We start from the raw sequence: 56025 nt of genomic DNA on the forward strand, positions 1-56025 counted from the left end.
ATTTAACGTCTCTCGCGAGACAAACTCATAAAAACGGAATTGAAGTGAACTTCACTTCTATTCTCATGAGCATTTAAAGCCTAAAAGGCTTCGTTCCGAAGAACTTGGCCATTCGCCTCAAACGCCCACGCTTATCGGCTGTATATTTTTAACGATCCCACAAGACAGGCAACACGCTGCGCCTTTCTTGCCAACCCCGCTGCGATCAGCGAAGCCTTCGATTATTACACGGTTTTTGAAGAACCACCAAACTTTTTTGAAGCCCCAGAACCCGCCAACCTCTCGATCAACACAGCCCCAGACCCTCCTCCGCATCCAACCCAGCCACCAAAGCCCCTCAGAACTTCAGCCGCTACGCATTCAGCCGAGCCTTCGATTATGACACGGTTTTGACAATCCGCAAGCGGCTCGACTTGTTCGCGCTAGCCGCAGCTTAGGCTTCAACACAGTTCTACTGGCGCGCCATCCGGATATTTGGTGGCAAGGCCTGGGGCCAGCTGGTACGGAACGGGTTAATGTCCAGGCCGCCGCGGCGGGTATAGCGCGCATAGACGGCAAGCTTCGTGGGTTGGCAACGGCGCCAGATGTCCAAGAACATGCGCTCGGCGCAAGGCTCATGAAATTCGTTGTGATTGCGAAAGCTCACGATGTAGGCCAACAGGCCAGCTTGGTCGATGGGCGGGCCGCTGTATCGGATTTGGACGCTACCCCAATCGGGCTGCCCGGTCACCAGACAGTTGCTCTTGAGCAGACGACTGCAGAGGGTTTCCGTAACCGGGCTCTGCGTCGCATCACTCGAAAGCAACTCCGGAGCCGGCTGGTAATGCGTGCATTCGATGTCAAGACGATCTAGATCGAGACCATCAAGCTCGTCTACCTTTTCGAGACCGAACACATCCTGGCCCAACAGCCTCACTCCAATGCCACTCGCCTGGCCGCTGCCTCTCCACAAAGCTTCTCCCAGATCGGCGCGCAGTCGCTCGCGCACTGCCTCGGAATCCGCAAGTACAGTGCTGTTAAAGCTGTTGAGATAGAGCTTGAAGGACTTGCTCTCGATGATGTTGGGCGTCTCGCAAGGCACTATGAAATGTGCGATCGCCAGTTGCGGTTTGCCGCGCGGGTTGAGCCAGCTGAGCTCAAAAGCCGTCCAGAGGTCCGCGCCAAAGAAAGGCAGCGGTGCGTTTGCAATGCCCATGGCTTCGCGTTGCGTGGCGCGCGGGATCGGAAACAGAAGGTCGGGATCGTATCGATCGACATAGGCCGAGGTTCGCCCCAACTGTGATTGTTCAGGTGTGTTGTCTAGGCTCATGCACGCTTTCGGCGGTCTGCACAAAGGGAATGATGTGTTGCAACAGGATGTCGCACACCGGTGACGGCAGATCGTGGCCCATGCCGGCCACCGAGACAAAACGCGCACCCGGAATGCGGCGCGCCGTATCCTGCCCGCATGCGAGGGGCACGAGGGGATCGGCGTCGCCATGCAGGACCAGCGTCGGGCTGCAGATCCGCTCCAGCGAGCCATGGCGGCCCCTGTCGGCACCGATCGCCAGCATCTGCCGCACGGTGCCAGCAGGCCTGTAGGCGCGCCGCAGACCACGGGTGATGCGCTCGGTCAAAGTTCGCTCATCCTCAGGAAATGCCGGGCTCGCGATCAGCCGGACAACGCCCAGACTATGCGCGACCAAGGCCGCCTCGGTCCTGCCGGCGGGGCGGCGCATCAGCGCCGCAGCAACGTCGGGCCGCGGCCCCGGCAGGTTGCGCGCTCCGCTCGAGCTCATGATGCTGATCAGGCTTGCGGTGCGCTGCGGCGCGGCGATGGCCACGCGCTGCGCGATCATCCCCCCCATTGAAGCGCCCACCACATGCGCGCGCCGAATGCCTAAGGCATCGAGGACCCCGAGCGCGTCATCGGCCATTTCCTGCAACGAATAGACGGAGCGCACCGGCAGCCCCAAGCGATGCCGGAAGCTCTGCCAGACCAGGTTGCGCGTGCCGGCGTGGTCAAAGCCTTGACTCAGACCAATATCCCTGTTGTCGTGGCGCACAACCCGGAATCCTGCCTTGATCAGAGCCTGCACAAATTCGTCAGGCCAGGCAATGAGTTGCATGCCCAACCCCATGATCAGCAGTACCACAGGACGTCCCTCACCGCCGCTGTCCTCGACCTCGATCTGAATGCCATTGGCTGTGAGTTTCATGACATGGTCAGCCTTTGCAGGCAGTCGCAGTGCCTAGCGGAACTCGCGCTCGCGCAACCACTTGGTCGCCACCCATTTCTCGCCTGCCAGCACCGGGGCACCTCCGTGCAGAGTGTGCGTCGCAGGATCCGGCCGCTCGTAGCTGAAGAAGACGCCGGTGCCACGCTTGGGCGCGACTTCGAGGCCAACGTCCGGGAAAGTCGTGGCACCACCGAGCCCTGGCTCTTGCAGGTACATCACAAGCGTGGCCACGCGCTGGCCGCCACGGCGCAGGATGGTGGGCGTGCCAGGCTCAGCAGGGTCGAAATAGTCGTAATGAGGCCGGTATTGGGCGCCAGGCGAGTAGCGCAGGACCTGCAGCCCCTCGCCGAACTCCAGCGGCCAGCGCAACAGCAACGCGATGCGCTGCTCCAACCGGGCGACGACAGGGTTCTCCCCGCGCTCGAAGAACATGCCGTCACTGGTGCGATCGACATTGAGTGCCTCACCCCCTGTCTGAGTCTCCACGGTGAGGGACCGCGCGAGGCGCTGCCGTGCCGTCTGGATGAGGTCTTCGCATTCGTCGTCCGAGAGCAGGTCGCCGAACACGACAACCCTCGGATGGCGCAGCGTCTGCAGCACCTGCACGCGACGGTCACCTGCGTCGATGTACAGCGGCGAGTTCGACAAATCTGGTCCGGGCATCGAGGTACGCGTAACAGCGACGGTGGCCAGGCCCGCCGCCTGCGCCTCGGACCCAGCGAGCGCCGCATCAACCGCGTCGTCATGCCACCCCGCGTCACGCATCGAAGCGCGCAAGCTGTGGATGGAGTGCCCAGCCGCGAGCTGGGTGACAACCCATTCCCGCAATTCAGAACTGATGGCTTGGCTCGTCACGCCGATCTCCTTCGAAATACGAAACGCTCCGGCGCCGAGGCGTGGGCGTCGAAGACATAGCCTTCGAAATCGAACTTCTCCAGCGCCCTCGGCGTGGAGGCCTTGTGCAGCACGGCCCAGCGTGCCATCAGGCCGCGGGCCCGCTTGGCGAAGAAGCTAATGACCTTGTATTTGCCATTCTTCCATTCCTCGAACACGCACTCCACCACACGCGCTTTCAGTACCTTCAGGTCGACCGACTTGAAGTACTCTTGCGAGGCCAGGTTGATCACCACCGGCGTGCGATCCGCCGCAAGGCGGTCGTTGAGATACTCGGCGATCCGCGCGTTCCAGAAGGCGTAGAGATCCTTGCCATACCTGTTGGCCAGCTGCGTGCCCATTTCCAGCCGATAAGGCTGGAGCCGGTCGAGCGGGCGCAGCACGCCATAAAGCCCGCTCAGGATGCAGACATGCTCCTGGGCCCATCCGAGCTGCGCAGCACTCAGCGTCTTCGCGTCAAGCCCACCGTAGACATCGCCATCGAAGGCCAGTGCTGCTTGCTTCGCGTTGTGGGCCGTGCCCTTGGCAGTCCAGGCGGCATAGCGCGTCACGTTAAGCGCCGCAAGCTTGTCGGACAGGTGCATGAGCTCGGCAACTTGCTGCGGTGACTTCTCACGCAGGATCTTGATGAGCTCTGCAGCGGGCCCTCGGGTGCCCTCGAAGTGCGGCTGGGTGACGGGAAGCGTGCCGGGCGCGGCGGTTTCGTAATCGAGCGACTTGGCCGGGGAGAGCAAAAACAGCATCCGCGAATTATCCCGCGGGCCGAGGCGAGGCGGCGCGAAGGGGGTGTGAGTCAGGCCCGTCCAACAATCCACCCCGAAGAGATCCGTGAAAAGGCTGATTCGCCAACGCAGCGTTCGCCGCCTCTCCTCCGGTCGCGCGAGACATCGTCATCCCCGCGTCGGCGCTCCGCTCAACTGCAGGCGAGCGCGCTGAACCCCGCCGCAGGCGGCGCTCGAATAAAATCCGGGGCTTTCCCCAACCCACCCGAACGGCATCCTGCGGGATGCCGTTTTCGTCTTTGCACCCTATGAGCGACACCTTGTCCCAGCCCGGCCTCGAGAGCCTGTCCAAATCCTTCGAACCCGCTGCCCTCGAGGCGCACTGGGGTCCCGAATGGGAACGGCGCGGCTACGCGAGAGCAGGCGCTCGCGGTACCGGACAGCCCCAAAAAGGCGCGGCGTCCTTCGCGATCCAGCTGCCGCCGCCGAACGTGACCGGCACGCTGCATATGGGACACGCGTTCAACCAGACGATCATGGACAGCCTGGCGCGCTACCACCGCATGAAGGGCGACAACACACTGTGGGTGCCGGGCACCGACCACGCGGGTATCGCGACCCAGATCGTGGTCGAGCGTCAGCTCCAGGAGCAGAAGATCAGCCGCCACGACCTAGGCCGCAAGAACTTCGTGGCACGGGTGTGGGAATGGAAGCAGAAGTCGGGCAACACCATCACCAACCAGATGCGCCGCATGGGCGACACGGTGGACTGGAGCCGCGAGTACTTCACGATGGACGAGAAGCTCTCGAACGTCGTCACGGACACCTTTGTGCGGCTTTACGAGGAAGGCCTGATCTACCGCGGCAAGCGGCTGGTCAACTGGGACCCGGTGCTCAAGACCGCGGTGAGCGATCTCGAGGTCGAGAGCGAGGAGGAGGAAGGCTTCCTCTGGCACATCGCCTATCCGCTCGAGGACGGCTCCGGGTCGCTCACCGTCGCGACCACGCGCCCGGAAACCATGCTGGGCGACGTTGCCGTGATGGTCCACCCGGAAGACGAGCGATACAAGGCGCTGATCGGGCACAAGGTGAAGCTGCCGTTGGTCGACCGCCTGATCCCGGTAATTGCCGACAACTATGTCGACAAGGAATTCGGCACCGGCGTGGTCAAGGTCACGCCCGCACACGACCACAACGACTATGCGGTGGGTCAGCGCCACGGCCTGCCGATCATTGGCGTGCTCACACTGGACGCCACCATCAACGACAACGCGCCCGAAAAATACCGAGGACTCGATCGTTTCGACGCCCGCAAGTCGGTGGTGCTCGATCTGGAGGCCCTGGGCCTGCTCGTCGAGACCAAAAAGCACAAGCTCATGGTGCCGCGCTGCGCGCGCACCGGCGCCGTGGTCGAGCCGATGCTGACCGACCAGTGGTTCGTCGCCATGACGAAGCCCGACGCCAGCGGCCAGTCGATCGCGCAGAAGGCCATCGACGCGGTGCGCTCGGGAGAAGTGAGTTTCGTGCCCGAGAACTGGGTCAACACCTACAACCATTGGATGGCGAACATCCAGGACTGGACCATTTCGCGTCAGCTCTGGTGGGGCCACCAAATCCCGGCCTGGTACGACACCGAAGGCAAGCTGTACGTCGCACGCAGCGAAGCCGAGGCCCAGGCGCAGGCGCCCGGCAAGACGCTGGTGCGCGACGAGGACGTGCTCGACACCTGGTACTCCTCGGCGCTGGTGCCCTTCTCTTCGCTAGGCTGGCCCGAGAAAACACAGGACTACGACCTGTACCTGCCCTCCAGCGTTCTGGTCACGGGCTACGACATCATCTTCTTCTGGGTCGCCCGGATGATCATGATGACGAAGCACTTCACCGGCCGGGTGCCGTTCAGGCATGTTTACATCCACGGGCTGGTGCGCGACTCGCACGGCCACAAGATGAGCAAGTCCGAAGGCAACGTGCTCGACCCGGTCGACCTCATCGACGGCATTGCCCTTCCCGAGTTGCTCGAGAAGCGTACCCAGGGGCTGCGCCGCCCCGAGACCGCGCCCGCCGTGCGCAAGAACACGCAGAAGGAATTCCCCGACGGCATCCCCGCCTTCGGCGCCGACGCGCTGCGCTTCACCTTTGCCTCGCTCGCCTCATTGGGCCGGAACATCAATTTCGATCCCAAGCGCTGCGAGGGTTACCGGAACTTCTGCAACAAGCTTTGGAACGCCACGCGCTTCGTTCTGATGAATTGCGAGGGTCAGGACTGCGGCCTGCGCGAGCACACCAAGGAAGAATGCGCTCCGGGAGGACCGGCCCATGGCTACCTCAAATTCAGCCAGGCCGACCGTTGGATCGCCTCGCAGCTGCAACGCGTCGAGGCTGAGGTCGCGAAAGGCTTCGAGGAATACCGCCTCGACAACGTCGCGAACTCGATCTACCAGTTCGCATGGGACGAGTTCTGCGACTGGTATCTCGAGATCGCCAAGGTCCAGATCCAGCAGGGCGAGCCCGCCCAGCAGCGCGCCACCCGTCGCACACTGATCCGCACGCTCGAGGCACTGCTGCGCCTGGCGCATCCGCTGATCCCCTTCATCACCGAGGAGCTCTGGCAAAAGGTGGCACCGGTGGCCGGCCGCCAAGGGGAGTCGGTGATGGTCGCGCCCTACCCGCAGAGCCAGCCCGAGAAGATCGACGAGGCCGCCGAGGCTCATGTGGCGCGGCTCAAATCGCTGGTTGACGCCTGCCGCACGCTGCGTGGCGAGATGAACGTCTCGCCCGCCATGCGGCTGCCGCTCTATGCCGTGGCCGACACCGCGGATGGCAACGCTTTCGTGCGCCAGGCGGCACCAGTGCTGCAGGCGCTGGCCAAGCTCAAGGAAGTCAAGGTCTTCGACGACGAAGCGAGCTGGGCCGCGGCGGCCGAGGCGGCCCCCGTCGCCGTGGTGGGCGATGTGCGGCTGTGCCTGCACATGGAGATCGACAAAGCAGCGGAAAGATCCCGCATCGGCAAAGAGATCGCACGAATCGAGGGCGAGATCTCCAAGGTCAACGCCAAGCTGGGCAACGAAGCCTTCGTCGCCAAGGCGCCGGCCGCGGTGATAGAGCAGGAGCGGAAACGACTGGCAGACTTCAGCGCTACCCTGGAGCGGCTGCGCGACCAGCTTGTGCGCCTCGGCTGACACATCGAGCACACGGAGAGCTTTAGTATTCGAGGCTGGCGCTCGGCGCCGCCCAAACTTCGATTCACCGACCCAACGCTAAGCCCATGTCCACTCCCACCAAGCGCATTCGCAAGGCCGTGTTCCCAGTCGCCGGCTTCGGCACGCGATTCCTGCCGGCCACCAAGGCACAACCCAAGGAAATGCTGCCGGTGGTGGACAAGCCGCTGATCCAGTATGCCGTCGAGGAGGCCTACGCTGCCGGCATCCGCGACATGATCTTCGTGACCGGCCGCAACAAGCGTGCGATCGAAGACCACTACGACACCGCCTACGAGCTGGAAAGCCAGCTCGAGGCCAGCAACAAGCTGGAGCTCCTCAAGATCGCGCAATCGGTGATGCCGGACGACATGACCTGCTCGTACGTGCGCCAGCCGCGCATGCTGGGCCTGGGCCACGCAGTGCTGTGCGCCGAACACCTGGTCGGAAATGAACCATTCGCTGTGCTGCTGGCGGACGACTTGATGGTCGGTCCCGAGGGAGGCGAACCTGTGCTGGCGCAGATGACGCAGGTCTTTGCCAGGCTCGGCGGCTCGGTGCTGGCAGTGCAGGAGGTGCCCCTGGATCAGGTCAAGCGCTACGGCATTGTGGCCGGCGACACGGTCGAGGAAGGCCTGGTCAAGGTCAATCGCATGGTCGAAAAGCCCAAGCCCGAAGAGGCTCCCTCGCGACTCGGCGTGGCGGGCCGCTATATCCTCACGCCAGGCGTGTTCGACGAAATTCGCAGCCAGCCCAAGGGCGCGGGCGGCGAGATCCAGCTGACAGATGGCATCGCATCGCTGATGAAGAAGGAGGCGGTCTACGCCTATTCATACCAGGGTGTGCGCTACGACTGCGGCAGCAAGGAGGGCTTCCTGCAAGCCAGCGTCGAACTCGCGCTCGCGCATCCGGAGGTCGGGGCCCAGTTCCGCGCCTACCTCAAGACCCTGGAGCTCTAGCGGGCGCTGCCGCGGTCAGGGGCTCGAGGAAGCGGCGCAGTTCCTCGTCCTCGATGGGCGCGATCGGCAGATCGAAGGCGTCACGCAGGCGCTTCACCAGCGCCTGTGCCCACAGCGCGTTCCATACCAGACCCGAATGCAGGTCCGCGAGAACAGAGTTGTGCGGATCATCCCCGACGCTGTTCGTCACACGCAGCGCGGAGCCGATCTGCACTGTCTTGTAAGCCGGCTTGCCCTCGGCATTGCGCGAGCCCCAGTGCGTTTCGAACCAGGCCACGTCATCGAAATACGCCAGACGCTCATCGCCCTGGGCCAGCTGACGGATGGCGGCATTGAAGGCCTCGAGCGCGGACCGGATGTTGCGAGACTCCTTTGCCGATTGCCAGCGATCGGAGTTCGCAGGATCGTCCGCCTCGTTACCGATGCCCACCAGCAGGATGCGGGTGGCAGGGTGTGAAGCTTGGATCCGCCTGACTGCCGCACGGATCTCGCCGGCACAGAAGGCCGTGACCTTGCGCAGCTCCGGCGCATCAGGATCACTGGCCTGGAGGTCCAGCAGGCCCGCCCAGCTGTTGAGGCCAATGCGAATCACCACCACGCCACGCCTCCACCGCTCCGGCTCTTGGTCCATCAGAGCGACCAGGCGCGGCACCTGCCGGAAGCGACCTTGCATCAGATTTTTGCAGGCAGCGCCGGAGTTGGCGAAGTTGTAGAGATAGTCTTCCTTCCGTGGCGCCCGGCCGCCCGGCAGGCCCATCCATTCGCGCGCCAGCGCAACCACGCCCGGTCGGCCCCAACGCATCCAGGGGCCCGGATCGATTTGATGGCCGCGCAGGCGTGCCAGGACTTCGGTCCATTGGAATGTGCGTGCACGGAAGGCGCCGCCACGCTCGGTGCTGTCAGGCGGAAACCAGGCCTTGTCCTGATAGGAATGGCTGTTTGAATCGCCCAGGACGGCGAACGGAATCGCGTCGGACGCCGGGGCGGAACGCACAGGTGTGTCGTGCGGCATGCCATCGCTCCACAAGGCCATCACGAGCGCTCCGGCCGCCATGGCCAGCGCCAAGCCACCGGCGGCGATGCGCGCGCTGCGCTTCACGGCGAAAAGCCCTCAGCGGCGACGCAGGACGTGAATGAAGTCGTCTCCCACCGTCTGCTGGTCGACCAGGTCGTTGCCGGTCTGGCGGGCGAAGGCCTGGAAATCACGCATCGAGCCGGGGTCGGTGGAGATCACCTTGAGCAATTGCCCGCTCAGCATCTCGTTGAGCGATTTCTTCGCCTTCAGGATGGGCAGCGGGCAGTTGAGTCCGCGCGTGTCGATTTCTTTGTGGATGTCCATCGGTATTCCTTCTTCCGGGCCTGCCGGAATTCTAGGAGGCGGCCGTTGCGTCGGGCGCGGGCGTCACGGGTCTTGGCCATTCGATGAACTGCGGCTCGTGCCCGCGTGTGCGGAGCCAATCGGCCAATGCGTAGCCGGTGCCCGCCGGCCAACACCGGAGATCGGCCAGGTCATACAGCCGGTAGTCGACCAGCTCGGGCGAAAGCCGCACCTCGCCGTCGGCCACCGCATGGTAGGCAATGATCACCTGGTTCATGCGCTGGAAGTCGTAGACGCCGACCAGATCGAGGGCGCTGGTGTCGAGGTTGGTCTCTTCCTTGATCTCGCGTGCGATGCCTTCCTGCGGCGTCTCGCCAGCCTCCATGAAGCCGGTGATCAGCGCATACATCTTGTGTGTCCAGGCAGCGTTGCGCGCCAGCAGCACCTGGCCCCGGAATTCAATGATCGCAGCGAGCACCGGCGTCGGATTGTTCCAATGGGTCCACCCGCAGGCGCTGCAGCGCAGGCGCGACTTGGGCCCTCCATCCTCGGCAAGTTCGATGCGCGCGAGGGGGGTGGCGCAAGCCGAGCAGAACTTGGGATCGTTCATGGTGCTCATGGCATCACCTCGGCACTTCGCACTGCGGTATTTACCTCGACAGCGGGCGGACGGCTCATGCCGGGAAAACGCCGGTGGAGAGATAGCGATCGCCGCGGTCGCAGACGACGAAGACGATCGTCGCGTTTTCCAACTTCTTCGCGGTCTCGAGCGCCACCCACAGTGCCCCAGCGGACGAGATGCCCGCAAAGACCCCCTCCTCGCGCGCCAGCCGACGGCACATTTCCTCGGCCTGGTCCTGGCTCACGTGAACCAGTTGATCGACACGGCTGGGCTCGTAGATCTTGGGCAGGTACTCCTCCGGCCACTTGCGGATACCCGGGATGCGCGAACCCTCCTCTGGCTGCGCGCCGATGATCTGCACCGCAGGGTTCTTCTCTTTCAGGAAATGAGAAACGCCTGTGATGGTGCCGGTGGTGCCCATCGCGCTCACGAAGTGCGTGATGCGTCCACCTGTGTCGGCCCAGATCTCGGGTCCGGTGGTCTCATAGTGGATGCGCGGATTGTCCGGATTGGCGAACTGATCCAGCACCCGGCCTTTTCCCTGCGTCACCATTTGCTCGGCGAGGTCGCGGGCGTACTCCATGCCGCCGCTCTTGGGCGTGAGCACCAACTCGGCGCCGAACGCCTTCATGGTCTGGGCCCGCTCGACCGAGAGGTCTTCCGGCATGATCAGCACCATGCGATAGCCCTTGATGGCCGCCGCCATCGCGAGCGCAATCCCGGTGTTGCCAGAAGTGGCCTCGATGAGCGTGTCCCCGGGCTTGATCTCACCGCGCTCCTCGGCGCGCTTGATCATCGAGAGCGCCGGGCGATCCTTCACAGATCCGGCAGGGTTGTTGCCTTCCAGCTTCGCCAGAATCACGTTGCCGCGCTTCGAATTCTCGGCTGCATCGATGCGCTGGAGCGCGACCAGCGGCGTCTTGCCGATCGCGTCCTCAATGGTCGGGTAGTTCACATTTGCCATGCCAGGCACTGTGCCATAATTTTGAGCTCTCTTCCTTCCCTTGCCCGGGTGGTGAAATTGGTAGACGCAGGGGACTCAAAATCCCCCGCCGCAAGGCGTGCCGGTTCGATTCCGGCCCCGGGCACCACGGACCAGGCGGCGCACTCTCGGCGGCTAGCCGGGACGCCGGCAATAAAAAAGGCTCCCAAGGGAGCCTTTTTTGCTGATGCCGACAGGCGCTCAGTAGCCGCCGCGGCCACCGCCGCCGTAGCCACCACCGCCGCTGCGGCCACCGCCGCCACCACCACCACCGTAGCCGCCACCGCCACCGTAGCCACCGCCACCGCTGCGGCCACCGCCGCCGCCGAAGCCGCCGGGCGAACGGGGCTCCATCGGACGGGCCTCGTTGACGGTCAGGGCGCGGCCTTCGAGCGATTGGCCGTTCAGGCCTTCGATGGCTGCGAGCGCTTCCGAATCGCTGCCCATTTCGACAAAGCCGAAGCCCTTGGAGCGACCGCTGTCGCGTTCCATCATGACTTTGGCGCTGGCGACGTTACCGTAGGCGGCAAACGCCTGTTCCAGATGGTTGTCGCGGACGGAATAGGCGAGGTTGCCTACGTAAAGTTTCTTGCCCATGGAGGACTCCTAATCAAACTAAAAAAACAATCGATGGAGTCCCAGAGTCACAACAAGCAAGGATGCGCAGTGGCGCGAAACTGAACCGATTACCCAATACGAAGCCAAAGCGAACCAAAGCGACGCCCCGGCATTGTCGCGCACTTCTTGGGGTCGCGGTCAAGATTCCTATCAAGGGAAACGCTTAGTTCTCCAAAGCGGCCTGATCGGGCGACGTTAGAGTACTTCCAGCGCTGTTGCGGCGCGCGGGCCGGACCCGCACCTTTCTCAGGCCTTTGCCTGCGCCTCCAGCCGGCGGTTGGCGTCGAGCGCGTAAAGCACGGCCTTCTCATCCTGGCCCTTGCCCGACGCATCCCCGATGGGCAGCTGGGCCGAGCCGTAGAGCTCGCGCTCCAGTCGCTTCGCACGCTCGGAATACATGCGGGCCAGCGCACCATGATGCTCTGCGGCCGCCTGGTGCTCGATGCGCGCCAGGTGAGCTTCCTCGAGCAGGGCCATCACCCGCCGCAGATGGCCGTTTCGGTTGGGTTGGAAAAAACTGAACATCAAATCCTCCATCGCAAGCCAGCAGGAACTCTTTGTAGCTGCAGTCGCTCGGCGGGCGCTGTAGGTGCAGCGCTCTTGTGCAGCCGCTGTTATGAATTAGTTCTCAGTTTTAACAAAGATCTGAAGCTTGCCGTCGTTCGAAAGAGTTACTCCGCCTTGATGGCCATGGTTTGGAGGATGGTCTCCAGCTGCGGGCTCATGGGCAGGTCGATGCTGACGCCGCTCAATGGCAGCTTGCGAAGGAACCAGCGCTTGTATTGGCGTTCGATCTCCCCGTCCTGCGCCAGAAACTGAAAGGTCTCGTTGACGACCTTGGCGAGCTGCGGGTCGTTCTTGCGGTACATGATCCCGTACGGGTCATAGGACAGGAAGTCACCTACCACCTGGTACTCGCCCTGCACCTTGCCCTTGTTCTGCGCGATCAGCCCATAGAGCAGCACATCGTCGGTCGCAAAGGCATCGGCGTCGCCATTGACGACCCGCGCGAAAGACTCGGCATGATCGCGCTGCACCAGCAGGTTCATGTTGAGTTTGAACTTCTGCGACAACGCCTGCAGGGTTTGCTCGTTCGTGGTGCCGCGCGTGACTGCCACCTTGCGGCCGCCCAGGTCCTTGAAGTCGCGGATCGGCGCTCCCTTCTTCACCAGCAGCTTGGTGCCAGAGACAAAGATCGTGGGCGAGAAGGACACCCGCTTCTGGCGTTCAAGGTTGCTGGTGGTGGAGCCGCATTCCAGGTCGACCTGGCCTTTTTCCACCGCATCGATGCGGGACTCGGAGGTCACCGGCGCCCACCTGATGTCCAGGCTCTTGTGAACCGCCTCCTCGATGGCGCCCACCAGCAACTTGCACAGCTCGACGGAGTAGCCGATAGGTTCGTTGCGCGGCGAGAGATAAGAGAACGGGATGGAGGACTCCCGGTACCCCAGGGTGATGGCGCCGGCATCGCGAACCTTTGCCAATGTCCCGGTCAACGCGGTCGGCGCGGCGGGCGTAGGCTCCGTCTGAGCGCGGGCGAGCGCCAGCAGCAATCCCAGCGCCACGACAAGCGATGACCTGAACAAGAACTTCATGGCACACACCTTTCAGGCATGCACCGGATGCGCCAGTGTTGCGGCGCTCTCGGCATCGAGGGCCTTCTCGTTCGCCACTGCGTCGCTTTCGGACAGCAGCTCGCCCTCCCACTTGGCTACCACTGCCGTTGCGATCGAGTTGCCCACTGCGTTGGTCGCCGAACGGCCCATGTCCAGGAATGTGTCCACGCCGAGGATCAGCAGCAGGCCTGCCTCGGGAATATTGAATTGATTGAGAGTCGCCGCAATGACCACCAGCGAGGCGCGGGGCACGCCGGCCATGCCTTTCGAGGTCAGCATCAGGATCAGCAGCATGGTGATCTGAGTGCCCAGCGGCAACTGGATGTCATAGGCCTGGGCGATGAAGAGCACCGCGAACGTGCAGTACATCATCGAGCCGTCCAGATTGAAGGAATAGCCCATGGGCATCACAAAGCTGGAGATCTTGCGCTTGACGCCGAAGCGGTCCAGCGCATCGAGGATCTTGGGGTAGGCGGCCTCCGAGCTGGCGGTGGCGAAGGACAGCAGGAACGCCTCCTTGATCAGCACCAGCAGCTTGAGAACGCGCGGTCCCAGGAAGACAAAGCCGGCCAGGATGAGCGCGCCCCATAGCACGAACAGGCCCAGGTAGAAGTCGCCCATGAAGACGGCGAACTTGAGCAAGATCTCGAGCCCATTGACCGCCACCGTGGCTGCCATTGCAGCCATGACGGCCAACGGCGCGAGCTTCATGACGTAGCCGGTGATCTTGAGCATCGCATGCGACAGCTCGTCGATCGCGTGGATCAAGGTCTTCGCCTTGTCGCCCAGCGACGCCAGCGCGACGCCGAAGAACATGGAGAACACGACGATCTGGAGGATCTCGTTGTTGGCCATTGCCTCGGCAAAGCTCTTGGGCACCAGATGGCTGACGAAGTCCTTCAAGGTGAATTTGGAGGTGGCGAGATTGGCCGAGGTGCCGATGTCGGGCAGCGGCAATCCGAGGTTATGGCCGGGTTGCAGCAGGTTGGCCATGATCAAGCCCAGCACCAGGGAAACGAGCGACGCCGTAATGAACCAGCCCAGCGCCTTGCCGAAGACGCGCCCAACGGAGGACGCGTCGCCCATGTGGGCAATACCCACCACCAGTGTGGAAAACACCAGCGGACCGATCAGCATCTTGATCAGGCGCAGGAAGACGTCCGAGAAGATGGAGATATAGCCCGCGATCTGCGTGGCCGTCTTCTTGTCCGGAAAATTGATGAAGACCATGTAGCCGATGAAGATCCCGATCACCATCGCGATCATGATCCATGCCGCAGGGGGCAGGCGCTTCTTCGTGGCAGGGCTGGTCATCGGATGTCCTTTCTGGAGATCAACGAGCTGAACACGATCCGTGCCGCGCAAGATCCATGCGCGTGCACGTCAGCACGCGGATGATTTGCCCGACGGCCCCGTTTGTCCAGTCCCGCCAGACGGACGTCGCCGATCGGGGACTCAAACGAACTGTCAGCCGATGCCGACGTCCATCGGCCGGATGCGGCGGACACGCGCTGCGCCCTCGAACCGACGACGCGCCGCGCTCCCAGCCGCTGGCTTCACGCATCCGTTGCGCATACACCTGCTTCATTGGAGGCACGTCATGGACAAGATCATCCTGGACTCGGCGAGCGACGGCCGCGGCTATGAATGCCTCGGGTTGCGAGGCTCGCGCATTCTGACCCGCAGCCATGCAGAAGCCTGCTTCTGGCATTCGCTCGGCTATGTCGTGCTTCACTATTCGAACTGGACAACGTGAGTCCCGAGTGCGCCCATCGTCTTCAGGGAGAACAACCATGCTGATCGTCATGAGGACCGTCCCGCGGGCGCAGGATGCGCGCCTGGTGATCGCGTGCATACGCGCCTGCATCTGGGCGGCGATCGAGGGACGCCCCTTCTGTCCGCTGCGCCAGGACTAAGGCAGGTGGCAAGCGGCCACGTTGGGCCGGCTTTTACCTAAAGATGAAGCACGCCGAGCCGCGCTGCCTGCGCGACTGCATCAGTCCGGCCGGTGGCGTCGAGCTTGTCGATCAGCGACCCCACGTGGAACTTGGCGGTGTGTACCGAGATGCCGAGACGCCGCGCAATGAGCTTGTTCGATGCGCCTTCGGCCACCAGCGCCAGCACTTCCAACTCGCGCCGAGTCAGGGTCGAGTCCATTGCCTCGCCTCCCTGCGCGGCCTCTGGCAGGACCACGGCTACGTCGGCAGACTCGCCGCGCTCAGCCACACGGAGGTCGGGCGCCGCGGCCAGCGCGGCGGCGAGGCGCTGCGACAAGGCCTCGTCGTCGATCTCGAGGGCCACCACGATCGGCTTCATCGCACCATTGTGGACCGCGCTCAGGCCGCCGGTCTCTCGCCCACCCTAAGCCGCGCCTCCACTGCCTCGCCAGCGCGGCGCAGCGACAGCACGAGCACGGTCCCTACGCTCGCCGGACCCAAGGCGCGCAGCAGCAACGGCACACTGCGAATCGGCTGTCCGTTCATTGCCACGATGACGTCGCCCTGCAGAACCCCGGCGGCTGCACCCGGCCCCTGCTCGGCCACGCTCATCACCATCGCGCCAACACTCCCGGCGTCCACTCGCACCGGCTGCAGGCTCAGGCCAAGGTAGCCGCGCGGCATGTGGCCGTGTGTCATCAGTTGTGCGGCTACGCGCTCGATCGTCGCGGCGGGAATGAGCAGCACGCGCCGTCGAGGGCCGAACACTGCCATGCCCACGGGCTGGCCCTTGGCATTGAGCACGACGCCTCCTTCGGCGCCGAGCCTCAACCGCATGTCGAGCTCGATTCGCGCGTCGATCTCGCCGCCGCGCAGGCTGCGCCACGCTGGCCCGGCCAGCGAGACCAGGCCGCCCGCCACCAGCGGCAGGCCTTCGCGGGCGCCGATCGCCAGGACCATCTCGCCGGCGCGCAGCGGCTCGACATCGAAGACCACCGGCGGCGACGCCACGCCTTCGCAGCGCAGCAGCAGTACATCGGTGGAGGGATCGCGCCCTGCCACCTTGGCCGCCACAGTCGCACCGCCGGGCAGCACGAGTTCGGCCTCTTCGTCCTCCGGCAGTCCTTCTTCGGAGCTCACGACCCATCCGGGCCGCCAAACGAATCCGCTGGCGCGCGCGTGGCGCGTCTGGATGGCGAGCACAGCGGGCGAGACGGCGCTCACCGCGTCAGCCATCGCGGTCGACACCCGATCGAACGGCGACGGGGAAGAAACATTCGACATCGCGACTCCTTGAATGCTCACCATTGTCGAAAGGCCACCGCCGCCTGCCTACTGCCCGGTTGGGCAGGCGGGCGCTGCCACAGAGTTCTCACATGCTGCGAAGACGCCATGGCGCCGCGGGCGTTGCCACCATTGTTTCCAGGCTGCGAACACCGCGGTTCAAAGAGCAGTGATTTTTCGAGGGCCGCTTGTCCCAAACTAATCCCCATCGACAACCATCTGAAGGACCCGAAATGAAAGCCTCGAAACTCATCGCTACTGCCGCTCTCTCGCTCCTGGCCGTCGCCGGGGCGCAGGCGGAAACCTACGAAGGCGTGCACCCGTTGACCTCCTCGGCAACCCGCAGCGAAGTTGCCACGCAAGCGGTCACCGCCGCCCGCACCGGTAACCTCTATGCCGATGGCGCCAGCGCCGGCGTGCAGTCCTTTGCATCCACCGCGGATCGCTCCCAAGTGCGTGCTGAAGCCGTTGCCAAGGCCCACGATCCGTTCGCGAGCCTTGACCGCCGTGCCTTCTACCGCGACGAAGTCCCCGCCGCGTACAAGAAGCCGAAGGTATCGTTCACGCGTCAAGCTGGCCTTTGAGCCCTGGACCCGTAAGCGCGAAGAGAAGAAGACGGGCCTGAGGGCCCGTTTTTTTTTGCCGCGTGCTTGCGCAACGGAGGCTGACCGCGCTTTTTTCAGGCCAGCAGCCCAGTGGCAACGGTCGGATGCCGCAAGCGGACCCGCAGTTCCCGCTTGAGCCGCCGGTTATCCAGCCGGCGCGACTCGCTCATGAAGCTCATTTGCGACAAAGGCAACTGCGCCCGGGCTTCCTCGCGCGAAATGCGTGGAGGGCGCGGCAGGCCGTAGAGATCGGCCGCGAGGTCGATGTAGTCGCCGATCTTGAGCTCACTGTCGTCGCAAACATGAAAGACGCGCTGCGGCCCGCCACGCCACAGCGCCGCTACGCAGGCGCGGGCCAGATCGTCGGCGTGGATGTGATTGGTGTAGACGTCGTCCTCGGTGCGTAGCACCGGCGTGCGCTTGTGCAGCCGCTCGCGCGGGGTACCGCCTTCGCGATTTGCCGCGTAAATGCCGGGAATGCGCAGGATGCGCGTGGCGACCCCGGCGCGACCCAGCCAGCGCACGGCACGTTCCGCATCGACGCGGCGGTGCGCCCGGGCCGTGTCGGGCCGCACGGCGCGCGTCTCGTCGATGCGTTCGCCCCCGCAGTCACCGTAGACGCCGCTGGTCGAACCATAGACGAATGCAGCCGGCTGCGTGCGAAGGCGCAACGCGCGTACCAACGAAGCGGTGCGATCGTCGCGCCACCAGCGCGCGCCTTCGACCCGCGCAGGCGGAGCGAGGTGCAGCACGCGCGTAGCCAGGCCCGAGAGGCGGCGCAGGGTGGCGGGCCGGTCGAGATCGGCCACGATCGGCGTGAGGCCGGCCTCCCGCAGCGCGACCACGCGGTCGGGTGAGGAGGTCAGGGCCATCAGCCGCACGCGGCCGCGCAAGGCGCCTGCCGCCCGCAGGCCGACATCGCCGCAGCCGACCAGGAGCACGCGCTCGCGGCGAAATCGGGTAGGCCTGCTGCCGATCGGGCTGTTGAATGCGGGCAAAATTGCTTTCCCTTTGCTGAACAAGAGTCGAAGAATACCCATGACGAGCGCAGCGCCGGACGAGGCGGGCTTTCACATCACCGTCGAGCCGAGTGGACGGCATTTCACCGCACACGCCGACGAAACCATTCTCGCGGCCGGCATCCGCCAAGGCATTGGCCTGCCGTATGGCTGCAAGGACGGGGCCTGTGGCTCCTGCAAGTGCAAAAAACTTTCGGGCACGATCACGCTGCGCGCGCATCAAAGCAAGGCGCTGAGCGCGGAGGAAGAGGCAGCGGGGTTCGTGCTGACGTGCTGCGCGACGGCACGCAGCGACGTGGTGCTCGAGTCGCGCCAGGTGACCGACGCCAATGCGTTCCCGATCCGCAAGATGCCGGTGCGCGTGCAGTCCATCGTGAAGAAATCGCACGACGTCGTCATGCTGCGCCTGCAGCTGCCAGCGGGAGAGCCGCTGCAGTTCCATGCGGGCCAGTACGTCGAGTTCATCCTGCGCGACGGCACGCGGCGCAGCTATTCGATGGCGAACGCGCCGCACACGCTGGGCGAGCCGGGCACCGGCATCGAGTTGCATATCCGGCATTTGCCGGGCGGCAAGTTCACGGACCATGTGTTCGGCGCCATGAAAGAGAAGGAAATCCTGCGCATCGAGGGACCGTATGGCAGCTTCTTCCTGCGCGAGGACTCCGACAAGCCGATGATCCTGCTGGCCTCGGGCACCGGCTTCGCGCCGATCAAGGCACTGCTGGAGCACATGAAGTTCAAGGCGATCGACCGGCCGGCCGTGCTGTATTGGGGCGGGCGGCGGCCCGAAGACCTGTACATGGACGATTGGGTACGGTCGGCGATGCAGGCCATGCCCAACTTGCGCTACGTGCCTGTGATCTCGAATGCGGTGCCGGATGACGACTGGCGCGGACGAACCGGCTTCGTGCACCTCGCAGTCATGGAGGATTTCGCCGACCTGGCCGCCCATCAGGTGTACGCCTGCGGCGCGCCCATCGTGGTCGAATCCGCGAAGCGGGACTACGTCGAGCAGCGGGGATTGCCGGAAGACGAATTCTTCGCGGATGCGTTCACGACCGAGGCAGACAAGGCGCTGCCTTGAGCAAAGAGAGGGAGTAATACGGAGGCCTCGCCGCTTCGAGTCCACGCACAATCGGGTCCATGAAAACCAGAGACTTCCTCCTCACTCTCCTCGCCTCCACGGCCCTCCTCGCCACCACCCACGCCTCGGCCCAGTCGCCCCAACACCCGATCCGCCTGATCGTTCCCTACGCCGCTGGCGGCCCGATCGACGTCACGGCCCGCGTGCTGGCCGAGCGGGTCAAGGACACACTCGGCCCGGTCATCATCGACAACAAGCCGGGTGCTGGCGGCAACATCGGCGCAGACGCGGTGGCAAAGGCTGCACCTGACGGGCTCACGATCGGCATTGCGGCCACCGCGACCAACGCCGTCAACCCTTGGCTGTACAGCAAGATGCCCTTCGACGCCGCTACCGCCTTTGCGCCCATTACGCAGATGGTGCGAGTGCCCAACGTGCTGGTGATGAACGCGGACACCGCGCAGCGTCTGAAGATCAACAACCTGCGCGACCTGATCGCCTACGCCAAGGCCAACCCCGGCAAGCTCAACTACGGCAGCGGCGGCAACGGCAGCGCCGGCCACCTGGCGGGCGAGATGTTCAAGAAGGAAGCCGGCATCTTCGCCGTGCACATCCCCTACAACGGCGGCAACCCGGCGCAGCTCGCGCTGCTGTCGGGCCAAGTCGACTTCAACTTCGACAACCTCGCGACCGCCGCCCCGAACATCCGCTCGGGCAAGCTGAAGGCGATCGCGGTGACCACCGGCGAGCGCAGCAGCGCACTGCCCGAGGTACCGACCGTCGCCAGCACACTCAAGGGCTTCGCCATCGACACGTGGTGGGGACTGGTGGCGCCTGCCGGCACGCCGACGTCCGTGCTGGACAAGCTCAACCGAGCCTTCGTCGCAGCGCTCAACGCGCCCGAGACCAAGACGCGCTTCGCTTCCCTGATGGCCGAGCCGGTCGCGAACACGCCGGATCAGTTCGGCGCTTTCATGAAAAGCGAACTCGCAAAATACGAGAAGGTGGTCAAGGCCACCGGCGCCAAGGTCGATTGACCGGCCGGGCGAGGCCTTGAGAACGCACTACTCCCCCAGATACGCGGCGCGTACCTTCGGATCGCTCAGCATCACCTTGGCATCCCCGCTCATGGTGATCAGCCCCGACTCCATCACGTAGCCGCGATCGGCCAGCTGCAGCGCGCGGCTGGCGTTCTGCTCCACCAGCAACACGGTGACGCCCTGGTCATAGACCTGCTTCACCACCTCGAAGATCTTGTCGACCATGATCGGCGACAGGCCCATCGAGGGCTCGTCGAGCAACAGAACCTTGGGACGTGCCATCAGCGCGCGGCCCATGGCGAGCATCTGCTGTTCGCCGCCCGACATCGTGCCGGCCAGTTGCGTGGCGCGCTCCTTCAAACGCGGGAAGGTGGCGAACACGCGGTCGATGTCCTTGGCGATCTCGGCCTTGTCCTTGCGAATGTAGGCGCCGATCTGAAGGTTCTCCGTGATGGTCATGCGCGTGAACACGCCGCGCCCCTCGGGCACCATCACCAAGCCTTCGCCCACCAGATCCCAGGCGCCCCGCCCCTTGATGCTCTTGCCGAGGAATTCGATGCTGCCAGCGATAAAGGGCAAGGTTCCGGTGATGGCCTTCATCGTGGTGGTCTTGCCAGCGCCGTTGGAGCCGATCAGCGAGACCAGCTCGCCTTCGCGCACTTCGAAGTCGATGCCCTTCACCGCCTGGATGCCGCCGTAGGCGACCTTCAGGCCGCTCACTTTCAAAAGCGTTTGTGCCATTTCAATGTCCTCCCGTGCCGAGGTAGGCCTCGATCACTTTTTCGTTTCTCTGAACGTCCGCCGGCGTGCCTTCGGCAATCTGCTTGCCATAGTCGAGTACCGTCACACGGTCGCACAGGCCCATGACCAGCTTCACGTCGTGCTCGATCAGCAGGATGGTGCGGTCGTCCTTGCGGATGCGGTCGATCAGTTCGCGCAGCAGCACCTTTTCGGTGGCATTCATGCCAGCTGCAGGCTCATCGAGCGCAATCAGTTGCGGGTCGGTGGCGAGCGCCCGCGCGATTTCAAGCCGCCGCTGGTCGCCGTAGCTCAGCGTTCGCGCCTTGAAGTCGGCGTACTTGGCAATGCCCACGTAGTCGAGCAGCTCGTAGGAGCGCGTGGCGATCGCCTCTTCCTCCGCCTTGAAGCGGCTCGTGCGCAGCATCGCACCCAGCACGCCCGACTGCGTGCGCACATGGCGCCCGACCATCACGTTCTCCAGCGCCGTCATCTCCGAGAACAGGCGAATGTTCTGAAAGGTCCGCGCAATGCCGGCCTTAGCGACCTCGTGCACGGCGGTGGGCTGGTAGGGCTTGCCGCCCAGCTCGAAGCTGCCGCTGTCCGGCGTGTACAGGCCGGTGATGACGTTGAAGAAAGTGGTTTTGCCGGCGCCATTGGGACCGATCAGCCCATAGACCTGCCCGCGGGCGATCTTGATGCCTACGTCGGACAGTGCCTGCAGGCCGCCGAAGCGCTTGGAAATACCGCGGACGTCGAGGATGGTGTCAGTCATGCTGGTGCTCCTCTCGTTCACGGATTAATGGACATGGGGCGCGAGGCAGCACCGGGGAGCTCGTCGGCAGGCGTCTCGATGCCTGGCGCGGCGGCAGGCATGCCGGATGTCGGCGCGGGCGCGGCGCCCCTGCGCTGCAGCGACTTGCCGTGTTCCGGCGAAGGCCAGAGGCCACGCGGACGTACCAGCATGATGACGATCATGGCCAGCGCGATGAAGAGCTGGCGCAGGATGGACGCATCGAGCCGTCCATCGGTCATGGCCTGAAGCGGCGCCGCCACGTAGCGCAGCACCTCGGGCAAGGCAGCCAGCAGCACTGCGCCCAGGATCACGCCGGGCAGGTGGCCGATGCCGCCCAGCACCACCATGGCGACGATCATCACCGACTCCATCAAACTGAAGGACTCGGGCGAGACGAAGCCCTGGAAGGCGGCAAACATGGCGCCCGAGACACCGCCGAAGCTCGCGCCCATGCCGAAGGCCAGCAGCTTCATGTTGCGCGTGTTGATGCCCATCGCCTTCGCGGCGATCTCGTCCTCGCGGATCGCCATCCAGGCGCGGCCGATGCGCGACAGCTGCAGGCGGTGCGAGATCACGATGGTGATGAGAACCAGGGCGAGGAACAGGTAGTAGTACAGCGAGACCGAGGAGATCGAGTAGTCGCCCAGCTTGAGCGCCTTGCCGAGATTGAGGCCCCAGAAATGCACCGGATCGATGGCTGTGATGCCCTTGGGCCCGTTCGTGAGGTTGAAGGGGTGGTCCAGGTTGTTGAGGAACACTCGGATGATCTCGCCGAAACCCAGCGTGACGATCGCGAGGTAGTCGCCGCGCAGCTTCAGCGTGGGTGCACCGAGCAGCACGCCGAACAGCGCGGCAAGCCCGAAGGCCGCCGGGACCACGAGCAGCAGAGAGCTGTGCAGGCCATTGGGGAACATGGCCTTGATCGCCGGGAAGGTGTCCGTCAGGTGCGGCGATCCGAGCAACGCAAAGAGGTAGGCCCCGATGGCGAAGAAGGCCACATAGCCAAGGTCGAGCAGGCCGGCGTAGCCGACCACGATATTCAGACCCAGGGCCAGCAGCACATAGAGCAGCGCGATATCGGCAATGCGCACCCACGCGTTGCCCTGGCTCTGCAGCAACAGCGGCAGCGCCAGCAGGGCGATGGCCGCAATCGCGACGTAGACAATCTTTTTCGTGTCTTTCATGGCGCGTCCTTCCTCAGGCCCGGTCCGCCACCCGCTCGCCGAGCAGGCCCGAGGGTCGCAGCGTAAGCATGATGATCAGCACGATGAAAGCGAAGATGTCGCTGTAGTGGCTGCCCAGCACGTCGCCGGTGAGTGCGCCGATGTAGCCCGAGCCGATGGCTTCGATCAGCCCCAGCAAGATGCCGCCGACCACTGCGCCCGCCAGGTTGCCGATGCCGCCGAACACCGCGGCGGTGAAGGCCTTCAAGCCGGGAATGAAGCCCATCGCATGCTGCGCGATGCCGTAGTTGGACGCGTACATCACGCCGGCCACTGCTGCCAGCACGGCCCCGATGATGAAGGTGGCCGAGATGACCATGTCGGGCCGAATCCCCATCAGCGCCGCGACGCGCGGGTTCTCGGCCGTGGCGCGCATCGCGCGACCGAGCTTGGTGTAGTTGACCAGCCACATCAGGACCACGAGGCAAAAAGCGGTGACGCTGAGAATCATGACCTGTGTCGGCGAGATCACGGCACCGCCGACGTGGATCGGTGTGGTAGACAGGAGGTTGGGATAGGCCTTGTTGGTTGGCTTCCAGATGATCATCGCCAGCGTCTGCAGCAGGATCGACATGCCGATGGCGGTGATCAGCGGCGCCAGCTTGGGGCTGTTGCGCAGCGGCCGGTAGGCCACCTTCTCGATCGTGAAGTTGAGCGTGGCGGCAACCACGCAGGCGATAATGAGCGCGAGGATGAGGACGATCCAGCCGGGGGTGCCGGGCATCGCGGTCTGCATCCAGCCGATGATGGTCCAGCTGGTGAGCGCTCCGACCATGAGGACTTCGCCGTGCGCGAAGTTGATGAGGTTGATGATGCCGTACACCATGGTGTAGCCCAAGGCTATCAAGGCGTACATGCTGCCGAGAACCAGACCGTTGATGATCTGCTGCAGCAAGATATCCATAGAGAATTCCCTTTTTTAATAAGACGCGCCTGGTCGGCGCCCAACGTACCCTGTGCACCGGTTCGGCGCCCTGGCTTCGCTTAGCAAAAAACCCGCCAGCATGTGTCGACGGCGGGTTTGTGGGCGGGATTGTAGTCACCGCGGATGGCCATTTCTGCACGCGGCGACGGGGGTTTTCCCGCTGGCGCGGGGCAATTGCGGGGCCCCGCGGTGCAAGGCCGTATCAGGCGCAATACATCGCTTCTCAGCGGCCCGCGTCTTCGTTGCGCTTGCGCAAATCTCGCAATTTTTCGCCGATGCGGATTTCAAGCCCGCGCTCCACCGGCCGGTAGAAGGGCTGCCGAGGCTCCAGGCCGTCGGGCAGATAGCGCTCGCCGGCCGCGAAGCCGCCTTCCTCGTCGTGCGCGTAGCGGTAGCCCCTGCCGTAGTCGAGCTGCTTCATGAGACGCGTCGGCGCATTGCGCAGGTGCAGGGGCACGGGGCGCGTGGCGTCCTGCTGGATCAGTGCGCGAACCTCGTTGTAGGCCTGATAGACCGCGTTCGACTTCGGCGCCATCGCGAGGTAGATCACGCACTCGGCCAGCGCCAGCTCACCCTCGGGCGAGCCCAGGCGCTCGTAGACCTCGGCGGCGTCGAGCGCGAGCCGAAGCGCGCGCGGATCGGCCAAGCCGATGTCCTCGCTGGCCATGCGCACCAGCCGGCGTGCCATGTAGCGCGGGTCGGCCCCGCCATCGAGCATGCGCACGAACCAGTAAAGCGCGGCATCGGGATCGCTGCCGCGCACCGACTTGTGCAGCGCTGAAATCGTGTCGTAGAACTGCTCCCCGCCCTTGTCGTAGCGGCGCATGCGCTCGCCCAGCACGCGCAACAGCCAGTCGTCGCCGATGTCGTCGCGCTTTTCGGCAGCGGCCGCGACGGAGAGGGTCTCGAGCGTATTGAGCAGCCGGCGTGCGTCGCCGTCCGCGTAGGCCACGAGCCGCTCCACTGCCTTGGGCTCGATGGCCGGCACGGCCTGGATGTCCTGCGCTCGGACGACGATCTGGCGGAGGTCTTCCTCGGTCAGCGACTTCAGAACGTAGACTGCTGCGCGCGACAGCAGCGCCGAGTTGACCTCGAAGGACGGATTCTCCGTCGTGGCGCCGATGAAGGTGAACAGGCCCGATTCCACGTGGGGCAGGAAGGCGTCCTGCTGGCTCTTGTTGAAGCGGTGCACTTCGTCGACGAAAACGATGGTGCGGCGCTGCTCCAGGCCATCGCGCGCGGTCGTCGCACGCTCCACGGCCTCGCGGATGTCCTTCACGCCGCCGAGCACGGCGCTGATGCTGAGGAACTGCGCATCGAAGGCATCCGCCATCAGCCGCGCGATGGTGGTCTTGCCGGTGCCGGGTGGGCCCCACAGTATGCAGGAATGCGGCTGACCTGATTCGAAGGCAATGCGCAGCGGCATGCCCGGGCCGAGCAGGTGCTGCTGGCCGATGACCTCGCCCAATGTCTTTGGACGCAGGCGCTCGGCCAGGGGCTGATGAGAGGTGGGAGCCATGGAAACCGTAGTGTCGCGCATCGTTGCGCGATGCATTCCGGATCGGCCCGCGGCGCGGCGCCAGCAGGCTACTGCCGGATCACGTCGGCACCGGCCGGCGCCTTGAATTGGAAAGTGCTCGAGGGCAGCGCAGGATTCACTTCGACCTTGGTGAACTTCAACACCGACCGCTGCCCGAAGCTGTCGAGAATCTCGAGCGAGGCCAGGGCGTCGCCCTGAAAGCCGATCTGGACGTTCTGCAACTGGCCGTCCTTGTTCTTCGGAGTGGCCTTGACCCATTGGAGACCGTCACGTTCGGGGACGCCCTCGAGCGTGAAATCGGCTTGCAGCGCGCGCAGGTCAGGTGCGGAGGCGATCAGGGCTGCCGGGGTCGAGCCCAGTGCCTGTGACTGCTTGCGCTGCGTGACTTGGTTGAGGTCAGCGTCGTAGAGCCAGAGCGTCTCGCCGTCGGCCACGATGCTTTGCGCAAAGGGCTTCTTGTAGTCGAACTTGAACTTGCCGGGCCGCTGGAATTCGAAAGTGCCGCTCGACACCTTGGCGCGAGAGGGCTGGCCCTCCTTCGCGGGGGCGGTCACCGTCTGCGTGAACTCGGCGCGGCCCGACTTCGCGTTCTTCACAAAGGCTTCCAGGCTTTCGATGCCGCCAGCCCGCGCGCCGCTCGCAGCAGCCAACGCCACAAAGGCAACCAGCAGTTTCTTCTTCAACAGCATCGCTGTACTTCCGTCATTCGGCACGCGCAGGGACGAGGATCTCGCGCTGGCCGCTGCCGCTCATCGCGCTCACCAGGCCTGCATGTTCCATGTCCTCGACCAGGCGCGCGGCCCGGTTGTAGCCGATCTTCAGGTGGCGCTGCACCAGCGAAATGCTGGCCTTGCGGTTTTTAAGAACGATCTCGACCGCCTGGTCGTACATCGGGTCTTTCTCGCCGCCTTCGCTGCCACCTTCACCGAGTAGATCGCCGTCGCCATCGACGGTTCCCCCTTCCAGCACCCCTTCGATGTAGTCCGGTTCGCCCTGGGACTTGAGGTAGGCGACGACACGGTGCACCTCGTCGTCGCTCACGAAGGCGCCGTGCACGCGCACCGGCAGCCCGGTGCCGCTCGGCATATAGAGCATGTCGCCCATGCCCAGCAGCGCCTCGGCACCCATCTGGTCGAGGATGGTCCGCGAATCGATCTTGCTCGAGACCTGGAAGGCAATGCGAGTGGGGATGTTGGCCTTGATCAGGCCGGTGATGACGTCAACGCTGGGCCGCTGTGTGGCGAGGATCAGGTGGATGCCGGCGGCGCGCGCCTTCTGCGCCAGGCGGGCGATCAGTTCCTCGATCTTCTTGCCCACCACCATCATCAGGTCGGCGAGTTCGTCGATCACGACCACGATGTGGGGCTCGCGCTTGAGAGGCTCGGGATCGTCGGGCGTCAGGCTGAACGGGTTGTAGATGAACTCCTCGCGCGCCTTCGCCTCGTCGATCTTGGTGTTGTAGCCTGCCAGGTTGCGCACGCCCAGCTTGCTCATCAGCTTGTAGCGGCGCTCCATTTCGGCCACGCACCAGTTGAGGCCGTGGGCCGCCTGGCGCATGTCGGTGACGACCGGCGCGAGCAAATGCGGGATGCCCTCGTAGACGGACATTTCCAGCATCTTCGGGTCGATCATGAGCAAGCGCACATCGCGCGCCTCGGCCTTGTAGAGCAGGCTCAGGATCATTGCGTTGATCCCTACCGACTTTCCGGAGCCGGTGGTGCCGGCCACCAGCACGTGCGGCATCTTCGCGAGGTCGGCAACGACCGGGTTGCCGATGATGTCCTTGCCCAGGCCCATCGTGAGCATCGACTTGCCTTCGTTATACACCTGGGAGCCAAGGATCTCGCTCAAGCGGATCGACTGGCGCTTGGCATTCGGCAGCTCGAGCGCCATGTAGTTCTTGCCGGGGATGGTCTCGACGACGCGGATGGAAACCAGCGACAGCGAGCGCGCCAGGTCCTTCGCCAGGTTGACGATCTGCGAACCCTTGACGCCGGTTGCCGGCTCGATCTCGTAGCGCGTAATGACCGGGCCGGGCGAGGCGAGCACGACGCGGACCTCGACGCCGAAGTCCTTCAGTTTCTTTTCGATCAGGCGCGAAGTCATTTCCAGCGTGTCGGCCGACACGGTTTCCTGGCGTCCCTGCGCGGCATCGAGCAGGTCCACCTGCGGCAGCTTGCTGTCGGGCAGCTCGCGGAAGAGCGGCTTCTGGCGCTCCTTGGCAACGCGGTCGCTCCTCGGCACCTCCGTCATGGCCGGCTCGATCTGCACAGGCGGCGCAGGCGGACGCCGCTTGGGGCGCGGCACGATGCGCAACTCCTCGTCAGGCGAATCCGGCTCGTCGCCCTGCTCCACGGAAGCCAGTTCTTCGCGCTCGCGCACCGCCTTCTTGCCCATCGCGATGTCTTCGGCGATCTCGCGCTTCTCGCGGCGCAATTCGAATAGCGAATAAAGGCGAGAACCGATGCGCTCGGCAATCTGGCTCCAGGAGAAGCGGAACACGAGGGCCGAGCCAATCACGCCGGCAGCGATGGCGATCAGCGCAGAGCCGGTGAAGCCCATCCATCTCACGCTGAGCGGACCGACCAGGTAGCCGAGTACGCCGCCGCCATGGCCGGGCAGGTGTGATTCGAGCCTGTAGAGGCGGGACCACTCGAGCACCACGCTGGCGCACAGCAGGAGCACCAGACCGAACCAGAAAGCCAGGCGGCTTCGATTGAAGCGGCCGCGCGGCGCTTGTTCGGCTACCGCTTCGCCGCCGCGCATCCAGCCGGCCAGCGAGGACAGCCACACGCGCAGGCCCGCCGCAAGGCACCACCAGACCGAGTAGCCGGCGAGAAAATAGCTGGCATCTGCCAGCCATGCGCCGATGCGACCGGCCCAGTTCTTGACCTCGCCCCCGGTACCCGAGGTCGACCAGGCGGCGTCCGACGGCGTATAGCTCAGCATGGCAAGCAGCCAGAACAGCAGGGCGACGAAGCCAGCGATCAGCGTGATCTCATGCGCAAATCGCATGGCGCGCGCGCGCACGGGCTGCGCATCGCCCGACGCGGAGGATTGAAGGGTGTTGAGCGAATAGGTCATGGAAGGCACCGCTGCGGGCTACCCGTAGCGGGCAGGCAGCGCACTGAAATTACAACGAATACCGACGCGGCCGCGTTGTCATCGGGGCCGGCGATGCAAAGACGGGCGGGCCGAGAGGTCGCCCGCCGGAGGCTCAAGCAAGCGATGAAAGTCGTTCCTTGACGATCATGGACCCGTCGGATTGCGTCTGAACGAAGCCTCTTTCCTCCAGGTCCTTCATGACGCGGCTGACCATCTCGCGCGATGCGCCGACCATCTTGGCCAAATCCTGGCGTGAGATCTTGTCACGCACCTTGAGGTTGCCCGCTCCATCGTCCACCGCGAATTCGAGCAGGGAGCGGGCAACGCGGCCATAGACGTCCATGAGTGCCAACGACTCGATCTTGCGATCGGCGTGGCGCAGCCGCGAAACCAGCCCGCGCATGATGTTGTATGACATCGATGAGTTCTCGGGCAGACAACGCGCGAAGGCATCACGCCCGAGCATCAGCACGTCGGTCTGGACCTCGGTGCGCACAGTGGCCGAATGCGGCTCGTCGTCAATCATGCTCATCTCGCCGATGTAGTCACCGGGGTGAAGCGTCGCGAGGATGACTTCGCGGCCGCGGCTGTCGGTACTCATTACGCGGGCGCGGCCGGTGAGGATGATGTAGAGCGCATCCGACTTCTTTCCTTGCTCGACAACCACTTCGGCGCGCTTGAAGCGCTTCTTGACAATCGCATCGGCAATGCTCGCCGACTGAGCCGGCGTCAGCGCGGCAAACAGCGGCACGCGGCGGAGCAATTCAAGATTGGACAGCATCGACATTCATCAATCCCCGGATCTACCGCGCGATTGAAAAGCTCATGCATTAATACAATCGCACGCATTGACAAGACCTCGCGCCCGGTCTTGAACCGAACGGTGATACTCCATATCTATCACCCTTGAAAATGTACACGCTGATGCAGCGTCAAACCTAGGTTTTCTACTCATGTCGTCCTCTTCACGCCACGCCAAGGTACTCATTCTGGGCTCGGGCCCTGCCGGATATACCGCTGCGGTCTATGCGGCGCGCGCCAATCTGCAGCCGATGCTGATTACCGGCATCGCCCAGGGCGGCCAGCTCATGACCACGACCGAGGTCGATAACTGGCCGGCCGACGTGCATGGCGTCCAAGGGCCGGATCTGATGCAGCGTTTCCTGGAGCATGCCGAGCGCTTCAAGACCGAGATCGTGTTCGACCACATCAACAAGGTCGACCTGAGCAACCGCCCCTTCACGCTGACTGGCGACAGCGGCACCTACACCTGCGATTCGCTGGTGATCGCCACAGGTGCATCAGCCAAGTACCTCGGGCTCGACTCGGAGCAGCACTTCATGGGGCGCGGCGTCTCGGGCTGTGCGACATGCGACGGCTTCTTCTACCGCGAGCAGGAAGTGTGCGTGATCGGCGGCGGCAACACCGCAGTCGAGGAAGCTCTCTATCTCTCGAACATCGCGAGCAAGGTCACGCTGGTACATCGTCGCGACAAGTTCCGCGCCGAACCGATCCTGATCGACAAGCTTCACGAGAAGGTCAAGGAAGGCAAGATCCAGCTCAAGCTCCACAGCACGCTGGACGAGGTGCTCGGCGACGATTCGGGCGTGACAGGCATTCGGCTGAAGAACACGCAGACCGGAGCAACCGAGCAGGTCGACCTCAAGGGCTGCTTCATCGCGATCGGCCATCACCCGAACACCGACATCTTCCAGGGGCAACTGGAAATGAAGGACGGCTACATCCTCACCCGCTCGGGCTTGCAGGGCTTCGCGACCATGACCAGCATTCCGGGCGTCTTCGCCGCGGGCGACGTACAAGACCACGTATACCGTCAGGCGATCACCAGTGCCGGTACCGGCTGCATGGCGGCGCTGGACGCCCAACGCTTTCTGGAGCAGGACGGAACACTCTGAGGCCCTGCACGCAGCCGCTGACGCTATAATCCGAGGCTTTGCCGAATCGAGCCCTATGCATTGCTGGGTCCGAAACGTCGGTAAGCCGGGATACCGCCACCCGATTCTGGCGAGGTCAAGCTGCAACCCACCCACGCAATCCTTGCGACCGGGTGCCAGCTGTTCAAGAAAGAGTTCTTCATGGCACGCGTATGCGAAGTCACGGGCAAGGGCCCGATGGTCGGAAACAACGTTTCCCACGCCAACAACAAAACCAAGCGCCGGTTCCTCCCGAACCTGCAATATCGCCGCTTCTTTGTCGAGAGCGAAAACCGCTGGGTGCGCCTGCGTGTTTCCGGCGCTGCGCTGCGCCTTATCGACAAGAAGGGCATTGACGCCGTGCTCGCAGACCTGCGTGCGCGCGGCCAAGCTTAAGGAGCTGAATCATGGCAACGAGCAAAGGCGGACGCGAAAAGATCAAGCTGGAATCCACAGCGGGTACCGGCCATTTCTACACGACGAGCAAGAACAAGAAGACGATGCCTGAAAAGATGTCGATCATGAAGTTCGATCCCAAGGCACGCAAGCACGTCGAATACAAAGAAATCAAACTGAAGTAATTCGACCTATTTCTTCGATGAAGCCCGCTGATCCAGCGGGCTTTTTTTGCGCCTGCATTTAACAGGCTCACAAAAAAGCCGGCTCAAGGGCCGGCTTTATCTACGGGACAGGCGCCCGAAATCCAAACGTCAGGTGCGGGCAGCACGCAACCGTGTGGAGAAGTCACGCAATCCCGCAATGCCGCTGGCTTCAGCCCGATGGCACCAGGCAGCCAGATCGGCGGCCAGTTGTTCACGCGACTGGGAGGTATTGAGCCAGAGCTGGCGCAGCTCTTCACGCATCGTCACCATCTTGTCAAGAACCGGGTGGGCCGCACGGGCCTGCACAAGGTTTGAACGAACGGTGACCGGCACCTTGTCGTCGTCGCGATGCAACCAGCGCTTGGCAGCCTTCAGCGCAGACAGGTCGGCACCCTTTGCCTTGAGCAATACCAGTTCCTGCTTGGTGGCGCGGCGCATCTCACGGGCGTAGCCGGCCATCACTTCGTAACGGTTAGCGATGACCGCTTCCAGCGTCTTCTCGTCGGCCACGGGTCGGATATCGCCCAGCTGCATTTTCGGAGGCAGCTTCTTGACCTTGGCCCAGCCGATCTTCTGCATCAGGCTGATGTAGACCCAACCAATGTCGAACTCATACTTCTTGACCGAAAACTTGGCAGACGTGGGATAGGTGTGGTGATTGTTGTGCAGCTCTTCGCCGCCGATGATCAGGCCCCACGGCATGATGTTGCGGCTGGCGTCGGGCGCCTCAAAGTTGCGATAGCCCCAGTAGTGGCCAATGCCGTTGATGACGCCGGCCGCAGTGATCGGAATCCAGAGCATCTGGACTGCCCATACCGCCAGACCGAGCGCGCCGAAGAGCGCCAGGTTTAGCACCAGCATCAGCCCCACGCCCTGCCAGCTGTAGCGGGAGTAGAGATTTCGCTCCAGCCAGTCGTCCGGCGTGCCGTGGCCGTAGCGGTCCATCGTCTCCTTGTTCTTCGACTCGGCACGGTAGAGCTCGGCGCCACGCCAAAATACCTCGTCGATGCCTTTGACCTGCGGACTGTGAGGGTCTTCATCGGTTTCGCACTTCGCGTGGTGCTTGCGATGGATTGCCACCCACTCCTTGGTGACCATGCCGGTGCCGAGCCAGAGCCAGAAACGGAAGAAATGAGAAGGAATCGGGCCTAGATCCATGGCCCGGTGCGTCTGCGTGCGGTGCAGGAAGATCGTGACCGCAGCGATGGTGATGTGCGTGGTGAACAGCGTGTACAGCACGATCTGCCACCACGTGAGATCCCACAGGCCGTTCCCGAGCCAGTCGATGGCCGCGCTCAGGAGGGCAGAGTCAGGAAGCAACATTGAGTTCGGTACTCCATGGCCGCACGAAGGTGCAGCCTTCAGGTAAGTGCCGATTTTAAAGGGTGGGTCTCCAAAAAGGGGGCTAAATCCTTGATCTGTAACAAGTATTAGGCTGCCTTTGGGGTTTGGTCCTACTTTCGCTGCCAAGCAGCGGCGAAGAAGCCGTCGGTGGCATGAAGGTGCGGCCAAAGCCGTAGATAGCGTGCGCCAGCTTCGCCGCCAGCGCAGAGGGTTTGGGGATCGGCCACCTTCAGGACGCCGAGCAGCGGCGCGATGTCCAGCGGCGCGAATTCCGGATGAGCGGCGCCGAAGGCCTCGGCGATGGCCTCGTTCTCCTCCGGCAGCACGCTGCAGGTCGCGTAGATCAAGCGCCCCCCGGGCTTCACCAGCCGCGCGGCACTCTGGAGGATCGAGGCCTGCTTGGCGGTCAGCTCCTCGATAGCCTTTGGCGACTGCCGCCACTTGAGATCCGGATTGCGGCGCAGCGTCCCCAGGCCGGAACAGGGCGCATCCACCAGCACCCGGTCGATCTTCCCCGCCAAGCGCTTGATACGTTCGTCGCGCTCATGGGCGATCGCCGCCGGATGCACGTTCGACAGCTTGCTGCGCGCCAGCCGCGGCTTGAGCGCGTCGAGCCGGTGTGCCGAGGTGTCGAAAGCGTAGAGCCGCCCGGTGCTGCGCATGGTGGCGCCGATCGCGAGCGTTTTGCCGCCCGCACCAGCGCAGAAATCGACCACCATTTCGCCGCGCTTGGCGTCGAGCAGCAGCGCCAGCAGTTGCGAGCCCTCGTCCTGCACCTCGACGGCGCCCCGTGCGAAGGCGTCGAGCTTGGCAAGCGCCGGCTTGCCCTCGAGGCGCAGTCCCCAAGGGGAATAGCGGGTAGCGGTGGCCTGAATGCCGGCCAGCGCCAGTTCCTTTTGTACGTCGGCTCGCTTGTCGGTCAGCGCATTGACCCGGAGATCCAGCGGCGCGGGCTGCTGCAGGCTTTGCACCAGCGGCCAGAAGCCGTCGCCCAACTGCGCCTTCAACGGCGCCACCAGCCATTCCGGCAGGTTGTGGCGATGGCGCTCCAACAAGTCGTCGGGCCTCACGGCATCGCACTGGTCGAGCCAACGCTTCTCGACGTCGCTGAGGGCGCTCTTGAGGAAGTCGCGAGGACCGTGAAAGCCAAGAATGGCCATCCGCCTCTCTTTCGGTCCGCTGCCCGAGGGCGACAGGTGGTCGAACAGCAGCTTTTTGCGCAGCACGGTGTAGACCGTCTCGGCCAAAGTGGCACGCTCGCGCGGTCCCAGTTCGCGATGGTCGCGGAAGTAGCGGGAAACGACCTGGTCGGCAGGATGTTCGAATTTGAGGACCAGGCCGACCAGGTCGGCGCAGGCCTCGAGAAGGGCTCTGGGGTGCATGTCGCGATTGTCTCAGCCGGCTGCGCGCGTCCAGACGATTCGGACCAGGTGAACGCATGCCGGCTGCGCAGTCCCGCCCATGGCGCAATCGAGATCGTAGGGGCTCCCATTGACGTCTGCAGCGGCGACGACCGAAGCGAACAGTCGAAAAAATGATTCGGGGCTTCCCCGCAACGGGGGGAACGGTCAGCTTGTTCCTGCCAACCAGCTTGCAATCGCCTGCGGGTAAACCCGATGTTCTTGCGTCAAAACCCGAGCAGCAAGAGTCGCCGGGGTGTCGTCGGGAATGATCGGCACCATGGCCTGGGCCAGGATTGCCCCATGGTCGAGTTCCATCGTCACCTGGTGCACGGTCAGCCCTGCCACCTTGCAGCCCGCCTCGATAGCGCGTCGATGCGTGTGGAGCCCCGGAAAAGCCGGCAACAGCGAAGGGTGAATGTTGAGCAGGCGCCCTTCATAGCGGGCCACGAAGCCCGGCGTGAGGATGCGCATGAACCCAGCCAGCACCACCAACACAGGCGCATGCGCATCGATGGCCTCCGCGAGCGCTGCATCGAAGGCCTCCCGGGTGGCGAAATCCTGGTGCGGGACCACGGCCGTGGCGATGCGCGCCGCCTGCGCGAGCCCAAGGCCGCCGGCGTCCGCCCTGTTGCTGATCACCGCAGCCACTCGCGCCCCGAAGCGCCGCGCCCATTGCTCGCGCTCGGCGGCGCGCACGATGGCGGCCATATTGGAGCCACTGCCGGAGATCAGGATCACGATGTTCTTCATGGGAGGCGGGATTATCTTTGCTGCTGGCTTCCCCCCGGTCGCTTTGTCTCCACGCGGACAGGCCAAACAAGCACGACCGTGCTAAAAACAGCCGGTTCGACAGATCAGAGTGCGCCGCCTTCTCGGCGCCCTACCCACACAGCGAGGCAACGCATGGATTTGAGCTTCACGCCCGAGGAACAGAAGTTCCGCGAAGAGATTCGCGCCTGGGTCAAGGACAACCTTCCTCAGGACATTTCCCACAAGGTGCACAACGCACTGGAGCTGACGCGCGACGATATGCAGCGCTGGGCCAAGATCCTCGGGAAGAAAGGCTGGCTGGGCTACGGCTGGCCCGTCCAGTTCGGCGGCCCAGGCTGGACCGCCGTGCAGAAGCACTTGTTCGAGGAAGAGACTGCGCTGGCCGGCGCGCCGCGCATCGTGCCCTTCGGCCCCGTGATGGTGGCGCCGGTGATCCAGGCATTCGGCAACGCCGAGCAGCACAAGCGCTTCCTGCCCGGCATCGCGAGCGGCGAGGTGTGGTGGAGCCAGGGCTACAGCGAGCCCGGATCGGGCTCCGACCTGGCCTCGCTCAAGACCCGGGCCGAACGCCAAGGCGACAAATACATCGTCAATGGCCAGAAGACCTGGACCACGCTGGGCCAGTACGGCGAATGGATCTTCTGCCTCGTGCGCACCAGCAGCGAGGGCAAGCCGCAGACCGGCATCAGCTTCCTCCTGATCGACATGAAGTCACCGGGCGTCACCGTGCGCCCGATCAAGCTGATGGACGGCGGCCACGAGGTCAACGAAGTGTTCTTCGACAACGTCGAAGTGCCGGCCGAGAACCTGATCGGCGAGGAGAACAAGGGCTGGACCTACGCCAAGCACCTGTTGTCCCACGAGCGCACCAACATTGCCGACGCCAATCGCGCCAAGCGCGAGCTGGAGCGCCTCAAGCGCATCGCCAAGCGCGAGGGCGTGTGGGAAGACCAGCGCTTCCGCGACGAAATCGCCAAGCTCGAGGTCGACGTGATCGCGCTCGAGATGCTGGTGCTGCGCGTGCTTTCGGCCGCGACCTCGGGCAAGAATTCGCTCGACATCGCGGGCTTGCTCAAGATCCGCGGCAGCGAAATCCAGCAGCGCTACTCCGAACTCATGATGCTGGCGGGCGGCCCCTTCGCGCTCCCACTCATTCGCGAAGCCATGGCCGCGGGGTGGCAGGGCGACTTCCCCGGTGGCCATCCCGAGCTGGCGCCGCTGGCCACCACCTACTTCAACATGCGCAAGACCACCATCTACGGCGGCAGCAACGAAGTGCAGCGCAACATCGTCGCCCAGACCGTCCTCGGTTGAGCGCGACACAGCAGGAAGGAACGAGACGATGGACTTCAATTTCAGCGACGACCAGCAGCAGCTTCGCGACGCGGTCGCCAAGTGGGTTGAAAAAGGCTACGCCTTCGAGCGCCGCCGCGCCTTCGAGGCGGCTGGCGGCTTCTCGCGCGAGGCCTGGGACGAATTGGCAGCGCTCGGCCTGTGCGGCCTCTACATTCCCGAGGACGAAGGCGGCCTGGGCATGGGCCCTGTCGAAGGCATGGTGGTGATGGAAGAGCTCGGCCGCGGCATCGTGCTGGAGCCGCTCGCTCAATCCCTCATCGCCGGCGCAGTGCTCGCCGGCCACGCCGACGAGGACACCAGGAACAACTGGCTGCCGCGCATTGCCGGGGGCCAGGCCCTGGTCGTGCTGGCTCATCAGGAGCGCAAGGCGCGCTATCGGCTCGATGTGTGCGCCGCGACTGCGACGAAGGACGGCGACGCCTACCGGCTGAGCGGCACCAAGAGCCTGGTGCCGGCCGGCGACGAGGCCGATGCCTTCATCGTGCCCGCTCAGCTGGACGGAACGATCGCGCTCTTCCTCGTGCCACGCTCCGAGGACGGTGTAGCCGCGCGCGGCTACGGCACGCAGGACGGCAGCCGCGCAGCCGAGGTGGTGTTCGACAAGGCCGCCGCCACGCTCGTCGCGAAGGACGGACTGCCGGTGCTCGAGCACGCAGTCGACATCGGCATCGCGGCCACCTGCGCCGAGGGCGTGGGTGCGATGGACAAGACCCTCGCCCTCACCGTGGAATACATGAACACGCGCAAGCAGTTCGGCGTGCCGATCGCCGGCTTCCAGGCGCTGCGCCATCGCGTGGCCGACATGAAGATGCAGCTCGAGCTGGCCCGCTCCATGAGCTACTACGCGGCGCTCAAGCTCAACGCCCCGGCCGCCGAGCGGCGCCAGGCGATGGCCCGCGCCAAGTACCAGTTGGGCTTGGCCATGCGCTTCGTCGGGCAGCAGTCGGTGCAGCTGCACGGCGGCATCGGCATGACCGACGAGTACATCGGCAGCCACTACTTCAGGAAGCTGACCCAGCTCGAAATGGTGTTCGGCGACAGCCTGCACCACCTCGGCGAGGTATCGTCACGCATGCAGGACAGCGCCGGCGTCTTTGCATGACACGCAGGGCTGCTGTCTTTTTCGCGATAGCACGCCGCGCCCGCCAGCCCTGTGCTGGCGGGCGCTTTCTCATTGCGCAGGAGCTTCCATGCACACTCGCCGACACCTGATCGCCCTCAGCCTCGCAACGACCATGCTCGCCGCCTGCAGCTCCGTGCCTCCCATGACCGATCGTCCGCCGATCGTCTTCATGCATGGCAACGGCGACTCCGCGGCACTGTGGCAAACCACGCTGTGGCGCTTCGAGTCGAATGGCTGGCCGCGCGATCGGCTGTTCGCACCCGACCAACCCTTCCCGCTGGCGCGCGACGACGACAGCGTCGCGCAGCCAGGGCGCAGTTCCACCGCGGAGTCTGCAGCGTTCCTGAAAGCCGAGGTCGAGCGCGTGCTGAAGGCCACGGGAGCGCCCAAGGTGGTGCTGGTCGGCAACTCGCGTGGCGGCAACACGATCCGCAACTACGTGCAGAACGGCGGAGGCAACCAAGTCGTGAGCCATGTGGTGCTGGGCGGAAATCCGGCGCACGGCATCTGGGCCGTGAAGGGCCTGCGCGAGGGCAGTGAGTTCTCGGGCCTGAGCCCTTTCCTGCAGCGGCTCAATGCACCCAAGAATGCGGCCGGCGATGAAGTCACGCCGGGCGTGAAGTGGTTGACCTTGCGTTCGGACAACAACGACAAGTACGCGCAGCCCGACGGGGTCTGGATCGGCGCCAAAGGCACGGCCACGCACATCGGCTTCGACGGGCCGGCGCTCAAGGGGGCGACCAACATCGTGCTCCCCGGCGTCGACCACCGCGAAACCTCCTTCTCGCCTGCGGCCTTCGATGCGACCTGGCGCTTCCTGACCGGGCAGGCGCCACGAACGCTGCAGCCCGCGGCGGAACCCACCGTCACGCTGTCGGGTCGCGTCACCGGCCTCGGTCTCGATCCTCTCGATCCATCCAGCGGCGCCTTCGCCAACAACCTGCCGCTGACCGGCGCGCGGCTCGCTGTCCATGCCGTCGATGCCGCGACGGGCGTCCGCCGCGCTGTGCCCGCCTGGGAGCAGACCATTGGTGCGGACGGCCGCTGGGGCCCCTTCACCGGGCAACCGACAGCCGCGTACGAATTCGTGCTGAGCGCCCCGGGATACGCCACCACCCACATCTACCGCAGCCCATTCCCGCGATCCAGTGCCGTGGTCCAGCTCCGGCCCGAACGCCTTGCCGAAGCTGACCGCGATGCCAAGGCCGTGGTCATCTTCACGCGGCCGCGCGGCTACTTCGACCTCCAGCGCGACGCCGTCAGTTTCGACGGGAAGCGCGAACTGCCCGGCGTGCCGCCGCTGGGTGCCGGCGTATCGAGCTCGAAGCTGAAGCTTGCGAGCGATTCGCCTCGCAGCATCGCTGCCGAATTCAACGGCGAGCGGGTCGCGGGCCAGAGCTGGCCGGCCGCGCAAGGCCATGTCAGCGTGCTCGAACTGACCTACTGACGGGCCCCACCATGAATACGAATGCAAACCTCGTGCTGAATGCACGCGACGCCCGCGGCGTGGTCACGCTGACGCTGAACCGTCCGGAGGCCTTCAACGCGCTCTCCGAAGAAATGATCACGGCCCTTGCCGCTGAACTCGACGCTGTCGGTTCCGACGAAGCTGCTCGTTGCGTGGTTCTGGCCGGCGCGGGCAAGGCTTTCTGTGCCGGCCACGACTTGAAGCAGATGCGGGCAGAACCCTCCGCCCGCTACTATGAAGCGCTGTTCGCGCGATGCGGCGAAATGATGCTGGCCCTCCAGCGCCTGCCGGTGCCCGTCATTGCGCGCGTGCATGGCATCGCGACCGCGGCCGGCTGCCAGTTGGTCGCGATGTGTGACCTCGCAGTGGCCTCGAGTGCGGCGAAATTCGCAGTGAGCGGTGTCAACGTCGGCCTGTTCTGCTCCACGCCTGGCGTGGCGCTGTCGCGCAACCTTGGCCGCAAGGCCGCCTTCGAGATGCTGGTGACCGGCGATTTCATCGACGCGAACGAAGCCATGGCCAAGGGCCTGGTCAACCGCGTGGCAGCCCCCGATGCGCTCGATGACGAAGTCGAATCGCTGGTCGCCCGCATCATCGGTAAGCCGAAGACCGCGCTGGCCCTGGGCAAGGCCTTGTTCTACCGCCAGATCGAAACGGGTGTCGAAGCAGCGCTGGCGGATGCCAGCCAGACCATGGCCTGCAACATGATGGACGACAGCGCGCTCGAAGGCGTCCAGGCTTTCATCGAGAAACGGCCGCCGAAGTGGCCGGGCCCGGCAACAGGCTAACCGTGCAGCCGCGAGTTGTGCGGCAGGTGCGCCATCAGGAACTCCATCTGGTCAGCGAGGATGCGGCGGTTGCGCAGAATGAAGTCTTCCCAGAGGCTGGGCACGTAGGGCGCGTAGAGCAACGGCATGTTCGCCTGCTCGGGGGTGCGGCTGCTCTTGCGGTGGTTGCAGGGCTTGCAGGCCGTCACCACGTTCATCCAGCTGTCGATGCCGTTCTGCGCGAACGGGATGATGTGCTCGCGCGTGAGGTCTTCCTCGTGGAAGTGGCCGCCGCAGTACGCGCAGATGTTGCGGTCTCGCGCGAACAGCTTGCTGTTGGTGAGGCCAGGACGCATCGCGAAGGGATTGATGCGCGGCACGCCCTTGGTGCCGATGATGCTGTTGATCGCAATCTGCGACTGCTGGCCCGTGACCGCGTTGTGCCCGCCGCGGAACACCGCCACCTGCGCACCGACTTCCCAGCGCACCTCGTCCGCCGCGTAATGGATCACCGCCTGTTCCAGCGAGATCCACGACTGGGGCAGCCCCTGGGCCGAGAGCTTCAAGACCTTCACACACGCCTCCTCACGAAAGGGAAGAACCACGGAAAGACCAGGCCGTCGCGCAGACCGACCGGCTTGCGAGCGACGCACTGCGTCACAATATACCGGCTTTGTGACAAAAAGCCCCGAGTGAGCCCATTGGCGGGCGCGAAGCGCTATCAAAAAGATATCACCAGATGCAGGTTTTCCGCGGTTTCAGGCATCCGGGCGTGGCTCCGGCCTGCGCCTTGACCATCGGCAATTTCGACGGCGTGCACAGGGGGCACCAGGCCATGCTGGGGCTGCTCAACACGGAAGCGCGCCTGCGCGGAATTCCAAGCTGCGTGCTCACCTTCGAGCCCCATCCCCGCGACTACTTCGCCCAGCGCACCAAGCGGCCCGAACTGGCGCCGGCGCGCATCGGCACCTTGCGTGACAAGCTCAGCGCGCTGGCGGCCAGTGGTGTGAGCCAGACCATCGTGCTGCCCTTCGACGCCCGGCTCGCCTCCCAGACAGCCGAGGATTTCATCCAGCATGTGCTGATCGACGGCCTGGGCGCGCGCTACATCCTGGTGGGCGACGATTTCCGCTTCGGCGCCAAGCGCGCGGGCGACTACGCGATGCTCGACGCCGCCGGCGAGGCCCACGGCTTCGACGTCGCGCGCATGAACAGCTACGAGGTGCACGGCCTGCGGGTGTCCAGCTCTGCCGTGCGCGAAGCCCTGGCCGAGGGCCGGATGAGCGACGCACAGGCCCTGCTCGGCCGTCCCTATGCGATCTCGGGCCACGTGGTTCACGGCCGCAAGCTGGGCCGTGCGCTGGGCGCGTCGGCCCCCGGGCGCGACGATGGCTTCCGCACCCTCAACCTTCGCTTCAAACACTGGAAGCCGGCCGCCAGCGGCATCTTTGCGGTGCTGGTGCACGGCCTGGCCGAGCAGCCGCTGCACGGCGTCGCCAACCTGGGTGTGCGCCCTTCGCTCGATGCCAACGACGTGAACGCCGGCCGGGTCCTGCTCGAGACCCACTGCCTCGATTGGCCCGCCAAGCTCGGCGAAGAAGGGGCCTACGGTAAAATCGTCCGCGTGGAACTGCTGCACAAACTGCACGACGAATTGCGCTACACCAGCCTCGAGGCCCTGACGGCGGGCATTGCGAAGGATGGCCGCGATGCACGTGCGTTCTTCGCTTCCGCCCACGCCGAGACCCGTCGCCAGACCACGCGCGATCGAATTTAGCCCGGGCCCGACCGCGCCACCGCCCTTCTGCAAGCTCGGGGCGAGCGGCTTTTTTCCTTCGCACCGACGCCTTCCCCAAGGTTCGGGCCGAGCCTGTCGAAGTCCTCTGTTCGAACTTCACCATGTCTGCTGACGCCGCCTCCACCACCGACTACCGCGCCACCCTCAACCTGCCCGACACGCCCTTCCCGATGCGCGGCGACCTGCCCAAGCGCGAGCCGGGCTGGGTCCAGGAATGGAACGACGAAGGACGCTACCACCGCCTGCGCGACGCCCGCCGCGGCGCGCCCAAGTTCATCCTGCACGACGGCCCGCCCTATGCCAACGGCCAGATCCACATGGGCCATGCCGTCAACAAGATCCTGAAGGACATGATCACCAAGGCGCGCCAGCTCGAGGGCTACGACGCGCTCTACGTGCCCGGCTGGGACTGCCACGGCCTGCCGATCGAAAACGCCATCGAGAAGAAGTACGGCCGAAACCTCAGCCGCGACGAAATGCAGGCCAAGAGCCGCGCCTACGCGTCCGAGCAGATCGCGCAGCAGATGGCCGACTTCCAGCGCCTGGGCGTGCTGGGCGAATGGGACCATCCATACAAGACCATGGATTTCGCCAACGAGGCGGGCGAGCTGCGCGCATTCAAGCGCGTGATCGAGCGGGGCTTCGTTTATCGCGGGCTGAAGCCCGTGTACTGGTGCTTCGACTGCGGCTCCTCGCTGGCGGAGTTCGAGATCGAGTATGCGGACAAGAAGTCGAACACGGTCGATGTCGCCTTCAAGGCGCACGAGCCGAATCGGGTGCTGGAGGCCTTCGGAACAGAGAGCGAAGGCAAGGACATCTTCGCGGTGATCTGGACCACCACCGCGTGGACCATCCCCGCCAACCAGGCGCTCAACCTCAACCCCGAGCTCGACTACGCGCTGGTCGACACCGAGCGCGGCCTGCTGATCCTGGCCGCCTCGCTGGTCGAGATGTGCATGAACCGCTACGCGCTTGACGGCAAGGTGCTCGCCACGGTCAAGGGCGAGAAGCTGGGCGGCCTGGAGTTCGAGCACCCGCTGTACGACGTCGATCCCGGCTACCGCCGCCTGTCGCCCGTCTACCTGGCCGACTACGCCACCGCCGACGACGGCACCGGCATCGTCCACTCCTCCCCGGCTTACGGCCTGGACGACTTCAATTCCTGCGTCTCCCACGGCCTGGCCTACGACGACATCCTGAACCCCGTCCAGGGCAACGGCACCTATGCGCCGGACTTCCCGCTCTTCGGCGGCGAACACATCTGGAAGGCGGTGCCGCACATCATCCAGGCCCTGCGCGATGCCGGCCGGCTGCTGGCCACCGAGGCCATCACCCACAGCTACCCGCACTGCTGGCGCCACAAGACGCCAGTGATCTATCGCGCCGCCGCACAATGGTTCGTGCGCATGGACGAGGGCGAGGGCGTGTTCACCAAGGACAAGGCGCCCAAGACCCTGCGCCGGATGGCGCTGGAGGCGATCGAAGAGACCGGCTTCTATCCCGAGAACGGCAAGGCGCGCCTGCACGACATGATCGCCAACCGGCCCGACTGGTGCATCAGCCGCCAGCGCAGTTGGGGCGTGCCGATCCCCTTCTTCCTGCACAAGGACACGGGCGAACTGCATCCTCGCACCATGGAGATCCTCGACCAGGCCGCCGGCATCGTCGAACAGGGCGGCATCGAAGCCTGGAGCCGGGTGACGGCCGAGGAGATCCTCGGGCCCGACGACGCACCCCACTACACCAAGAGCACCGACATCCTCGAGGTCTGGTTCGACTCCGGCTCCACGTTTTCGCACGTGCTGCGCGGCACCCATGCAAACGTGCACCACGAGACCGGCCCCGAGGCGGACCTCTACCTCGAAGGCCATGACCAGCACCGCGGCTGGTTCCACTCGTCGCTGCTGATCGCCTGCGCGCTCGAAGGCCGCGCCCCCTACAAGGGCCTGCTGACCCACGGTTTCACCGTCGACAGCCAGGGCCGCAAGATGAGCAAGTCGCTCGGCAATGGCATCGAGCCGCAGGAAGTGAACAAGAAGCTCGGCGCAGAGATCATCCGCCTCTGGGTGGCGGCCAGCGACTACTCGGGCGACATCGCCGGCGACGACAAGATCCTCGCCCGCGTGGTGGATGCCTACCGCCGCATCCGCAACACACTGCGCTTCCTGCTCGCCAACACGAGCGACTTCGACATCGCCAAGGATGCGGTGCCACTCGACCAGTTGCTCGAGATCGACCGCTACGCCCTGAGCCGCGCCGCGCAGTTCCAGGCCGAGGTGCTCGCGCACTACAAGGTCTACGAATTCCACCCGGTGGTGGCCAAGCTGCAGGTCTACTGTTCGGAGGACCTGGGCGCGTTCTATCTCGACATCCTGAAGGACCGCCTCTATACCACCGCGCCCGGCTCTCTCGCGCGGCGTAGCGCGCAGACGGCGCTCTGGCACATCACGCAGGCGATGCTGCGCTGGATGGCGCCCTTCCTGAGCTTCACGGCGGAAGAGGCCTGGAAGTTCTGCGGCAACGGCGAGTCGATCTTCACCCAGGTCTACTGCAAGCTGGGCCAGCCCAACGAGGCGCTCCTGGCCAAGTGGTCGCGCATCCGCGAAGTGCGCAACGGCATCAACAAGAGCATCGAAGCGCTGCGCACCGAAGGCAAGGTCGGCTCTTCGCTGCAAGCCAACGTGGCGCTGTGGGCGGACGGGCAGATCCTGGCCGACCTGCAGAGCCTGGGCGATGACCTCAAGTTTGTCTTCATCACCTCTGCGGCTGCAATACGCCCCGCCGATTCACATGAAATCGCAAGGGCGGGAGCCACCAACCTTGCGCCGACCGGCGGATCGCACGTCGGTGCCATGGAGATGGGCATGCTTGCGTCCAAGGTGACGTCCTCCGAAAGCACCAAGTGCGAGCGCTGCTGGCACTGGCGCGACGACGTCGGCCACGACCCGGCGCACCCGGGCCTGTGCAGCCGCTGCACCAGCAACCTGTTCGGCGCGGGCGAAGCCAGGAGCGCTGCCTGATGGCCGCCACCCGCTCCCTCGCCTCGCCGCGCACCGGCATCTGGCCCTGGCTCGCGCTGGCGCTGGTGATCCTGATCCTCGACCAGTTCACCAAGACGCTGATCCTCGGCTACTACAAGCTGGGCGATGCCACCTACGTCACCAGCTTCTTCAACATCGTGCGCGCCCACAACACCGGAGCCGCCTTCTCCTTCCTCGCGGACGCAGCGGGCTGGCAGCGCTGGTTCTTCACCGCCATCGGGGTCGCGGCGGCGCTGTTCATCGTCTGGATGCTGCGCTCGCATGCGGGGCAAAAGCTCTTCTCCTTCGCCATGGCTGCAATCCTCGGCGGCGCGATCGGCAACGTGGTCGACCGCATGATGCATGGCTACGTGGTCGACTTCCTCGACTTCCACCTGGCCGGCCGGCACTTCCCCGCCTTCAACGTGGCCGACAGCGCCATCACGCTCGGCGCGATCTGCCTCATCCTCGACGAGCTGCGACGCGTGCGCCGCGGCAAGTAGCGGCCGCCTCCGGCAAGCGCGGGCCGACGGCTGGTCTATAGTCGTCGGCTTCCATGAAGCACCTGTTGAATCTACTGGCCGCCGTTGCGCTGCTGGTATGGGGCACCCATCTCGTTCGCACCGGCGTGCTGCGCGTCTTCGGCGCCAACCTGCGCAAGATCCTGGTCCACAGCATGCGCAACCGCTTTACCGCGGCGCTTTCGGGCATCGGCGTCACGGCGCTGGTCCAGTCGAGCACCGCCACGTCGCTGATGACCTCCTCCTTCGTCGGCCAGGGCCTGGTGGCGCTGCCGGCCGCGCTGGCCGTGATGCGCGGCGCCGACGTGGGCACCGCGCTGATGTCGGTGCTGTTCTCGGCCGACCTCTCCTGGCTGTCGCCGCTCTTCATCTTCGTCGGCGTCGTGCTTTTCATCTCGCGCGGCTCCAGCGTGGCAGGCCGCGTCGGGCGGGTGCTGATCGGCCTCGGCCTGATGCTGCTGGCGCTGCGCCTGGTGGTCGAAGCCACCGGGCCGCTGTTCTCTTCGCCGGCAGTCCTCGAACTGCTCGCCTCGCTCGGCAGCGACGTGCTGCTGGAGATCACCATCGGCGCGGTGCTGGCCATCGCGGCCTACTCCAGTCTCGCGGTGGTGCTGCTGGTGGCCGCCATGGCGAGCTCCAACGTGGTGCCGCTGGACGTGGCGCTGGGCCTGGTGCTGGGCGCCAACCTCGGCAGCGGCCTGCTGGCCGTGCTGACCACCGCGAAATCCTCGGTCGAAGTGCGCCAGGTCACCGTGGGCAACCTCGTCTTCAAGCTGCTGGGCGTGGCGATCGCCGCGCCCTTTGTCGGGACCTACCTGCGCGAGGCCCGGCCCTATATCTCCGACGCAACGCAGCTGGTCGTGCTCTTCCACCTGGGCTTCAATCTGGTGATCAGCATCGGCTTCATCGGCTTCACCGGCTGGGTCGCGCGACTGATGACGCACCTGCTCCCCATGCCGACCGACCCCACGGCCATGCAGCGGCCGCGCCACCTCGATCCGTCGGCGCTGTCCACGCCCACCCTCGCCATCTCCAATGCCGCGCGCGAGGCCCTGCACCAGGCCGACGTGGTCGAGACCATGCTGATCGGCATGCTCAAGGTGATCCGCGACAACGACCTGCGCCTGGCTGCCGAGCTGCGCAAGATGGACGACACGGTGGACGAGCTGTACTCGGCCATCAAGTACTACCTGACCAAGATCTCCCGCGAGGCACTCGGCGAGGAGGAAAGCCGGCGCTGGACCGACATCGTCAGCTTCACGATCAACATGGAGCAGATCGGCGACATCATCGAGCGGGTGATCCTCGACATCGAGGACAAGAAGATCAAGAAGCAACGCAACTTCTCGGCCGCCGGCATGCGCGAGATCGTCGAGCTGCACGAGCGCCTGCTCGCCAACCTGCGGCTCGGCATGAGCGTGTTCCTCAATGCCAACGTGCGCGACGCCCAGAAGCTGCTGGAGGAGAAGGCGCGCTTTCGCGACCTGGAGCGTGCCTACGCTTCCACGCACCTCGAGCGGCTTGCGGAACAGACCGCCTCGAGCATCGAGACCAGCTCGCTGCACATCGACCTGATCAGCGAGCTCAAGCGCATCAACTCGCACATCTGCTCGATCGCCTACCCGATCCTCGACTCCGCCGGCGCGCTCTCGCGCACGCGGATGCGCGAGTCGCGGCTCAGTCCGATGGAGTGAGCCGGCCCTTCAAAGCGTGAGGATCGTGCAGCCCGTGGTCTTGCGCGCTTCCAGGTCGCGGTGTGCCTGCTGCACCTCGGCCAGCGGATAGCGCTGTGCGATCGGGATCTTGACCGCGCCGCTTTCCACCACCTTGAACAGGTCGTCCGCCATTGCCTGCGTGCGCTCGCGGCTCGAGGTGTGGGAGAACAGCGTCGGACGGGTCACGTAGAGCGAGCCCTTGGACGCCAGCAGGCCGAGATTGAAGGGCGGCACCGGCCCCGAGCCGTTGCCGAAGATCGCGAGCAGGCCGAAGGGCCGCAGGCAGTCCAGCGAGCCCTCGAAGGTGTCCTTGCCCACCGAGTCGTAGACCACCTTCACGCCCTGGCCGCCTGTGATCTCCTTGACGCGCTCGGCGAAATTCTCTTTGCTGTAGTTGATCGCATGCGCCGCGCCGTGCTCCAGCGCCAGCTTGCACTTGGCGTCGGTCCCGGCCGTGCCGATCAGCTGCAGGCCCAGGGCCTTGGCCCACTGACAGGCGATCAGGCCGACGCCCCCGGCAGCGGCGTGGAAGAGGATGAAGTCGCCCGGCTGCAAGCCCTCGGCCGGCAGCGTCTTCTTCAGCAGGTACTGGGCGGTCAGGCCCTTGAGCATCATGGCCGCGCCGGTCTCGAAAGAGATGGCATCGGGCAGCCTGCACACGTTCTTCGCGGGCATCACGCGCAGCTCGCTGTAGGCGCCGGGTGGCTGGCTGGCATAGGCGGCACGGTCGCCAGCCTTGAGGTGCGCAACGCCCTCGCCTACCGCCTCGACCACCCCCGCGGCTTCCATGCCGAGCTGAAGCGGCATCGCGAACGGATAGAGCCCGCTGCGTTGGTAGGTGTCGATGAAGTTGAGGCCGACCGCATGGTGGCGGATGCGTATTTCGCCGGGGCCGGGCTCGCCGACCTCCACGTCGACGATCTTCAGTTCCTCGGGACCGCCGTGGCGGTCGATGCGAACGGCTTGGCTGCGCATGGGTGTCCTCTTTCAGTTCGGCTTGCACGAAAAGAGCACATGGTAGACACGCCGGCGATCCGGCGCAGCGCCGCGCCAAATGTCCGCGCGCCGGCGGATCAGTTCGGCGGCGCGATGTTCTCGTCGCGCACCACTTTCGTCCACCGCGCAACATCGGTGGCCAGAAAGGCCTGCGCTTCGCGTGCGGTGGTAGGCCAGGGCTCCGCCGCCTGCAGCTTGAGCGTCTGGACGATATCGGGCCGCCGCAGCGTGGCCTGCACCATCTCGTTGAGCTTCGCGGTGATCGCCGGCGGCAGGTTTTTCGGGCCGGCCAGCGCATACCAGGCGCTCACGTCGAAGTCCGGCAGCACCGTCTCGGCGACGCTGGGCACCTCCGGAAAGGCCGCGAAGCGGTTGCGCGACGTGACGGCCAACGGCTTGACCTTGCCGCTCTCGATGTGCGAGGCCATGCCGGCCAGCGAGGTGAAGATGATCGGCACTTCGCCGCCCATCACTGCCAGCGCCGGCGCGCTGCCGCCCTTGTAGGGCACGTGGGTGAACTGCACGCCGGCACGCGCCTGGAACAGCACGGCGGCCAGGTGCATGCCGCTGCCGGTGCCGCCGGAGCCGTAGTCGATCTTGCCGGGCTGCGCCTTGGCTTGCGCCACCAGTTCCTGGATGCTGTTCGCCGTGGCGCCAGGCCCGGCGATGATCGCGAAGGGGCTGCGCGCCACCATCGAGATCATGGTGAAGTCGTTGACCGCGTCGAAGGGCAGCGACTTGTACAGGCCCGGCGCCGCCGAATGGCCCGAGGCCATCAGGAACAGCGTGTAGCCGTCGGGTTCGGCCTTGGCGACGTAGTTCGCGCCGATGGTCCCGCCTGCACCGGGCTTGCCCTCGACGACGGCCTGCTGGCCGAACTGCTCCGGGAACTGCGCCGCCAGCAGGCGCGCCAGGGCGTCCACCGGGCCGCCGGAGGTGAAGCCGTGGATGATGCGCACCGGCTTCTGCGGCCAGGCCGCGGGGGCCGCACCCTGCGCGCCGGCGGGCGTGGCGGCCCACAGCAGCGAGGCCGATGCCAGCGCAGCGGCCGCCAGACGCCGCAAGGAGGACGAGGTGCTCATAGGACGAAGCGCTCCGGTTGTGGCCCGCGCTCGACGGGCCGTGATTCGTAATGGCCTTCCTCGAACATGCGCAGCCGCGAGGCCAGCAGTTCCTCGTTGAGCCGCGCCAGCCGCCCGGCGTCGAAGCACAGCCGGCCGTCGCGCTTGGCGAAGCGTCCCGCGACCATGACGATCTCGATATCGGAAGTTTCGGCGTACATGACCACCACGTGGGCCGGGTTTCCCCCTGGCATGGCGGGAAAGATGTTGAGCCCGCGGGTGTCGAACATCACCAGGTCGGCCTGCTTGCCGGGCGTGATCGAGCCTGTCTTCTTCTCCAGGCCGAAGGCTTTTGCACCGCCCATCGTGGCCCAGTACAGCGCATCGCGGGTCAGTGTCGAATGCTGCGTCTTCGCGGGCCACTGCCCGGCCGCGTAGAGGCTGCGGTTGTCGAGCTCGCGCTGGTGCAGAAAGGCATGGCGCATGACCCAGAGCATCGAGCTGTTGAAGTAGGGGTCGCAATCGGTCCCGATCGAGGGCACCGCGCCATGCTTCACCAGCCGCCCCAGCATCGCCGGCTGCTCGTAGTTCAGCATCTCGGTGAGATTGGTGGCGGTGATGGTGCAGCCGGCGTCGAGCACGATCTTCAGTTCGGCGTCGTCGAAGCAGTTCCCGTGCCCGATGTTGTGGTCCGGCCCGAGCAGGCCTTCGGCCGCCAGCCGGGGATAGCCGTCCTCGACCACCCGCTTGCCCTTGCGGCCGTAGGTGTGGGCCGAGTTGATCAGCCCGTATTCGCGCGCGAGCCGGATGTCGTGCGCCGCGACGTCGTACTCGCCCCAATCGGGCCCGAGGATCGCCATCGCGAGCGTGACCAGGCGGTCGTCGGAAGCGAGGCGGCCGGTACGCAGGCGGTGGATCTCCTCCCGCGGGAACGGCTTCTTGTGGTACGGGATCTCGCCCGGGCGTTCCGGCGGCTTCACCGTCCCGCGCGCGAAGACGGCGCGCACGCCCGACTCCTCCAGCGCGTCGATGGCCGTGTCGGTCATTTCGGCGTCGCGCAGGATGTGACACCAGTCGACGATGGTGGTGGTGCCGTTGCGCAGCTGGTTGAGCGCCCCGAGCAGGTTGCCCAGGTACACGTCGCGCACGCCGTAGCGGGTGGCGAGGTTCTTGTGCATGTTGGCGTGGTAGTCGCGGCTGCCGACCCAGTCGCTGCCGATGCCGCGCAGCTGGAACTCCCAGGTGTGGATGTGGGCGTTGACCATGCCGGGCGTGACGATGCGGCCACGGCCGTCCACCACTTCATCGGCCTCGGCACCCAGGCGTGGGCCGACCGCGAGGATTTTCTCGCCCTCGATCAGGATGTCGGCTTCGTCGAAGTCGCCGACGGCAGGGTCCATGGAGAGCACGCAGGCGTTCTGGATCAGGGTTCGGGTCATGTCTGCATCGATCAGTTGGTTGGAAGAAGAACTCAGGGTGCTGGCGCCGCGGCGCCGAACAGGCGTTCGCGCACGCGCCGGGTGGCGTCGACCGCCGCTTCGCGCGCGCCGCCCACCAGCTCGCCGCCGCGCTTGCGCACGTGGCCGTCCACGATCACGGTGTCGACGTCGCCCACGTTGGCCTGCAGCACCACGTGCGCGGCCGGGTCGCCCAGGGAGGGGCTGTAGCGGCCGGCGCGCAGCAGCACCAGGTCGGCCAGGCAGCCCGGCGCGATGCGCCCCAGCAACTCGCCCATGCCGATGGCGCGCGCGGCGTTCACGGTCGCATAGGCCAGCAGGTCGCGCGGCTGGATGAAGGGCGTGCCCGGATGGCGCACCAGCGGCCAACGGCCGGCGGCGCGTTCGCGCTCGGCTTCCTCGGCGCGCATCAGCAGGAAGGTCAGGCGCATCTGCGAGAACAGGTCGAGCGCGACGCGCGAGGGGACGTCCACGCCGAGGCTGGGCGTCACGCCGGCCCGGTGGGCACGCGCGATCACGCTGGTCGAGCGGCCGTCGCCCACCTCGCTCTCCGGCGTGAACGAGATGCCGCCGCCGCATTGCGCGATGAGCGCCAGCTCCTCGTCCAGGATCGGGTTGCAGTGCACCGGCAGCATGTCGCGGCCCAGCAGTCCGGCACCGTGCAGTTCATGGATCTGGCCCGCGACGTTCTGGTGGAAGGTCATCGGCAGGCCGAGTTCGCGCGCCAGGGCGATCTCGGGTTCCACCAGCGCCAGTCCCGCGAACTCGAGCGAGGCCAGCGCCACGGACAGGCGCACGAGCGCGTCGGCATCGCCGGCCCGTTCGCGCTGCAGCCCGCGCACCTGTTCCAGCCGCCACGGGTGGTCGGTGGCCAGCGTCTCGAAGCGCCCCAGCATGCCGTACCCGAACAGCACCCGCTGGCCCGTCCGGTCGTGCGCACGCAGCCCGGCCTCGGCATGGCCGGGGGTCATCACGTTGTGGCAGAAGTCCAGCACGGCCGTGATGCCGTTGTCGAGCATCTCCACGCCGGTGGCGAAAGTGGCATCGCCCACATCCTCGGCGGTGAATCGCTCGCGCAGCGGAAAGATGTGGCGGTTGTAGTCCCCCATGCCCCACATGCCCGCGCCCAGTCCCTTGAGCGGGCCTTGCCAAAGGTGGGTGTGGGTGTCGATCAGGCCCGGGATCAGGATCATCCCCCGGCCGTCGATGCAGTCGGCGCCAGAGCCGTCGAGGCCCTGCCCGACCGCGGCGATGCGGCGCCCTTCGATGCGCACATCGGCGGCCTGCAGGTCGCCGAGCGACGGGTCCATGCTGATGACGTTGGCACCGCGGACCAGCAGCGCGTGGCTTGGGGCATTCATGCGGCGATTGCCTCCTCTTCGATCTCGTGCAGCCGGATACAGGCCGCGCGGCCGTCCGCGCCGCTCGCCTCGAGCTCGGGCATGCGCTGCCGGCACGCCTCCACGGCCCAGCGGCAGCGCGTGTGAAAGGCACAGCCCGGAGGCGGCGACAGCGGGCTCGGCAACTCGCCGCGCAGCTGCAGCCGCCGTGCGCGCGAGCGCTGCTCCTGCAGTTGCGGATCGGCCACCAGCGTGGAAGCCACCAGCATGCGCGTATAGGGATGGCGCGGCGCGTCGTGCACCTGCGCCGCCGGTCCGGTCTCCACCAGACGGCCCAGGTACAGCACGCCGACGCGGTGGCTCACGTGCCGCACCACGTCGAGGTTGTGCGCGATGAACAGGTAGCTGAGTCCGAACTCGCGCTGCAGCTCGACCAGCAGGTTGATCACCTGGGCCTGCGTGCTGAGGTCCAGCGCGCTCACCGGCTCGTCGCAGATGATGAGCCGTGGCCGCACCGCCAGCGCCCGCGCGATGGCCACGCGCTGGCGCTGTCCGCCCGACAGCTCGTGCGGATGGCGCTGCGCGTGGTAGGCGGCCAGCCCGACGCTGTCGACGATGCGCGCCACCTCGCGGCCGCGCGCAGACGCGTCCATCGGGCGATGGCGCTGAATGGCCTGCTCGAGGGTCGCGCCCACCGTCTGCCGCGGATTGAGCGAAGACATCGGGTCCTGGAACACGACCTGCACGTCGCGCCGGTAGTGCAGCGGCGTGCGCGGTCCGAAGGCGGTGATGTCTTCCCCGCCGAAGCGGACATGCCCGGCGGTGGCCGGCACCAGCCGCAGGATCGCCCGCCCGATCGTGCTCTTGCCCGAGCCGGATTCGCCGACCAGGCCGAAGGTCTGGCCGGGCTCGATGGTGAAGCTCACGTCGCGCACCGCCGACAGCGTTCGGGCGCGGCCGAACATGCCGTGGCGCAGGCGGAAGTCCACCGACAGGTTCTCGACGCTCAGCAGGGGTGCCGTCGTGACCGGGTTCATGGCAGCACCTTCTCTTCTTTCCGCTGCGGCGCGGACGCCTCGATGCGCAGGCATCGCACCCCATGGTCCAGCGCCACCGGCGCGGCGGTGCAAGCGTCGATGGCGCGGGGGCAGCGCGGATGGAAGCGGCAGCCCTGCGGCCAGGCCCAAGCCGGCGGTACGCGCCCGGGAATGGTGGCCAGCGTGGCGCCGCCGGCGCCGCCCTTGGGCATTGCCGCGAGCAGCGCGGCCGTGTAGGGATGGCGAGGGCGCGCGAGCACGTCCCGCACCGGGCCGGTCTCGACCATCTGGCCCGCGTACATCACTGCCACGCGGTCGCAGGCATCGGCGACCACCCCGAGGTCGTGGGTGATCAGCAAGATCGACATGCCCAGGCGCTTTCGCAAGTCCATCAGCAGGTCCAGCACCTGCGCCTGGATGGTCACGTCGAGCGCGGTGGTCGGCTCGTCGGCGATCAGGAGCTCCGGCTCGCAGGCCAGTGCCCCGGCGATCACCACGCGCTGCGCCATGCCGCCGGAGAACTGGTGCGGATAGTCGTCCAGCCGCCGGTGTGCGTCCGGCACGCCTACCATCTCCAGCAATTCGATGGCACGTGCGCGCGCCTGCCGTGCATCGAGCCGTCTGTGGGCCCGCACGGCATCGGCGAGTTGCCGCCCGATGGTGTGGACCGGCGACAGCGCCGCTCCCGCGTCCTGGAACACCATGCCGATGCGGCGCCCGCGGATCTCGCGTGCCAGTGCCTCGTCCATGCCGACCAGTTCGGTGTCGCCCAGGCGAACCGACCCCGCCGCCACGCGAGCGGCCGGTGGCAGCAGGCCGATGATCGCGGCGGCGGTGATCGACTTGCCGCAGCCCGACTCGCCCACCAGCCCCAGCACCTCGCCGCGGCGCAGGTGCAGCGACACGTCGCTGAGCAGTTCGGCGTCGCCCTGCGGGCCCTGGAGGCGCACGCTCAGGTGGCTCAGGCGCAGCAGGGTATCGGGCGGCAGCGGCTCGGCAGCAGCGGGCACGGGGCCGGGCTGCGCCGCCATCGGTGCTGCCGCGGCACGCCGCGCCACGCGCGCCCCGCCTGGCAGCAGGCCATCGCGAAGGGCATCGCCGAGCAGGTTGAAGGACAGCACCGTCAGCGTGATCGCCACGCCTGGCAGCACCGGCAGGAAGGGCTGCTCGCTCTGGAATTGGCGCGCGGTCTCCAGCATCGCGCCCCAGCTCACCTGGGCGCTGTCGGCCCCCACGCCGAGGAAGCTCAGCATGGCTTCGATCAGCAGCGCCGTGCCGAGCGAGATGGAGGCCTGCACCACCAGCGGCCCCGCCACGTTCGGCAGGATCTGCCGCAGCATGATCGAGACCGGCCCGAGCCCCAGCACGCGCGCCGCATCCACGTACAGCCGCTCACGCTCGGCCAGCACCACCGCGCGCGTGATGCGCATGAAGCTGACCGAGAAGATCAGCCCCACCGCGAGCATCGCGTTGGCCAGGCCCTTTCCGAATACGCCGATCAGCGCCAGCGCCAGCAGCACCGCCGGGATGGACTGCATCACGTCTGCGAACCGCATCGCGATACGGTCCAGCCAGCCGCCGAGATAGCCGGCGGCGAGGCCGATGCCGATGCCCAGCACCGCACCGATCGCCACGCTCTCGAAGGAGGCCAGCAGCGCCGTGCGGGCGCCGAAGACCAGGCGCGAGAGCGTGTCGCGGCCGAGGTCGTCGGTGCCCAACCAGTAGATCGGATTGGGTGCTTCCAGCCGGTGCTTGAGGTCGGGATGGAACGGGTCGTGCGGCGCCACGAGCGGCGCTGCCACCGCGCACACCAGCAGCAACAGCAGCCAGGCGGCGGGCAGCAGCACGAAGGGTCGTGCCAAGACCTTCAGCCGCGGTGCGAGGCGCGCGCGGCCGGAGGATTCATCATTGGCGGCGGCAGCGGGCGTGGCCATGGCGGACAGCGTCTGGGCGGGTACGGCGGTGGTGTTCAATGGACGCGCACCTTCGGGTTGATCAGCCCGTAGCCGATGTCTGCCACGAGGTTGACGGCGAGCACGATGAGCGCAATGACGACGACCACGCCTTGCAGCACCGGGAAGTCCGCCCGCACCACGCTGTCGATCAGCAGCGTGCCCAGCGCGGGCACCGCGAAGATGCGCTCGATGGCGATGCTGGCGCCGACCAGCACCGACATCTGGATCGCGATCACGCTGAGCACCGGCACCATCGCGTTGCGAATGGCGTAGCGCCAGACGATGGTGCGCGGCGGCAGCCCGCGCGCGCGCAGGGCATGTACGCAGGGCGACTGCAGGACCTCGATCATCGCGCTGCGCATCTGGCGCGCGATCACCGCTGCCGTGTGCACGCTCAGCGCCACCGCCGGCAGCACCAGGCCGCGTGCCCACTCCAACGGGTCCTCGGCGAAGGGCGTGTACCCCACCACCTGGAACCACTGCAGGTTGACCGCGAAAGCGAGCGAGAGCAGCAGCGCCAGCCAGATGCTGGGCACCGCCAGGCCCAGCGAGACCAGCAGGGTCAGCGCCCGGTCGGCCCAGGAACCGTGGCGCACCGCTGCCGCGATGCCCAGCGGCAGGCCGAGCAGCAGCGCCAGCAGCATGCCGGCCAGCGCCAGCGAGAGCGTGACGCCGATGCCGTCGGCGATGGCGGCGCTCACCGGGAGGCTGGTGTACAGCGACTGGCCCAGGTCGCCCCGCAGTGCGCCGCCGATCCAGCCAAGGAACTGCTCGGGCAGCGGACGGTCCAGCCCCAGGCCGCGTGCGTATTCGGCGCGATCGGCCGCGGAGGCGCCAGGGCCCAGGATCTGGCTGACCGGATCGGTCGAGGTCATCCGCGTCAGCACGAAGGTGAAGAGCGAGACCGCGAACAGGATCGGCAGCACCGCGCCGAGCCGCGCAAGCAGCAGGCGCCTCATGCGCGCACCCCCTGCCCGGCGGCCGGGCCGAGCACGCGTTCGCGCACGCGCCGGGTCGCGGCCGCGGCCTCGGCCGGATCGAGGTCGAGCAGGCGCCCGCCGCGCTTTCGCACGCGACCGTCGACCAGCACCGTGTCCACGTCCGCGGCGCAGCTCTGCAGCGCAACGTGGGCCGCCGCATCGCCGAGCGACATGCCGTAGGGCCCGGTGCGCAGCAGCACCAGGTCGGCACGCAGGCCCGGCGCGATGCGGCCGATCTCGTCGCCCAGGCCGAGCGCGCGGGCTGCGTTGACGGTCGTGTACTCGAGCATGTGGCGCGGCTGGGCATGCGGCGTGCCGGGATGGCGCGCAAGCGGCCAGCGGCCGGCGATGCGCTCGACCGTGGCCTCCTCGTTGCGCAGCACCTGGAAGGTCAGGCGCATCTGCGCGAACAGGTCCAGCGCAACGCGCGAGGGGATGTCGACGCCGAGGCTGGGCGTCACGCCGGCCCGGTGCGCGCGGCCGATGATGCTCATCGGCCGGCCGCCGCCGAACTCGCCCTCGACGGTGAAGGAGATGCCGCAGCCGTGCTGCGCCAGCAGCGCCAGCTCGTGGTCGGTCGCCACGTTCGCATGCACGGGGAGCAGGTCGCCGCCCAGCAGGCCGGCCTGGTGCAGCGCCTGGATCTGGCCGGGCGGGTTCTGGTGAAAGCTCATCTGCAGGCCGAGCTCGCGTCCGAGCGCGATCTCGGTGGCGACCAGCTCCAGGCCCGCGTACTCCAGCGAGCCGAGCGCAATGCCCAGGTGCAGCAAGCCCCCGGCCTCGCCGAGCTCGCGCGACAGGCTGCGGATCTGCTCCAGCCGCCAGCCGTGCTCGGCCGCCAGCGTCTTGAAGGCGCCGAGCATGCCGTACGCGAACAGGATGCGCTGCCCGGTGCGCCGGTGCGCCGCGATCGACTGCTCGGCGTGGGCCGGCG

53 protein-coding genes and 1 tRNA gene (1 of these 54 running past the window's edge) are annotated in these 56025 nt (G+C 65.8%); 19 read left to right on the forward strand and 35 right to left on the reverse strand.

The annotated features are described in order from the left end of the window. Nucleotides 1–451 precede the first annotated feature (451 nt). Genes queF through yaaA form a run of 4 tightly spaced genes read right to left on the reverse strand, consistent with a single transcriptional unit; the run spans nt 452 to nt 3856 of the window. On the reverse strand, nt 452–1309 hold the full coding sequence (gene queF, locus E5CHR_RS24540; protein ID WP_162582251.1) for an NADPH-dependent 7-cyano-7-deazaguanine reductase QueF: 858 nt from the start codon (nt 1307–1309) through the stop codon (nt 452–454). Then, nucleotides 1287–2198 carry an alpha/beta fold hydrolase gene (locus E5CHR_RS24545; protein ID WP_162582252.1) on the reverse strand — a complete coding sequence of 304 codons (912 nt, stop codon included), beginning with the start codon at nt 2196–2198 and terminating at the stop codon, nt 1287–1289. Before E5CHR_RS24545 ends, queF begins: the two co-directional genes overlap by 23 nt. A 33-nt stretch (nt 2199–2231) precedes the next feature. After that, nucleotides 2232–3074: a 2OG-Fe(II) oxygenase gene (locus tag E5CHR_RS24550; protein ID WP_162582253.1), complete on the reverse strand. Its 843-nt coding sequence runs from the start codon at nt 3072–3074 to the stop codon at nt 2232–2234. After that, complete coding sequence (gene yaaA / locus E5CHR_RS24555) at nt 3071–3856, reverse strand: peroxide stress protein YaaA (protein ID WP_162582254.1); 786 nt, start codon at nt 3854–3856, stop codon at nt 3071–3073. Before yaaA ends, E5CHR_RS24550 begins: the two co-directional genes overlap by 4 nt. Before the next feature lie 287 nt (nt 3857–4143). On the opposite strand from yaaA, the gene E5CHR_RS24560 reads away from it, so the two are divergent. Then, nucleotides 4144–7014, forward strand: a complete 2871-nt coding sequence (locus E5CHR_RS24560) for a valine--tRNA ligase (RefSeq protein WP_162582255.1) — start codon at nt 4144–4146, stop codon at nt 7012–7014. A gap of 86 nt (nt 7015–7100) precedes the next feature. Then, on the forward strand, nt 7101–7991 hold the full coding sequence (galU, locus tag E5CHR_RS24565; RefSeq protein ID WP_162582256.1) for a UTP--glucose-1-phosphate uridylyltransferase GalU: 891 nt from the start codon (nt 7101–7103) through the stop codon (nt 7989–7991). On the opposite strand, the gene E5CHR_RS24570 is transcribed toward galU, so the two are convergent. From E5CHR_RS24570 to cysM, 4 genes are all read right to left on the reverse strand, one after another. Next, nucleotides 7972–9090 (reverse strand): SGNH/GDSL hydrolase family protein, encoded by a 1119-nt coding sequence (locus E5CHR_RS24570; protein ID WP_162582257.1) that lies wholly within the window; start codon nt 9088–9090, stop codon nt 7972–7974. The two genes, galU and E5CHR_RS24570, sit on opposite strands and share 20 nt — an antisense overlap. 12 nt (nt 9091–9102) lie before the next feature. Further along, a complete protein-coding gene (locus tag E5CHR_RS24575; RefSeq protein WP_162582258.1) occupies nt 9103–9330 on the reverse strand; it encodes a sulfurtransferase TusA family protein in 228 nt (75 codons plus the stop codon). Between the two features lie 31 nt (nt 9331–9361). Next, nucleotides 9362–9919: an NUDIX hydrolase gene (locus tag E5CHR_RS24580; RefSeq protein WP_162583882.1), complete on the reverse strand. Its 558-nt coding sequence runs from the start codon at nt 9917–9919 to the stop codon at nt 9362–9364. Between the two features lie 64 nt (nt 9920–9983). Beyond that, entirely contained in the window at nt 9984–10886 is a 903-nt protein-coding gene (gene cysM, locus E5CHR_RS24585) for a cysteine synthase CysM (protein ID WP_162583883.1), read from the reverse strand. 51 nt (nt 10887–10937) lie between these two features. On the opposite strand from cysM, the gene E5CHR_RS24590 reads away from it, so the two are divergent. Continuing rightward, nucleotides 10938–11022, forward strand: a tRNA-Leu gene (locus tag E5CHR_RS24590). 92 nt (nt 11023–11114) lie between these two features. On the opposite strand, the gene E5CHR_RS24595 is transcribed toward E5CHR_RS24590, so the two are convergent. The 4 genes from E5CHR_RS24595 to E5CHR_RS24610 all read right to left on the reverse strand — a co-directional run bounded on the left by E5CHR_RS24595 (nt 11115) and on the right by E5CHR_RS24610 (nt 14461). After that, on the reverse strand, nt 11115–11510 hold the full coding sequence (locus E5CHR_RS24595) for an RNA recognition motif domain-containing protein (protein ID WP_162582259.1): 396 nt from the start codon (nt 11508–11510) through the stop codon (nt 11115–11117). A gap of 267 nt (nt 11511–11777) precedes the next feature. Further along, nucleotides 11778–12056, reverse strand: coding sequence for a hypothetical protein (locus E5CHR_RS24600; RefSeq protein WP_232062183.1), 279 nt, complete (start codon nt 12054–12056; stop codon nt 11778–11780). Between the two features lie 146 nt (nt 12057–12202). Beyond that, nucleotides 12203–13126 carry an amino acid ABC transporter substrate-binding protein gene (locus tag E5CHR_RS24605; protein ID WP_162582261.1) on the reverse strand — a complete coding sequence of 308 codons (924 nt, stop codon included), beginning with the start codon at nt 13124–13126 and terminating at the stop codon, nt 12203–12205. A 12-nt stretch (nt 13127–13138) separates the two neighbouring features. Continuing rightward, on the reverse strand, nt 13139–14461 hold the full coding sequence (locus E5CHR_RS24610; protein WP_162582262.1) for a dicarboxylate/amino acid:cation symporter: 1323 nt from the start codon (nt 14459–14461) through the stop codon (nt 13139–13141). A gap of 286 nt (nt 14462–14747) precedes the next feature. On the opposite strand from E5CHR_RS24610, the gene E5CHR_RS24615 reads away from it, so the two are divergent. Both E5CHR_RS24615 and E5CHR_RS32005 read left to right on the forward strand, forming a co-directional pair. Further along, complete coding sequence (locus E5CHR_RS24615) at nt 14748–14903, forward strand: hypothetical protein (protein WP_162582263.1); 156 nt, start codon at nt 14748–14750, stop codon at nt 14901–14903. A gap of 37 nt (nt 14904–14940) precedes the next feature. Beyond that, complete coding sequence (locus E5CHR_RS32005) at nt 14941–15063, forward strand: hypothetical protein (protein WP_269474068.1); 123 nt, start codon at nt 14941–14943, stop codon at nt 15061–15063. 37 nt (nt 15064–15100) lie between these two features. Here E5CHR_RS32005 and E5CHR_RS24620 read toward each other — a convergent pair whose 3' ends face one another. Both E5CHR_RS24620 and E5CHR_RS24625 read right to left on the reverse strand, forming a co-directional pair. Continuing rightward, nucleotides 15101–15463 carry a response regulator transcription factor gene (locus E5CHR_RS24620; RefSeq protein ID WP_162582264.1) on the reverse strand — a complete coding sequence of 121 codons (363 nt, stop codon included), beginning with the start codon at nt 15461–15463 and terminating at the stop codon, nt 15101–15103. A gap of 20 nt (nt 15464–15483) precedes the next feature. Then, nucleotides 15484–16368 (reverse strand): S1C family serine protease, encoded by an 885-nt coding sequence (locus E5CHR_RS24625; RefSeq protein WP_162582265.1) that lies wholly within the window; start codon nt 16366–16368, stop codon nt 15484–15486. A gap of 233 nt (nt 16369–16601) precedes the next feature. Here E5CHR_RS24625 and E5CHR_RS24630 point away from each other — a divergent pair, with 233 nt between their 5' ends. Continuing rightward, a complete protein-coding gene (locus E5CHR_RS24630) occupies nt 16602–16952 on the forward strand; it encodes an alpha/beta hydrolase (protein WP_162582266.1) in 351 nt (116 codons plus the stop codon). 95 nt (nt 16953–17047) lie between these two features. On the opposite strand, the gene E5CHR_RS24635 is transcribed toward E5CHR_RS24630, so the two are convergent. Next, a complete protein-coding gene (locus E5CHR_RS24635; RefSeq protein WP_162582267.1) occupies nt 17048–17971 on the reverse strand; it encodes an SDR family oxidoreductase in 924 nt (307 codons plus the stop codon). A 40-nt stretch (nt 17972–18011) separates the two neighbouring features. Here E5CHR_RS24635 and E5CHR_RS24640 point away from each other — a divergent pair, with 40 nt between their 5' ends. Both E5CHR_RS24640 and E5CHR_RS24645 read left to right on the forward strand, forming a co-directional pair. After that, nucleotides 18012–19076 (forward strand): CDP-6-deoxy-delta-3,4-glucoseen reductase, encoded by a 1065-nt coding sequence (locus tag E5CHR_RS24640; RefSeq protein ID WP_162582268.1) that lies wholly within the window; start codon nt 18012–18014, stop codon nt 19074–19076. 59 nt (nt 19077–19135) lie between these two features. Beyond that, nucleotides 19136–20113, forward strand: a complete 978-nt coding sequence (locus E5CHR_RS24645) for a Bug family tripartite tricarboxylate transporter substrate binding protein (protein WP_162582269.1) — start codon at nt 19136–19138, stop codon at nt 20111–20113. A 27-nt stretch (nt 20114–20140) separates the two neighbouring features. Here E5CHR_RS24645 and E5CHR_RS24650 read toward each other — a convergent pair whose 3' ends face one another. From E5CHR_RS24650 to E5CHR_RS24685, 8 genes are all read right to left on the reverse strand, one after another. Next, nucleotides 20141–20857: an ABC transporter ATP-binding protein gene (locus tag E5CHR_RS24650; RefSeq protein WP_162582270.1), complete on the reverse strand. Its 717-nt coding sequence runs from the start codon at nt 20855–20857 to the stop codon at nt 20141–20143. 1 nt (nt 20858) lies between these two features. After that, a complete protein-coding gene (locus E5CHR_RS24655; RefSeq protein WP_162582271.1) occupies nt 20859–21629 on the reverse strand; it encodes an ABC transporter ATP-binding protein in 771 nt (256 codons plus the stop codon). A gap of 17 nt (nt 21630–21646) precedes the next feature. Next, complete coding sequence (locus E5CHR_RS24660) at nt 21647–22834, reverse strand: branched-chain amino acid ABC transporter permease (RefSeq protein ID WP_162582272.1); 1188 nt, start codon at nt 22832–22834, stop codon at nt 21647–21649. 13 nt (nt 22835–22847) lie between these two features. Continuing rightward, the gene (locus tag E5CHR_RS24665; protein WP_162582273.1) at nt 22848–23777 is read right to left on the reverse strand and encodes a branched-chain amino acid ABC transporter permease; all 930 of its coding nucleotides are present in this window, start codon (nt 23775–23777) and stop codon (nt 22848–22850) included. Nucleotides 23778–24021: 244 nt separating this feature from the next. Beyond that, entirely contained in the window at nt 24022–25317 is a 1296-nt protein-coding gene (locus E5CHR_RS24670) for a replication-associated recombination protein A (protein ID WP_162582274.1), read from the reverse strand. Between the two features lie 68 nt (nt 25318–25385). Continuing rightward, on the reverse strand, nt 25386–26027 hold the full coding sequence (gene lolA / locus E5CHR_RS24675) for an outer membrane lipoprotein chaperone LolA (RefSeq protein ID WP_162582275.1): 642 nt from the start codon (nt 26025–26027) through the stop codon (nt 25386–25388). 13 nt (nt 26028–26040) lie between these two features. After that, nucleotides 26041–28422 carry a DNA translocase FtsK gene (locus tag E5CHR_RS24680; RefSeq protein ID WP_162582276.1) on the reverse strand — a complete coding sequence of 794 codons (2382 nt, stop codon included), beginning with the start codon at nt 28420–28422 and terminating at the stop codon, nt 26041–26043. Between the two features lie 133 nt (nt 28423–28555). Next, nucleotides 28556–29230 (reverse strand): Crp/Fnr family transcriptional regulator, encoded by a 675-nt coding sequence (locus E5CHR_RS24685; RefSeq protein ID WP_162582277.1) that lies wholly within the window; start codon nt 29228–29230, stop codon nt 28556–28558. Nucleotides 29231–29396: 166 nt separating this feature from the next. Between E5CHR_RS24685 and trxB the strand changes: the two genes are divergently transcribed. The 3 genes from trxB (at nt 29397) to rpmG (ending at nt 30958) form a co-directional block, all read left to right on the forward strand. Then, nucleotides 29397–30359: a thioredoxin-disulfide reductase gene (trxB, locus tag E5CHR_RS24690; RefSeq protein ID WP_162582278.1), complete on the forward strand. Its 963-nt coding sequence runs from the start codon at nt 29397–29399 to the stop codon at nt 30357–30359. Nucleotides 30360–30539: 180 nt separating this feature from the next. After that, the gene (rpmB, locus tag E5CHR_RS24695; RefSeq protein WP_086925294.1) at nt 30540–30773 is read left to right on the forward strand and encodes a 50S ribosomal protein L28; all 234 of its coding nucleotides are present in this window, start codon (nt 30540–30542) and stop codon (nt 30771–30773) included. A gap of 11 nt (nt 30774–30784) precedes the next feature. Further along, a complete protein-coding gene (rpmG, locus tag E5CHR_RS24700; RefSeq protein WP_007830291.1) occupies nt 30785–30958 on the forward strand; it encodes a 50S ribosomal protein L33 in 174 nt (57 codons plus the stop codon). Between the two features lie 129 nt (nt 30959–31087). On the opposite strand, the gene E5CHR_RS24705 is transcribed toward rpmG, so the two are convergent. The 3 genes from E5CHR_RS24705 to purN form a co-directional block, all read right to left on the reverse strand. Then, the gene (locus E5CHR_RS24705; protein WP_162582279.1) at nt 31088–32302 is read right to left on the reverse strand and encodes a DesA family fatty acid desaturase; all 1215 of its coding nucleotides are present in this window, start codon (nt 32300–32302) and stop codon (nt 31088–31090) included. 131 nt (nt 32303–32433) lie between these two features. Then, a complete protein-coding gene (locus tag E5CHR_RS24710; protein ID WP_162582280.1) occupies nt 32434–33705 on the reverse strand; it encodes an RsmB/NOP family class I SAM-dependent RNA methyltransferase in 1272 nt (423 codons plus the stop codon). 186 nt (nt 33706–33891) lie between these two features. Continuing rightward, entirely contained in the window at nt 33892–34476 is a 585-nt protein-coding gene (gene purN / locus E5CHR_RS24715) for a phosphoribosylglycinamide formyltransferase (RefSeq protein WP_162582281.1), read from the reverse strand. 153 nt (nt 34477–34629) lie between these two features. On the opposite strand from purN, the gene E5CHR_RS24720 reads away from it, so the two are divergent. The 4 genes from E5CHR_RS24720 to E5CHR_RS24735 all read left to right on the forward strand — a co-directional run bounded on the left by E5CHR_RS24720 (nt 34630) and on the right by E5CHR_RS24735 (nt 39232). Further along, nucleotides 34630–35811, forward strand: a complete 1182-nt coding sequence (locus E5CHR_RS24720) for an acyl-CoA dehydrogenase family protein (RefSeq protein WP_162582282.1) — start codon at nt 34630–34632, stop codon at nt 35809–35811. 28 nt (nt 35812–35839) lie between these two features. Beyond that, on the forward strand, nt 35840–36955 hold the full coding sequence (locus E5CHR_RS24725) for an acyl-CoA dehydrogenase family protein (RefSeq protein WP_162582283.1): 1116 nt from the start codon (nt 35840–35842) through the stop codon (nt 36953–36955). A gap of 88 nt (nt 36956–37043) precedes the next feature. Continuing rightward, nucleotides 37044–38423: an alpha/beta fold hydrolase gene (locus tag E5CHR_RS24730; RefSeq protein ID WP_162582284.1), complete on the forward strand. Its 1380-nt coding sequence runs from the start codon at nt 37044–37046 to the stop codon at nt 38421–38423. Nucleotides 38424–38434: 11 nt separating this feature from the next. Next, on the forward strand, nt 38435–39232 hold the full coding sequence (locus E5CHR_RS24735; RefSeq protein WP_162582285.1) for an enoyl-CoA hydratase: 798 nt from the start codon (nt 38435–38437) through the stop codon (nt 39230–39232). Here the strand turns inward: E5CHR_RS24735 and E5CHR_RS24740 are convergent. Next, nucleotides 39229–39786 carry an HNH endonuclease gene (locus E5CHR_RS24740; protein ID WP_068681453.1) on the reverse strand — a complete coding sequence of 186 codons (558 nt, stop codon included), beginning with the start codon at nt 39784–39786 and terminating at the stop codon, nt 39229–39231. The genes E5CHR_RS24735 and E5CHR_RS24740 overlap by 4 nt on opposite strands. 164 nt (nt 39787–39950) lie before the next feature. Between E5CHR_RS24740 and E5CHR_RS24745 the strand changes: the two genes are divergently transcribed. The 4 genes from E5CHR_RS24745 to E5CHR_RS24760 all read left to right on the forward strand — a co-directional run bounded on the left by E5CHR_RS24745 (nt 39951) and on the right by E5CHR_RS24760 (nt 46244). Beyond that, a complete protein-coding gene (locus tag E5CHR_RS24745; RefSeq protein ID WP_162582286.1) occupies nt 39951–40988 on the forward strand; it encodes a bifunctional riboflavin kinase/FAD synthetase in 1038 nt (345 codons plus the stop codon). 122 nt (nt 40989–41110) lie between these two features. Further along, nucleotides 41111–44029, forward strand: a complete 2919-nt coding sequence (ileS, locus tag E5CHR_RS24750) for an isoleucine--tRNA ligase (protein WP_162582287.1) — start codon at nt 41111–41113, stop codon at nt 44027–44029. After that, nucleotides 44029–44532, forward strand: coding sequence for a signal peptidase II (gene lspA, locus E5CHR_RS24755; RefSeq protein ID WP_162582288.1), 504 nt, complete (start codon nt 44029–44031; stop codon nt 44530–44532). The genes ileS and lspA overlap by 1 nt, the downstream gene beginning before the upstream one ends. 53 nt (nt 44533–44585) lie before the next feature. Then, nucleotides 44586–46244, forward strand: a complete 1659-nt coding sequence (locus E5CHR_RS24760) for a Na/Pi cotransporter family protein (RefSeq protein ID WP_162582289.1) — start codon at nt 44586–44588, stop codon at nt 46242–46244. A gap of 9 nt (nt 46245–46253) precedes the next feature. On the opposite strand, the gene E5CHR_RS24765 is transcribed toward E5CHR_RS24760, so the two are convergent. The 8 genes from E5CHR_RS24765 to E5CHR_RS24800 all read right to left on the reverse strand — a co-directional run. After that, nucleotides 46254–47240, reverse strand: a complete 987-nt coding sequence (locus tag E5CHR_RS24765) for a quinone oxidoreductase family protein (protein WP_162582290.1) — start codon at nt 47238–47240, stop codon at nt 46254–46256. 98 nt (nt 47241–47338) lie between these two features. Continuing rightward, the gene (locus tag E5CHR_RS24770) at nt 47339–48343 is read right to left on the reverse strand and encodes a tripartite tricarboxylate transporter substrate binding protein (RefSeq protein WP_162582291.1); all 1005 of its coding nucleotides are present in this window, start codon (nt 48341–48343) and stop codon (nt 47339–47341) included. Beyond that, nucleotides 48340–49761: an amidohydrolase family protein gene (locus E5CHR_RS24775; RefSeq protein WP_162582292.1), complete on the reverse strand. Its 1422-nt coding sequence runs from the start codon at nt 49759–49761 to the stop codon at nt 48340–48342. Before E5CHR_RS24775 ends, E5CHR_RS24770 begins: the two co-directional genes overlap by 4 nt. A gap of 32 nt (nt 49762–49793) precedes the next feature. Then, nucleotides 49794–51140 (reverse strand): amidohydrolase family protein, encoded by a 1347-nt coding sequence (locus E5CHR_RS24780; protein ID WP_162582293.1) that lies wholly within the window; start codon nt 51138–51140, stop codon nt 49794–49796. After that, nucleotides 51137–52156: an ABC transporter ATP-binding protein gene (locus E5CHR_RS24785; protein ID WP_162582294.1), complete on the reverse strand. Its 1020-nt coding sequence runs from the start codon at nt 52154–52156 to the stop codon at nt 51137–51139. The genes E5CHR_RS24780 and E5CHR_RS24785 overlap by 4 nt, the downstream gene beginning before the upstream one ends. Beyond that, nucleotides 52153–54129, reverse strand: coding sequence for a dipeptide/oligopeptide/nickel ABC transporter permease/ATP-binding protein (locus E5CHR_RS24790; RefSeq protein WP_162582295.1), 1977 nt, complete (start codon nt 54127–54129; stop codon nt 52153–52155). The genes E5CHR_RS24785 and E5CHR_RS24790 overlap by 4 nt, the downstream gene beginning before the upstream one ends. Next, a complete protein-coding gene (locus E5CHR_RS24795) occupies nt 54126–55070 on the reverse strand; it encodes an ABC transporter permease (RefSeq protein WP_162582296.1) in 945 nt (314 codons plus the stop codon). Before E5CHR_RS24795 ends, E5CHR_RS24790 begins: the two co-directional genes overlap by 4 nt. Further along, nucleotides 55067–56025 carry the 3' portion of an amidohydrolase family protein gene (locus E5CHR_RS24800; protein WP_162582297.1) on the reverse strand. 403 nt of this gene lie beyond the right edge of the window, so the window shows 959 of its 1362 coding nt (coding positions 404–1362); its start codon lies off the right edge, out of view — the gene reads right to left on this strand; the stop codon is at nt 55067–55069. The genes E5CHR_RS24795 and E5CHR_RS24800 overlap by 4 nt, the downstream gene beginning before the upstream one ends.

It is taken from the genome of Variovorax sp. PBS-H4 (assembly GCF_901827205.1).
Classification (GTDB): domain Bacteria; phylum Pseudomonadota; class Gammaproteobacteria; order Burkholderiales; family Burkholderiaceae_C; genus Variovorax.

Bases quoted from the DNA above. Each gene is read 5' to 3' on its own strand.
- queF (WP_162582251.1), bottom strand. From the start codon at position 1,309: ATGAGCCTAGACAACACACCTGAACAATCACAGTTGGGGCGAACCTCG.
- E5CHR_RS24545 (WP_162582252.1), bottom strand. From the start codon at position 2,198: ATGAAACTCACAGCCAATGGCATTCAGATCGAGGTCGAGGACAGCGGC.
- yaaA (WP_162582254.1), bottom strand. From the start codon at position 3,856: ATGCTGTTTTTGCTCTCCCCGGCCAAGTCGCTCGATTACGAAACCGCC.
- E5CHR_RS24560 (WP_162582255.1), top strand. From the start codon at position 4,144: ATGAGCGACACCTTGTCCCAGCCCGGCCTCGAGAGCCTGTCCAAATCC.
- galU (WP_162582256.1), top strand. From the start codon at position 7,101: ATGTCCACTCCCACCAAGCGCATTCGCAAGGCCGTGTTCCCAGTCGCC.
- E5CHR_RS24575 (WP_162582258.1), bottom strand. From the start codon at position 9,330: ATGGACATCCACAAAGAAATCGACACGCGCGGACTCAACTGCCCGCTG.
- E5CHR_RS24580 (WP_162583882.1), bottom strand. From the start codon at position 9,919: ATGAACGATCCCAAGTTCTGCTCGGCTTGCGCCACCCCCCTCGCGCGC.
- E5CHR_RS24595 (WP_162582259.1), bottom strand. From the start codon at position 11,510: ATGGGCAAGAAACTTTACGTAGGCAACCTCGCCTATTCCGTCCGCGAC.
- E5CHR_RS24600 (WP_232062183.1), bottom strand. From the start codon at position 12,056: ATGTTCAGTTTTTTCCAACCCAACCGAAACGGCCATCTGCGGCGGGTG.
- E5CHR_RS24605 (WP_162582261.1), bottom strand. From the start codon at position 13,126: ATGAAGTTCTTGTTCAGGTCATCGCTTGTCGTGGCGCTGGGATTGCTG.
- E5CHR_RS24610 (WP_162582262.1), bottom strand. From the start codon at position 14,461: ATGACCAGCCCTGCCACGAAGAAGCGCCTGCCCCCTGCGGCATGGATC.
- E5CHR_RS24615 (WP_162582263.1), top strand. From the start codon at position 14,748: ATGGACAAGATCATCCTGGACTCGGCGAGCGACGGCCGCGGCTATGAA.
- E5CHR_RS32005 (WP_269474068.1), top strand. From the start codon at position 14,941: ATGCTGATCGTCATGAGGACCGTCCCGCGGGCGCAGGATGCGCGCCTG.
- E5CHR_RS24620 (WP_162582264.1), bottom strand. From the start codon at position 15,463: ATGAAGCCGATCGTGGTGGCCCTCGAGATCGACGACGAGGCCTTGTCG.
- E5CHR_RS24625 (WP_162582265.1), bottom strand. From the start codon at position 16,368: ATGTCGAATGTTTCTTCCCCGTCGCCGTTCGATCGGGTGTCGACCGCG.
- E5CHR_RS24630 (WP_162582266.1), top strand. From the start codon at position 16,602: ATGAAAGCCTCGAAACTCATCGCTACTGCCGCTCTCTCGCTCCTGGCC.
- E5CHR_RS24640 (WP_162582268.1), top strand. From the start codon at position 18,012: ATGACGAGCGCAGCGCCGGACGAGGCGGGCTTTCACATCACCGTCGAG.
- E5CHR_RS24645 (WP_162582269.1), top strand. From the start codon at position 19,136: ATGAAAACCAGAGACTTCCTCCTCACTCTCCTCGCCTCCACGGCCCTC.
- E5CHR_RS24650 (WP_162582270.1), bottom strand. From the start codon at position 20,857: ATGGCACAAACGCTTTTGAAAGTGAGCGGCCTGAAGGTCGCCTACGGC.
- E5CHR_RS24655 (WP_162582271.1), bottom strand. From the start codon at position 21,629: ATGACTGACACCATCCTCGACGTCCGCGGTATTTCCAAGCGCTTCGGC.
- E5CHR_RS24660 (WP_162582272.1), bottom strand. From the start codon at position 22,834: ATGAAAGACACGAAAAAGATTGTCTACGTCGCGATTGCGGCCATCGCC.
- E5CHR_RS24665 (WP_162582273.1), bottom strand. From the start codon at position 23,777: ATGGATATCTTGCTGCAGCAGATCATCAACGGTCTGGTTCTCGGCAGC.
- E5CHR_RS24670 (WP_162582274.1), bottom strand. From the start codon at position 25,317: ATGGCTCCCACCTCTCATCAGCCCCTGGCCGAGCGCCTGCGTCCAAAG.
- lolA (WP_162582275.1), bottom strand. From the start codon at position 26,027: ATGCTGTTGAAGAAGAAACTGCTGGTTGCCTTTGTGGCGTTGGCTGCT.
- E5CHR_RS24680 (WP_162582276.1), bottom strand. From the start codon at position 28,422: ATGACCTATTCGCTCAACACCCTTCAATCCTCCGCGTCGGGCGATGCG.
- E5CHR_RS24685 (WP_162582277.1), bottom strand. From the start codon at position 29,230: ATGTCGATGCTGTCCAATCTTGAATTGCTCCGCCGCGTGCCGCTGTTT.
- trxB (WP_162582278.1), top strand. From the start codon at position 29,397: ATGTCGTCCTCTTCACGCCACGCCAAGGTACTCATTCTGGGCTCGGGC.
- rpmB (WP_086925294.1), top strand. From the start codon at position 30,540: ATGGCACGCGTATGCGAAGTCACGGGCAAGGGCCCGATGGTCGGAAAC.
- rpmG (WP_007830291.1), top strand. From the start codon at position 30,785: ATGGCAACGAGCAAAGGCGGACGCGAAAAGATCAAGCTGGAATCCACA.
- E5CHR_RS24705 (WP_162582279.1), bottom strand. From the start codon at position 32,302: ATGTTGCTTCCTGACTCTGCCCTCCTGAGCGCGGCCATCGACTGGCTC.
- E5CHR_RS24710 (WP_162582280.1), bottom strand. From the start codon at position 33,705: ATGCACCCCAGAGCCCTTCTCGAGGCCTGCGCCGACCTGGTCGGCCTG.
- purN (WP_162582281.1), bottom strand. From the start codon at position 34,476: ATGAAGAACATCGTGATCCTGATCTCCGGCAGTGGCTCCAATATGGCC.
- E5CHR_RS24720 (WP_162582282.1), top strand. From the start codon at position 34,630: ATGGATTTGAGCTTCACGCCCGAGGAACAGAAGTTCCGCGAAGAGATT.
- E5CHR_RS24725 (WP_162582283.1), top strand. From the start codon at position 35,840: ATGGACTTCAATTTCAGCGACGACCAGCAGCAGCTTCGCGACGCGGTC.
- E5CHR_RS24730 (WP_162582284.1), top strand. From the start codon at position 37,044: ATGCACACTCGCCGACACCTGATCGCCCTCAGCCTCGCAACGACCATG.
- E5CHR_RS24735 (WP_162582285.1), top strand. From the start codon at position 38,435: ATGAATACGAATGCAAACCTCGTGCTGAATGCACGCGACGCCCGCGGC.
- E5CHR_RS24745 (WP_162582286.1), top strand. From the start codon at position 39,951: ATGCAGGTTTTCCGCGGTTTCAGGCATCCGGGCGTGGCTCCGGCCTGC.
- ileS (WP_162582287.1), top strand. From the start codon at position 41,111: ATGTCTGCTGACGCCGCCTCCACCACCGACTACCGCGCCACCCTCAAC.
- lspA (WP_162582288.1), top strand. From the start codon at position 44,029: ATGGCCGCCACCCGCTCCCTCGCCTCGCCGCGCACCGGCATCTGGCCC.
- E5CHR_RS24760 (WP_162582289.1), top strand. From the start codon at position 44,586: ATGAAGCACCTGTTGAATCTACTGGCCGCCGTTGCGCTGCTGGTATGG.
- E5CHR_RS24765 (WP_162582290.1), bottom strand. From the start codon at position 47,240: ATGCGCAGCCAAGCCGTTCGCATCGACCGCCACGGCGGTCCCGAGGAA.
- E5CHR_RS24770 (WP_162582291.1), bottom strand. From the start codon at position 48,343: ATGAGCACCTCGTCCTCCTTGCGGCGTCTGGCGGCCGCTGCGCTGGCA.
- E5CHR_RS24775 (WP_162582292.1), bottom strand. From the start codon at position 49,761: ATGACCCGAACCCTGATCCAGAACGCCTGCGTGCTCTCCATGGACCCT.
- E5CHR_RS24780 (WP_162582293.1), bottom strand. From the start codon at position 51,140: ATGAATGCCCCAAGCCACGCGCTGCTGGTCCGCGGTGCCAACGTCATC.
- E5CHR_RS24785 (WP_162582294.1), bottom strand. From the start codon at position 52,156: ATGAACCCGGTCACGACGGCACCCCTGCTGAGCGTCGAGAACCTGTCG.
- E5CHR_RS24795 (WP_162582296.1), bottom strand. From the start codon at position 55,070: ATGAGGCGCCTGCTGCTTGCGCGGCTCGGCGCGGTGCTGCCGATCCTG.